This window comes from Nitrosomonas ureae (genome assembly GCF_001455205.1).
Lineage (GTDB): Bacteria > Pseudomonadota > Gammaproteobacteria > Burkholderiales > Nitrosomonadaceae > Nitrosomonas > Nitrosomonas ureae.
The window spans coordinates 2,762,752-2,820,422 of sequence record NZ_CP013341.1 but is presented as its reverse complement, the minus strand read 5'-3'; the positions used below and the strand labels follow the sequence as shown (position 1 = coordinate 2,820,422).

The following is a 57,671-nucleotide window of genomic DNA, read 5'->3' as shown; positions in this document are numbered from 1 at the left end:
TTACCAGGGTTCATTTAGAAATTAGAAAAATTCTTAATGGCTGTCGTGTTTCCACGTCTAGACTTTATCCAATTTATTGTTACTGCAACCAAGTGTTGACGCCGATCGAGAATTCTTGCTGTTGCAGTTGTACTGTTTTGTAAGTGTTCAGCGCCACCACCTGGAGTTGGAGTTGCCCCCTTTGAACGGACACATTATGTTCTGTTTAAAGGAGAAGTAAGATGACACAAAACTACAAACCTGCTTACCCACCGGAGTTTCGTCAGCAGATGGTGGAATTGGTAGCATTAGGCAAATGCCCCAAGCAATTATCCAAGGAATTTGGATGCCACTACACTTCGATACAAACCTGGTGTCGAGCAGCAGGTGTACCAATTAGATCAAGCCAGGCAATTGCTTTCGCTGCGACATCGAGTGTTGCTTCCTTGAGTGCCAACGAACGGCAGGAACTGCTGGAATTGCGTAAGAAGCTCAAGCGTGTGGAGATGGAGCGTGACATATTGGCAAAGGCTACGGCCTGGTTTGCAAACAACAAGGATTGATGGGGAAGGTGTACCAATTAATCAAGGCAAACCGGGCCCAATTTCCGGCTCGTGTTCTATGCGAGACACTCGGTGTATCGCACAGCGGTTACTATGACTGGGCAAAACGCACACCCAGCCGACGGGCCATTACCAACTGTCGATTGATCGAGCAGATCATGGCCATATACCGTACCAGCGATTGTACGTATGGCCGCCCCCGCATTACCGTTGAATTAGCCGATCGTGGAGTCAGGGTCAATCATAAGCGCGTAGGCAGATTGATGCGTGAAGCTGGAATTAAAGGGGTGAGTCGCAGGCGAGGCTTTGTGATCACGACTCATCGGAATAAGCGTGACCGCCCTGCACCGGATTTAGTGCAACGCCATTTCAAGGCAGCTAGCATCAATCAACTATGGGTTGCGGACATGACTTACATTCCTACCTGGGCAGGGTTCCTGTACCTGGCCGTGGTCATCGATGTATTCAGCCGTAAGGTAGTGGGCTGGTCTTTCGGTGAAACCATGACAGCAAGCCTGGTGATCAGTGCGTTGAACATGGCGTTAATCACTCGTAAACCGGGCAAAGTGATTCACCATAGCGATACAGGGCAGTCAATACACCAGTGTTGAATTCGGCAAGCGATGCAGGGAAATGGGTGTGCATCCCTCCATGGGAAGTGTGGGTGATGCTTACGACAATGCAATGGTTGAAAGCTTTTTTGCCAGCCTGGAATGTGAATTGATCGATAGGCGCTCCTGGAAAAATAAAACTGAAGCAAGGCTGGCCATATTCACCTGGATCGAGTCATGGTACAACCCAACTCGCAGGCATTCCGGACTGGGATACTTATCACCAAACAATTTTGAGAGAAAACTGAATGAGAAAAATCAAATCGCGATAAACTGCAATCCGCTTTCACAGGTCGAGACTCTCTCGACTCCATGAAAAAAATGTCCGCCAAAAGGGGACAACTCCAACTTCAGATAGCCACGAGAATAGAATCCGGATTGATATGAGTAGAGTCAGTCATATTGATGTCCTCACAGTTTGTTGATAGGTATCAAATATTCTGAGGTATAGCGCTGACTCTTTCATTACTCCGAATGTACTACGGGCGGGAATTCGCCGGATTTGATGAGATCAGCAAACAACTGGATGCGGACTTCTATTTCGCCCACCCTTACGCTTCATGAGAACGAGGGACGAACGAGAATACTAATGGACTGATTCGGCAGTACTTCCCCAAAAACAGGGACTTCACCACTATTACACAACAGGAAATGGATACAGCAATGGAAAGATTGAACAATCGACCTAGAAAACGGCTTGGATACCAAACACCTAATCAGGTATTCTTCAAATCAGGCGTTGCACTTCATATTTGAATCGGCATAATTATTAAGAAAAGGTTCTTTCTAAAATCATACCAAACCGGCTCTCAAGCACTAACTGGCGTTTGTAAAAACTGACTCTAACTTCCAGCGTATTTATCAGCCGCCACCGATGTGGCAACCGTGGGTGCTGCCGTGATACTGGTTCATATCGGTATTAAAGTCTGGCGTTGGATTAGAAGCGCATTCTAATCTGACTCACAAGGGGGCGTTTCGCCCCCTTCAACACCTCCGGACTTCAAACCATGGGCTATTACTATCAGGGCAGATGCCTCGATACTCTCACCGAGTATCACATGCACTTTGCGCAAAATTGCAGCAATGTCGGCGGTCAAGGGCTTTCAGGCTGGTTCTATTTCTGTACCGGAACGGAATCCGGCGTGATCGTCCAAGCCTACCAAACATCAACAGGCAATCTAACCGGCACAACCATTGAACATGTGCCGCAAGCCATACCGTGCGAAGTCTCTCTCACCAATCAAACCGGCTTCATGTGGGAACTGGCATTGATCCTAATTGCTGGCTTCTCCATTCGGGCAATCATCAAGGCATTTCAATAATGGAAATTTGGCTCTATGACTTCTTCTATCTACTCGCTTTCATGGGTGCGCTATGGCTAATTTTCACCGCTTACTAACAACAATTTTTTTCAGTTTATTTTTTTGTTCTCCGGCTTTCTCGCAATCCGCACCGGTCGGCGCCATCGACCTGGCCGGATGGATCAAAGGCGCTGACGGTGCCTATACTAAAGCATTCGGCGAATCGGCAAGAGTAACGCTCTCAAGTCCACCCGGCGGCATATCAACCACCTCAACAGCACTGATCAACACACCAAAAGGCATTCAAGCAATGGATATTGTCAAAACCGCTGCTGTGGATGTCGGCAGGGTGGGCGCATCCGTCGCAACTTTAGCCAAGCGGGTTGGACCCGTCGGCATGACATTAACCGCAGTTTCCCTGGTATGTGAATTAACAGACATTTGCAATGTTGACGGGGTTTTCAATAAATTTACTTCGTTAACTGGTGGCGATGCTATTGAAACACATGTCGGCTGGTGTGTCAGCAATGGAAGTCAAATACCTTGTTATCCTGATAAAGATTTAAGGTCTGTGGTTCAGGCCGCTAATGCCTGTTTTTCCGCCAATCCATCGAACTGCGAATATGGAGACACTGAGCCAAGATATACAGGCGGTACGCTCGTAGGTGCAAATTATCGTTTAAGATTTAAATCTGACGGATCATATACCTCTCCTATACCTGCAACATTCATGGAAACTTATACGCCGCCAGCTGCAACCTCTGCACCTGCCACAACATCGGATTGGGATTCCAAAGCAGCTTTGCTCAATGATGACCGCTTCATCCCTGAACTCATCAACAAAGGTGAAAGCGTGCCCTCCGGAGCTCCAACTCTGACACCAGACCAGAAAAAAGGACTCGGCCTCGAATCAAAACCCACCAGAGATTCAAGCGGCAATGTAACAGGGCGCGAAGACACCACCACGGAAATAGAGGCCGTTGACGCGGGTACCACAGACAATCCGGGGCGCGTCATTATCAAGGAAACACAAACGACGATTAAGTACGACATCAACAACAACCAAATCAACACCACCACCAACACCCGCTACAGCAGCCAGCCGCAACCGGACAAACCGCAGCAGAACTTTGAAATCAAGTTCGATGAAGTGCCACCGGCAGAACTGCAAACACACAATGTTCAAGCCACATTAACCGGCAATAGCTGGGGGGAGGAGGGAACCTGTCCGCCGGATATCCCTATCGACATTTCCTATTACCCGATGAATCTGGTCATTCCAACAGCGCCAGTCTGCGATACCGCAGAAAAGATCAATCCACTCGTTTTATTACTCGCATCGATTGCCGGTGTGTATATCGTCTCCGGCGTTCGCAGCACGGAGGTTAAATAATGTTCAATTTACTGATCATACCGCTCTGCGCTTTCCTGACATCGAGCATCGGCTTTCTGGCAGTTCGCGCCTTGTCGGGTCTAGGTATTGGCGTTTTGAGCTTCACCGCCATCAATGTGGCGCTCGATGCGCTGTTCTCGCAAGCGCAAGGATACTTTAGCGCTATACCTTACTTTGCTTTGCAAACCTTAAACCTTGCCGGATTTGGCCAGGGCTTGGGCATCATCATGGGCGCAATCACATTCCGCATGACTTTCGTACTGTTGCCTAAACTGGGAGTGATACCAAAATGATCATCATACTGACGGCAACGCCTGGCTGCGGAAAAACCAATCACGCCGTATGGAGCCACATTAAACCGGCGGTTGAAAATGAACGAATCGTCTATGTTTGCGGCATTCCGGATTTAAAGCTGATGCACATCAAGCTATCGATAGCCAAGCTTAACACCTGGGCAGAACGCACACCGATAGATGAAACTGAACCGGAAGGAAAGCAAAAGCTTAACAACATAACCGAAGGCAGTCTCATTGTTGTGGATGAAGCCGCTTATCCGTGGCCGGCCATCGATCTGAAAGACCCTCCGGAATACATCAAATATCTTTCCCAACATAGAAAGCACGGGCTTGATTTCCTGGTGATCACGCAATCGCCCAAGTTCGTGCATCCGTTCGTACTGGAAAACGCAGATAGGCATATTCACCTGAGCCAGGAATGGTCTGGTAATAAACAATATGAATGGTCGGAATACTGCGCTAACCCGAAACTCAAAACCAATCGTCAAAATGCAGTCAAGAAGCCGTACAAACTGGAAAAGAAAGCATTTGAATTGTATTACTCAGCCAGCCTGCATGTAGAAAAACCAAAACGAGCAATTCCTAAAATGGTTTATGCAGCAATATTCCTATTATTCGCAGTTCCGGCAATGGCAATGATCACTTATGGGCGCATTACTGACCGTCTAGCCGATCCGATGCAAGAAATTGCCTCAAATGAAGAGGAAAAAACCAACAAATCGGAGCAGGGCGACGATATGCCACCAGGAAGCGTTATTCCGGTAACTCAGCCTGTCATTGCATTGCCAAGTACAAAAGAATCGCTTTCAATGCTATCTGACGCGGTCGACTGGTCGCAGGTTGCCGCGTGCGTTTCCAGCAAATCGAATTGCATCTGTTATGGCCATCAGGCGCAACGATTGAATATTGTTCCGGATACTTGTAATGCGGCTATTAATTACGGGTGGATAACAAAGAATTTATAAATCACTTGAAACCTATATAGGAAGAATGTACTTAGGTCGATAGGTGTCCAACCACGCTGCTGACTCCAAAAGCCCACAAAGTTTCAATAAAAGAACTTGTAACTAAAATTAAACCAGCAGTTATTGTTGTTTTCATAGAATTCCCCTCCTTTATACTGTTGTCGTTGTTCGATAGATACAATTTATGACTAAAGCTACGCAGCAATGTAAGAAGAGCTACAAAGCCGACAAGCGCGAGGGGACTCGAACCCCCACCTATTTCCCCTATCGGCCTAAACACATTCCAGTTAATATTTTCCAGAGAAGTATAAAATATCATTTAAACTAAATCAACTACAAGGGGCGCGCCGCCGACCGGCGCGAAGGGCATGACCCCACAAGGGGGCATGTTGCCCGATCCCTAATAAGGTCTATTTCAAAAATGGCTTTCCTTTATTGCTAAACAGAATTTGATTTTTGATCTGTGCGGTATAATCCAAAATCTAAACCCTCATCAAGATAAATATGAATATATTGGATGAAGTTAATATAGAAGGATTCTGGGGTGCTCGCACCATTAATTTAAGTTGAATACCGACGTTAATTTTATTATTGGTATTAATGGTTCAGGAAAAACTACTGCAATTAATCTGATAGCTGCCGCCCTTACTGGTGATTGTGATGAATTAATGAGACTGGAATTCTCCAAAATACAAATTAGATTAAGATCTTTAAATTCAAGAAAGAAGCCAATTATAATCATAACTAAAGGTAGCATGTCTAAGGATAATGCTGCTGAAAATAAAAATTTGTTCGTATTTTATGATGTTAAGCAGTCTACGGGAGAAAAGGGAAAAAGATACGCAATTGGGTATCAAGAAGAGGAATGGCCGAAAGGTTATATTAGACATACATACCCTATACCAATATTTTTGCGAAGTTTAATAAATGTGAAATGGCTTTCTGTTCATCGAGGAAGTGTGATTAATAATTCACGTGAAAATAAACTAGAATCTTCTGTTGATAGAAAATTAATTGAACTTTCTAATCGTTTAGTTAGATATTTTTCCTCAATTGGTAAGCAAGGTACTCAGTTACTAGGGTCTGTTGACATTTCACATAGGTAGCCACAGATATCCACATGCCATGGCTACCATACTCTCAAAATTTCTCTTCAGTTTGTCGTATCGTGTCGCTACTGCCCGATACTGCTTTAGCCGGGCAAAAGCATTTTCCACCAAATGTCGGTATCCATACAAACCCCAATCCATATCTGCGTTGCCCTTCAACGAGTTGCGCTTTCTCGGTATCACAGCTCGAGCCCCTTTCTTCGTTATCTGTTCTCGTATACATTCGCTGTCATAGCCTTTGTCCGCAACAATCGCTTTCGCGTCAGGCAGTTTGGCAATCAAATCAGGTGCTATAGAACAGTCATTGACTTCTCCACCGGTGATTTCAAAATCGGCTGGTAAACCATAACTATCAACCGCCAGGTGAATCTTTGTGGTATTGCCTGCGCGGCTTTTCCCGATCGCCTGTGGTTCCTTGTCCGCTGCGCCTGCACTATGCTGGTGCAGCTTTAACATAGCTGCCATCAATAAATTCCCATTCACAATCCGGATCAATAGACAACGCCTTGAAAATCCTTAACCATTTGCTGCTTAATGACCACGCATTGAATCTTTTGTAGATGGAATTCCAGCTTCCAAATGCCTCAGGCAAGTCTCGCCACGGGCAGCCAACCCGCATTCGATACAGCATACCTTCTACTGTCATGCGCAGATTGCGCTTGTTATATATCGCTTCTTGAAGCAGAATCTTCTCCAGCTTCGACCAGAACTCATCACTGAGCATCAATCGGGGCATCGCAAACTCGTTTTGTTGGTGGTATGGGAACCCCAATATTACGAGTTTGTTTCTATCTATTAAATACTTATCTCAAAACGTCAACAGACCCTAGAAAATTTGCAAAAAGAAGTATTTATTTCTATGTTAGTTGGAATTGATTTTAATTTTAAAGAATTTTCTTTGATGGCAAAATCAATGAACTTAGATGCAAAGAAACAAGCTCTTGAAGGAATATTTTTGCAATTCAATGTTGATCACAAATCTTTTCGAAAACGATTAGATGAACACTTTGATATTTTAAAAAAAGCAAAAGAAAAACTGGAAGAAGGATCTAAAGAAGGAATAACTGAAAACGATGTTGCAATTTTAATTGGAAGTGAACGTATTGATTATATAGTTGAAGAATGGCAAAAGCTTTTAGAAAAAAGAAAAAACTTATTTGAACCTATAGATACTTATATATCTATTATAAATAATATGATGCAAAGAAAGACTTTTAAGATTAATGATCAGAATGAACTAGAAATTACTACACAATCTGGTAAAAGTCTAGAAATCCATGATTTATCCTCCGGAGAAAAACAGCTCTTGATTATCTTAGGTGAAGCTTTACTACAAGAAAAAAATCAATGGGTATATATTGCAGATGAACCAGAACTTTCACTTCACGTACGTTGGCAAGAAAAATTAGTAGAAAATCTAAGAGCAATAAACTCCAATTCTCAAATCATATTTGCAACACATTCTCCTGATATCGTCAGTCAATTTAATGACAATGTTTTCGATATGGAGAAGATTCTTCAATGACAAGCTTTACCCGAACGGAAAGTGGCGTAACTAATTACAAATTATTTTACGGCGTTGATTTAGTTGTTTTCACTGAAGGAGGAAATAAATCTTATTCATTTGAAGAAATATGTGAAGGAAAATCCAATTGTGAATCAATAGATATTAAATTTTGGAATGTAATACTAACTTACTACTTAAAACATTATAAATTTCATTTTAAAGCTGTTGGTTCAAAAGAAACAGCAAGAAAAATTTGTAACTTAATTGTTAGCAATAAAATTAAGAATACATTAGTTACAATTGATTCTGATCTTGATGATTTTTTCGGTTCAAAATTTATTTCTCCTGCCATTATATATACCCGGGGTTATAGTTGGGAGAATGATGTATTTTGCGATTTATTAATAAAAAAACAAATTAGTAGTTTTTTACTTACGCCATACATGTCTTCAGAAATAGAAAATGAAATTGATAGTCATTTTGAAATTTTTTATAGACATGCTTCAAGGCTACTGAAATTAGAACTAATCTATAGAAGTAATAACTTAAAATTTATTAGTAGTTGTTGTGGCGATTCATTTATTGAAAAAAAACTACATCCAAGGTTAAAGATTAAAGAAGTATTAAAGCTATCTAATAAGAAAAAAATTGAATTAAAAAGACCAGTTCGATTAAATCTTCAAAAGAATACTTTGTGTCCTATTATGTTCACTTACGGAAAGCTGCAATTGACAATTGCAATTGCAATAATTAGTTTTGTATGCAAAAAATACACTCAGATTAAAACGTTTCCCAAAGACATTTTAATCACTTCGATGATAGAGTTTTATAAAGCACATACATGGACGCCCACTTTCTGCCAAGCTTTCAGTCAATGATTTTGAGCAGGTAAAGATTGCTGCCATACATCCGGACTTTGTATGAGGCGCATTGCCCCTGCCCCTGATGGAATTTGCTGAGTAGCGCCTTATCACCTCAGCGTGCTCTATGCACTGTGTGCTGTTTAGGTTTAGCTACTCACGGTCTGACCAGTTTCGCCATCATTGTCATGATTGCCCGTGCAATCGGTTGAAATTTTTCTCCTTAAATCTGCTGCAGTGCTATCAATAAATTTCTATGCAACACCATAATCATGCTCGGCAGCAACTGATGTCGTAGCGCGATTATGGTGGAATGTTGTGCCTTGGGCGAGCAACGCCCAGATAATACGAGCATTTTTATTCGCTAGTGCAACAGCAGCGATATTCTTGTTGCGTCGAGCTATCAGTTTACGCAACCAGCTTTCTGGTTCTTCCTTATTTTCAGCAAAACGGATGACTGCTCTTGCTCCGTGAATCAGCAAAGTGCGCAGATAAGTGTCGCCACGTTTACTGATGCCGAGTAATATCTGCTTGCCACCACTGGAGCACTGTTTTGGCACCAATCCAAACCATGCCGAAAGTTGCTTGCCGTTCTTGAACTCTGTGGCATTTCCAACTGTTGCAACAATGGCGCTCGCCGTAATCGGGCCAATACCGGGAATAGCTTCCAATCTTTGACTGGCTTCGTTCTCCTTGTGCCACAGCTTGATCTGCAATTCCAACTCTTCTATTTGTCGACTTAGTTGTTTGAGATGATCATTCAACTGTTTCAGTAAATGACGCATTGATCCTGGTAAATCGTTTCCAGCATCTTCCAGAATATCCGGCACCCGATTGATAATCGAACGGATCCCTTGTGGGATAACAATACCAAATTCAGAAAGCAGGCCGCGTATCTGATTTGCCTGTGCGGTTCTGGCTTTGACGAAACCTTGCCTGGCACGATGCACTGACAAAATGGCTTGTTGCTCAATATTCTTGATCGATACAAAACGCATGTTGGGTCGGCTTACCGCTTCGCAGATCGCTTCCGCATCTGCCATATCATGCTTGTTGGTCTTGACGTAGGGTTTGACAAATTGGGGTGACATGAGCTTGACGGTGTGCCCAAATTCGCACAGCTTTCTCGCCCAATGGTGTGAACTACCGCAGGCTTCCATCCCAATCAGGCAAGGCTCCAGATTGGCAAAAAACTTTGACATCTCGCTACGGCGCAACTGCTTGCGCAGCAACGCCTTACCATACATATCCACGCCATGAATCTGAAATACTTCTTTTGCCAAATCAATGCCTATCGTTGTAATCTTCATGTCGGACGCTCCTCTCTTATTTAGTGGGCTTTATTGCACTACTACTTTGGCACTTCGATGCCGTTTAGGGTAGTGGGCGTCCATTCCATTACCTCAATTCTAATGAAGAAAATTATTACAGAGAAAAAATTGCATTTTTCATTAATTGGCATAATGCTAATATTAATTAAAACTTCTTTGCAAAATTAAACCAAAACGACTTTCAAGCACTAATTGCCGCCTATAAAAATCAGCTTTAACCTCAAGATTATCGATTTCAAGATTGCGCCTTTCTAATTCTTTTTTAAGTAATTCAATTTCAGTTTTAAGGCTGGATACAAGCTGGCCTTGCCAAAACAATGATCTAATTTCAGATGGTGCTAATCCCCGCCGCCATTCAGGAATGAAGAGCAGATTATTCCGGAAGATATGCCCATCCCATTCCTTTCCCAATAATGCACTTGCTTCTCCGTCTATATAAAGCCTTAATAGACGAATTGCTGAAACAGGAACCTTTCTATATCCTTTTTTCCATTGCTTAATAGTTTTTAGATCCTCACCGGTAATTCTTTCGATCTCTTGGCAGTCAAGGCTATTTATCAGATATTCCATTTTATTTCTGCGAAAAACTTTATCTTGGCAATTTTTGAGAAAAAATACTGCTTAATTAGAATCGCTTTTGATATTGATTTAAAAAGTTTACATCACTTATCAAGTGTAAGGACATTCAAAAAGAATTGAACGCTGAAAGGGATTTTGAAAGGAAAATTGCTACTTAAAAATAATTTACATTTATTGTTCCACTGTTTGAGGAATGTATAATCTATTTTACATAATACAAATACTTCTGCATACGGGACGGCTGAAAGCCTTTGCTGGCTTGCATTAGCGGGGGGAGGTGTCATTATTGAAATGACACTAAAAATGAAAATTGCGAGCGTAAAACTAGCCACTTTTGTGAAGCAACTTTCAAATATTTTTCTTCTTTCTTCATTTTTTTCTGTCATCAAATTGCTTGCTGCAATGACTTCTAATCGATCAACTTCAATATAGTCAGCTAACTTAATACATAAAGCATCAGGTAACCGACTATGTCCAGTTTTTACAAGTCTGATTGTGCTATCCCTTACACCGAGGATTCTTGCAAGCTCGACTTGTTTTCCTGCTTTTTTCTCACCTAATTCAATATATTTTTTCATTTCCATAGTCGTTTTGTCCTATTGACAGTTGTTATCGCAACTGTTAATTTGCAGTTGTTTTTGCAACTGTACCATATTTGAGATTGATAATTCAATGTTTCAAACGGGGGTATTAATGAACAGTTACTTTCAAGCCATAAAAGAATGTACCGACAACAGCCAATTTCCAGAATTAGGCGATTGCTGGCGCAACTACCACCCCGATGCAATCCTTTCAGACAGTGATTATCCAGTTTTAACCGAAACACAAGATTCACAGTAACAGCGGTTCAGTGTTGAGCGATGACGCAAGGAAGAGCGAAACACTGAACCATTATCTTTTTAATCATCAGTGGAGCATACAGCATGAAAATCCAAGTACTAGGCGTGAAAAGAATGTCTGGAACCGCAAAAGAATCAGGAAACCCCTTTGAAATGGCCGCACTGTTGGCCATTGTTCCTATTGAGCAAGTATCAGGCTCTAAATTCAATGTTCAAGGCTACGGCTATGAAGTTGGAGAAATGCTACTTGAACCCGAATCTATAAAACAATTTGAAGCTTTCAAATATCCCTGCGCTTTGGAACTCACGATGGAACTGGTCAATTATCGCGGCAAGATTTCACAAATTGTTACCGGTACCACGACACCTCAACCGGTCAAGTCAGTTTCCAACGGCTAGTAACACTACGCCGTTCACTGCCAAATTGGCAGTAATTTAAATCTGTGATCAATTTTTAGTTCTAATTTTCGAGCATGGCTAATGAAATCTTTATCGATTGGATCACCATTTCTCAGCTACATACAGAAACAGAACCGTTCCCAATCTTTACCGGGGGAATCAACGTTGATTATGACCCCCTCGGCAATGCTCGCTTTGAAAGAGTTCGCCCCGCGAATTTTAAGGGATCATTTGAAACAAGCCTCCGTATCAAAAGTGATGGTCGTCATATATCACTCAGTGGAAACGTTGGCCGGTTTTCTCGTAAAGACAACTTGTTTAACTGCGGATGGCTTGAAACGCTCGGGAAGTGTAACCGAATCTTGCTGGATCGCGGCTTGCCAGGTTTCACTTCCGGACAAGTTCGCAATGCAATTGGTCAGGCAGACACCCCATCTGCGCGAGTATCACGCCTCGATCTTACCGCCAACTTTGAGACGGGTTCAGAATCTCAAGCCCGTTCTCTTATCCGGTGGCTTGCTTCGCGATCAGTTTCAAGAATGAAAAAAGGCCGGGCAGGGGATGAGTCGGTATGGTGGTCAAATACTCGTCATATGCTCAAAGCTTACATTAAGCATATTGAAATGTTAAAACATGGCTGTGAGTCCGATGATCCGGCTTATTTATTTTGCAAAGAAAAAGGAGTCGTAAGGGTGGAAATTGAACTGAAACGCAGATTATTAAGCGATCTTGATATGGTTGAGATTGAAAAAATCTCTGATGAAAAATTGATTCAAGTCTTTCATGAACAAACTGAAATATTCAATGCTGTTGATCGTAGCGATGAGCCGGACATTCTTGATGCGATACCAACCAAAAGCAGGGTACACGCTGCCGCATGGATGGCCGGGCAGGATTTACGGCAATTGTTAAGCAATGGCACTTTTTACCGTCATGCGCGAATCTTGCGTGATTACGGCATTGATATCACAGAGCCGCGCAACGTTGAAGCTTTCCCGGTCAAGGTGCGCATCGTTGAAATGAAACCGCTTTCAATGCCCGATTGGTACAGCCTTGAAGATGATCAACCACACCTAAAAGCAGTAGGGGAATAATATGAAACTCAAACACGTCTCAAAAAATATGCGCCAACTTTATAAAGAACTTATTGGTATTCGTGATACTGCTCAGCGATCTCGTATTGAGGGCAGTACTCCTCAGGTTTCATTCACTAAGAAACACGAATTACAAATTCAATCTATTGAGCGCATGGAAAAATATTTAAGTCCTTCAAAAATTCGTGAGTGATTCCAGCCTATACGCGCAACAAAAGGGCGCGTATGGGGTGCAATCCCGCACCGTTTAATTTTTAGGAGTAATTCATTATGTTGAAAGCTTTAAAAAACATCTGCAACAAAACAAAAGATGTCGTGATGACTATCGGTTCCAAAGTAGCCCAAAGAATCAAGCGTGAATGTCACACTTTCATGCTTAAATTGAGCAAACTATCAAACGCTTGCAAAGAAGTTTCTCAAAAGGCAATTGAAGGCGAATATCTCGGCAAAGGTGGCCTGATCGTCGCTGGAAGTGCCTCTCTCACCTTCGCCGGTAATGCACTCGCAGCAGTACCGGAAGGCGTTACCATCGCAATCACATCAGCCGCCACCGATGTGGCAACCGTGGGTGCTGCCGTGATACTGGTTCATATCGGTATTAAAGTCTGGCGTTGGATTAGAAGCGCATTCTAATCCGACTCACAAGGGGGCGTTTCGCCCCCTTCAACACCTCCGGACTTCAAATTATGGGCTACAAATACCAAGCGGTTTGTCATGACACGCTCTATGACTTCCATGTCGCATTTGCTCAAAGTTGCCACGCATCAGGATCAGGTCAATTAGGCGCCATCTATCTTTCCTGTACTGCTGATTCAGGTGGATATGTAGTCATGCAATCCTATAACGCTTCAAACGGCACTCCAGGTACAGCATGGAATTACACGCCGCAAGCCATCCCGTGCGAAGTCTCTCTCACCAACCAAACCGGCTTCATGTGGGAACTGGCATTGATCCTGATTGCTGGCTTCTCCATCCGGGCAATCATCAAGGCATTTCAATAATGGAAATCTGGCTCTATGACTTCTTCTATCTACTCGCTTTCATGGGTGCGCTATGGCTAATTTTCACCGCTTACTAACAGCAATTTTCTTCTGTTTGTTTTTTTGTTCTCCGGCATTATCGCAATCCGCACCGGTCGGCGCCATCGACCTGGCCGGATGGATCAAAGGCGCTGACGGTGCCTATACCAAAGCATTCGGCGAATCGGCAAAAATAACGCTCTCAAGTCCACCCGGCGGCATTTCAACCACATCAACAGCACTAATCAACACATCAAAAGGCATTCAAGCAATGGATATTGTTAAAACCGCCGCTGTGGATGTCGGCAGGGTGGGCGCATCCGTTGCTAATTTAGCCAAGCGGGTTGGACCCGTCGGCATGTCACTGACTGCTGTATCCCTGGTTTGTGAGTTAACAAACATTTGTAATGATGCAGGACAATGGGTTTTAAGCAATGTTGACTTCGGTGGCACACCTGGCAGCTATGGCTCATGCCAGGAAGCCATAGGATTGGCAGCCGGGGCTAACTGGCAAGCTTGCACCGACATTAATAACGCCATACCTAACGGTTTTTGGTTTCGTAGTCCGGCACAGCCTGATTCATCAGCCGGATGCACCGGTCACGGTGGAACCTCCTGGACATATACCGGTGTTATCTACACCTGCACCAATCCACCCAGAACAAGCGCACCGCTTCAGCCGGAATCCTGGGATTCCAAAGCATCGCAACTCAACGATGACCGCTTCGTCCCTGAACTCATCGGCAAAGGTGAAAGTGTCCCTTCCAACGTTCCAACGCTAACACCCGATCAAAAGAAAGGGCTTGGCCTCGAATCAAAACCCACCCGGGATTCAAGCGGCAACGTAACAGGGCGCGAAGACACCACCACGGAAATAGAAGCCGTTGACGCGGGTACCACGGACAATCCGGGGCGCGTCATTATCAAGGAAACACAAACGACAATTAAGTACGACATCAACAATAACCAGATCAACACCACCACCAACACCAGCTACAGCAGCCAGCCGCAACCGGACAAACCGCAGCAGAACTTTGAAATCAAGTTCGATGAAGTGCCACCGGCAGAACTGCAAACACACAATGTTCAAGCCACATTAACCGGCAATAGCTGGGGGGAGGGAACCTGTCCGCCGGATATTCCTATCGACATTTCCTATTACCCGATGAATTTGGTCATTCCAACGGCGCCAGTCTGCGATACCGCAGAAAAGATCAATCCACTCGTTTTATTACTCGCATCGATTGCCGGTGTGTATATCGTCTCCGGCGTTCGTAGCACGGAGGTTAAATAATGTTCAATCTACTGATTATACCGCTCGGGGCTTTCCTGACATCGAGCATCGGCTTTCTGGCAGTTCGCGCCTTGTCGGGTCTAGGTATTGGCGTTTTGAGCTTCACCGCCATCAATGTGGCGCTCGATGCGCTGTTCTCGCAAGCGCAAGGCTATTTCAGCGCTATACCTTACTTTGCCTTGCAAACCTTAAACCTTGCCGGATTTGGCCAGGGCTTAGGGATCATCATGGGTGCGATTACTTTCCGCATGACTTTCGTACTGTTGCCTAAACTGGGAGTGATACCGAAATGATCATCATACTGACGGCAACGCCTGGCTGCGGAAAAACCAATCACGCCGTATGGAGCCACATTAAACCGGCGGTTGAAAATGAACGAATCGTCTATGTTTGCGGCATTCCGGATTTAAAGCTGATGCACATCAAATTATCGATTGTCAAGCTAAACACCTGGGCCGAACGCACACCCATCGATCCGGAAGAACCCGAAGGTAAGCAAAAGCTCAACAACATAACGGAAGGCAGTCTCATTGTAGTGGATGAAGCCGCTTATCCGTGGCCGGCCATCGATCTGAAAGACCCTCCGGAGTACATCAAATATCTTTCCCAACATAGAAAACACGGGCTTGATTTCCTAGTTATCACTCAATCGCCCAAGTTCGTGCATCCGTTCGTACTGGAAAATGCAGATAGGCATATTCACTTAAGCCAGGAATGGTCTGGTAATAAGCAATATGAATGGTCGGAATACTGCGCTAATCCGAAACTCAAAACCAACAGAGCGAATGCAGTCAAGAAACCGTACAAACTGGAAAAGAAAGCGTTCGAATTGTATTACTCAGCCAGCCTGCATGTAGAAAAACCAAAGCGCGCAATTCCTAAAATGGTTTATGCCGCAATCTTCCTATTATTTGCAGTTCCGGCAATGGCAATGATCACTTATGGACGCATTACTGACCGTCTAGCCGATCCGATGCAAGAAATTGCCTCAAATGAAGAGGGAAAAACCAACAAATCGAAGCAGGACGACGATATGCCCTCAGGAAGCGTTATTCCAGTATCTCAGCCTGTCATTGCATTGCCGAGTACAAAAGAATCGCTATCAATGCTATCTGACGCGGTCGACTGGTCGCAAGTTGCCGCGTGCGTCTCCAGCAAAGCCAATTGCATCTGTTATGGCCATCAGGCGCAACGATTGAATATTGTTCCGGATACTTGCAATGCGGCTATTAATTATGGGTGGATTGTTACTAATAAGCTTTAAACTTGGAGAGGGTTTTATGAAAAATGTATCTGAAATATTCGAATCTATTTGGTGTTGGACTTATTTTTTTATTGTTTTCTTTCTGCGTCTTTTTCGCATCATTTCACAAAAGCGATTTGTTGAACTTTTGTTCGGAGATTCAAAGGAGTTTCAAGATGAGGATGTCCTTAAAAACAGAAAATGACTAGTAGCAAATCTTGAAAGGGGGCCTCGAGGCTTTGCGGCTTGCCGCAAAACGTAGGGGTTCTCAAGTTTGCGTAAACGGGTCAAATATAGTCGGCGGCTTTGCCGTGCCGCCAATCCATTTAAAACCCACTATCTTGGAGAACAGTTTTATATAAAAATTGTTTTCACACAAAGCCCTATAACAGCGCAAACGAAAATTACTTCAAGTACGTTTCGTTTAAATCGGAATAAAGCAACCGCTGCTATTAAAGCGATCAATGCTGATATCCAATCGAATGTGCCGCTGAAACCTTGCGGCCATAAAACATGATATCCGAAAAACAGCGCTAAATTTAGAATAACCCCAACAATTGCTGCCGTGATAGCGGTTAATGGTGCTGTGAACCTTAAATCGTTATGTGTTGACTCGACAATAGGGCCACCTGCAAGAATAAAAATAAATGATGGCAGAAATGTAAACCAAGTGACAATCACGGCTGAAAAAGCGCCTGCCAAAAACAACATATCAGATCCTAAAAGTTCTTTTGCATATCCACCAACAAAAGCTACAAACGCTACTACCATTATTAATGGCCCTGGAGTTGCTTCTCCGAGTGCTAAGCCATCAATCATTTGAGCTGGTGAAAGCCATTCATAGAATTCAACTGCACCTTGATAAATGTAAGGTAAAACTGCATAAGCGCCGCCGAAAGTCAGTAATGCAGCCTTCGTGAAAAACCAACCCATTTGAGTAAATGTGTGTTCCCAACCATAACTCATTGTCAATAAACTCATGGGAAGCAACCAAAACATTATTCCTACAAATACAATTAAAATTAATCTTGACCAGATAAAACGTGCATGCTCAGGCGGAGGCGTGTGGTCATCAATTAGTGCAGCGCCATAAGAAATATTTGCTTTCGAATGTGCATTACCGATATGAAATAGTTGTGGCATGAATTTACCACCAATAAAGCCTATGAGAGCCGCTGTTGCAACAATTATCGGAAACGGAACTTTAAAAGCAAAAATTGCAACGAAAGAAGCTATTGCAACAGAAAACAAAAGACCGTTTTTAATTGTTCGGGATCCCACTCGATAAGCTGCTTGAACTACTATTGCTGTCACCGCTGGTTTTATCCCATAAAAAATACCGGCTACAAGGGAAACATCTCCAAAAGCTACATAAACCCATGAAAGTATGATGAGAATGAATAAGGAAGGTAATACAAATAACACTCCGGCAATAATTCCACCCCAAGTACGATGCAATAACCACCCTATGTAAATTGCAAGCTGCTGAGCTTCTGGGCCAGGCAGTAACATGCAATAATTGAGAGCATGCAAAAAGCGTCGCTCTGAAATCCAACGCATGCGCTCAACAAGATCCTGATGCATGATTGCGATTTGCCCTGCAGGGCCTCCAAAGCTTATAAATCCAAGCTTTAACCAATACCAAAAAGCCTCGGCTAATGTTACTTGTTTGGGTGGGGTTGCATCGACAGAACTAGAAATATTCTTATGTGATTCGTCCATTACTTCTCCTTGGAATTATCCAATATAGAAGCAGACCTTGGACGAAAACCGTCTTAGATTGGGGAGGCTGCTGAATCCCCGGGGTGCGATTATAGCATCAAGCTGTAATAATATTTATAAAAATGTATAGCCACTTACCACTTTGATAAACGGGTTTATATTTTACTAAGCCTGCCGCTAAGTTTATTTGATCTTGTCCGGAGATTCCAATCTTGTCTATTTTTGCAAAGTTAAAAAATCTTTATTGGCAGATTCGCTATCATCGAAATAAATCGATTAAGCGTCGATACTATCGCTATGTTTTCAAGGAAAAACAACGCCTGATTGAATCAGGCGTGGATCGTGAGGAACTTCGTTTGATTTGTCGTGTGCTTGCTAACAGGATAAACGTTCATGCTGAAAAACGTTTAGAAGCTTACAGAAAAAATCGGACAGAAAATCCGCCTTTCTCCTGAATATTTTTCTCCTTCCCAATTGCGTATAATTTGTATTATGTAAAATGATAAATTTAATAGTGTTAATATTCAATTACTTACAAAACGCTCTTTTCGGTATTGTGAAAGTCTCCTCTCGGCGTGTAAATTTAACGTATTACTGAGCGCTCTACAAAGCAAACGCAACTCCTCTTTATCAGCGCCTGATTCAATCAGGCGTTTTTTTTCTTTTGCAACATATCTGTAAAATTTTCGCTTTTCTGATTTGTTACAGGTGTAACGGATACGCCAATAAAGATTATTGAGCTTTGAAAACATAATTAATAGAAGAAGTGAGATCATTTTTAATACGTGAAGAAATTTTAAATATTTACCTTGAATTAATAATGGAAAATATTCGAAATTGTAATTAAAGGGATATTTAAGTTAATAATGATTAAATAACCGGGGGTATATGAATGATAATAACTACCATCACAGCAAATACATATTTGTGACAATATTTCACGGTAATCAGAAGTATAAAATTTAACTCTTTTCTCACCAAACAATTCATATACTTGCTTGTCTGTACGTTTTAATATATTCCTTTCAAAATAAATAGCAATAAATCTAAATAGTCGTTGTGATGGTTGTTGAATATCAAGCGGTTCAATGATTTTGAAGTCCTCCGAATAATCTATGGGATTAAATATGCCAATGCCTGAAAAAGGAGCACCACTATAGTTTTGAAAAAGGGTCGTTGAAAATTGAAATAAACCTCCAAATAATCGAACTATTGCATAAGCCCTTCCTTGTTTAGGAGAAGCTTCGACATATATTACATGCGATAATGGAGGCACCAAATCATCAAAGACAGGATAATAATTTAAATCTCTGCGTACCTCATGATAATTGTCCTTTTCTTTTAGAAGGTAGAGAAGAAGACTGTCTTCAATTACAAATTCATCGATTTGCATATATCGACAAAAAGAAACGCACATTTTTAAAATAAAACGAAAGAAGTTTTCATCAAGACTGTAATTAGAAATAAGAGTGGGAGCCTTAATTCTTTCAGTAGATTCTTTTATTACAAATTCTTTTGGAATAAGCTTTTTTGAAAGTTGTTGTTTCTTGAGTAATTTGATGGTTTCAAGGTTAGAAGCCTGATAATGTATAACCCGACCTTGGTCATCCTTAGTGACTTTAACGTGAGAAAGGGTGAACTTTAATTTGTCGCTTAAATCGAAGCTTAGTCCATTATCTGGGTGAATGAATGCTCCTCTCCATTTAAGGTTTGTGGGAAAAGGCATTCCACTAATCATTAGGCTAACAATCAAAGGAGTTAGTTGTTTACTGATAACTCCCTCAAATTCACTTCCAAATTTATTATTACACGTGGCACATGCGCGTATATAGGTAACCCCGCCAAAAAATTTTAAAAAGATATGTTCTTTGCTATTAGCTTTATGTTTTCGGCAGTATGGGCAAAGTGGGTTCATTATGGTGGAGCAATCAGGATGTTAAGCATTGAAAACGCGTGCCGCTCTTTTACATATATTATACGTTTTCTAGAGCGGTAAAAATTCGGATAGTTTGCTGATAGAGGAGTTAGAAAAGAGGGAACATACCCGTTTACGCAAACTTGAGAACTCCTACATTCGGCCTGTGGCCGAGCCTCGGAGCCTCCTTTCAAGATTTGCTACTAGTCAATGCAATAAGTATGATTTAATTATTTATATGAGCAAATGTTTATAACATTTTACAGAAATCAAATGTGTCTTAAATAAAACAATAAGGTTTTAAATGGATAAATTAAATGGATTAATTGGTTTCTTTGATATTTTGGGATATAAAAACTTTTTAAATAACAATAATGTAATTGAGAATGCTCAGAAAACTTTAAAAATAGTAAATTCCGTACCTCGCAAGTCTATTAATGTACTTGAAAATATTGTAAAAAAACGAAAAGGAGGATCAAAAGTAGATTCTACAGATTGGGAGGAATTAAATTCTATTTCTAAGCAATTAAAAACAATAATTTTTTCTGATACGATAGTATTTTTTTTACCGCTAAGAGTTTCAGAATACCAGGATAATGAAGCTCGTAAGGCAATGATTTTTGTATCAGCTTATTTTACAAAAGAAATGTTTGTTAACGGATTGCCGATCCGCGGAGCGCTTCATGAAGGAGATTATTTAATAGAAGAAAATTGTTTTGCTGGTAAAGGAATAATTGATGCTTTTAATCTTTGCGAATCCTTAGATTTTACAGGGGTAGCTTGTACCCAGACATTTTACAAAAATGCTCTTGAAAACGAAGGAATGGAAAAGATAAAAAAATTAACTTTTGAATATCTTACTCCTAAAAAAGAAGGAGAGGAAAAGCATTTAAATTTAAATTGGCTTAAGTTTCTAAGTGAAGATCAATTTAATGAATGTAAGAATGATGTTGAACAATTTGTCTTGAAATCCTTTTGGGACCATAATAAAGATTGTTCCAATTCTGTAGATTTAAAAATTCAAAATTCGGTTAAAGCAATTAGAAAAATGATTCTAGACAAGGAAGATAAAAAGCTGTAAGACTTATTAGAAAATCCAATAAGTTCACCTAATGTTAGCATTAAATCGGATAAATAGAATCTTTTCAAAGATATTTCCTTGTTTTATTTAAAGTTTATTCGTCACAATCCACCCATAATTAATAGCCGCATTACAAGTATCCGGAACAATATTCAAACGTTGCGCCTGATGACCATAACAGATGCAATTTGATTTGCTTGAGACGCACGCGGCAACTTGCGACCAATCGACCGCGTCAGATAGCATTGAAAGCGATTCTTTTGTATTCGGTAATGCAATGACAGGTTGAGATACCGGAATTACGCTTCCTGGGGGCATATCATCGCCCTGCTTCGATTTGTTGGTTTTTTCCTCTTCATTTGAGGCAATTTCTTGCATCGGATCGGCTAGACGGTCAGTAATGCGCCCATAAGTGATCATGGCCATCGCCGGAACTGCGAATAATAGGAAGATTGCGGCATAAACCATTTTAGGAATCGCGCGTTTTGGCTTTTCTACATGCAGGCTGGCTGAGTAGTACAATTCGAAAGCTTTCTTTTCCAGTTTGTACGGTTTCTTAACTGCATTCGCTCTGTTGGTTTTCAGTTTCGGGTTAGCGCAGTATTCCGACCATTCATATTGCTTATTACCAGACCATTCCTGGCTCAGGTGAATATGCCTATCTGCATTTTCCAGTACGAACGGATGCACGAACTTGGGCGATTGCGTGATAACCAGGAAATCAAGCCCGTGTTTTCTATGTTGGGAAAGATATTTGATGTACTCCGGAGGATCTTTCAGATCGATGGCCGGCCACGGATAAGCGGCTTCATCGACAACAATGAGACTGCCTTCGGTTATGTTGTTGAGCTTTTGCTTTCCTTCCGGTTCTTCCGGATCGATTGGAGTGCGTTCCGCCCAGGTGTTGAGCTTGGCAATGGATAATTTGATGTGCATCAGCTTTAAATCCGGAATGCCGCAAACGTAGACGATTCGATCATTTTCCACCGCCGGTTTAATGTGGCTCCATACGGCGTGATTGGTTTTTCCGCAGCCAGGCGTTGCCGTCAGTATGATGATCATTTTGGTATCACTCCCAGTTTAGGCAACAGTACGAAAGTCATGCGGAATGTGATTGCGCCCATGATGATCCCTAAACCCTGGCCAAATCCGGCAAGGTTTAAGGTTTGCAAGGCAAAGTAAGGTATGGCGCTGAAATAGCCTTGCGCTTGCGAGAACAGCGCATCGAGCGCAACAGTGATGGCCGCATAGCTGATAACGCCAATACCAAGACCCGACAAGGCGCGAACAGCTAGAAAGCCGATGCTCGATGTCAGGAAAGCGCCGAGCGGTATAATCAGTAGATTAAACATTATTTAACCTCCGTGCTGCGAACGCCGGAGACGATATACACACCGGCAATCGATGCGAGTAATAAAACGAGTGGATTGATCTTTTCTGCGGTATCGCAGACTGGCGCCGTTGGAATGACCAGATTCATCGGGTAATAGGAAATGTCGATAGGGATATCCGGCGGACAGGTTCCCTCCCCCCAGCTATTGCCGGTTAATGTGGCTTGAACGTTATGCGTTTGCAGTTCTGCCGGTGGCACTTCATCGAACTTGATTTCAAAGTTCTGCTGCGGTTTGTCCGGTTGCGGCTGGCTGCTGTAGCTGGTGTTGGTGGTGCTGCTGATTTGGTTATTATTGATGTCGTATTTAACCGTCGTTTGTGTTTCCTTGATAATGACGCGCCCCGGATTGTCCGTGGTACCCGCGTCAACGGCTTCTATTTCCGTGGTGGTGTCTTCGCGCCCTGTTACGTTGCCGCTTGAATCCCGGGTGGGTTTTGATTCGAGGCCAAGCCCTTTCTTTTGATCGGGTGTTAGCGTTGGAACGTTGGAAGGGACACTTTCACCTTTGCCGATGAGTTCAGGGACGAAGCGGTCATCGTTGAGTTGCGATGCTTTGGAATCCCAGGATTCCGGCTGAAGCGGTGCGCTTGTTCTGGGTGGATTGGTGCAGGTGTAGATAACACCGGTATATGTCCAGGAGGTTCCACCGTGACCGGTGCATCCGGCTGATGAATCAGGCTGTGCCGGACTACGAAACCAAAAACCGTTAGGTATGGCGTTATTAATGTCGGTGCAAGCTTGCCAGTTAGCCCCGGCTGCCAATCCTATGGCTTCCTGGCATGAGCCATAGCTGCCAGGTGTGCCACCGAAGTCAACATTGCTTAAAACCCATTGTCCTGCATCATTACAAATGTTTGTTAACTCACAAACCAGGGATACAGCAGTCAGTGACATGCCGACGGGTCCAACCCGCTTGGCTAAATTAGCAACGGATGCGCCCACCCTGCCGACATCCACAGCGGCGGTTTTAACAATATCCATTGCTTGAATGCCTTTTGATGTGTTGATTAGTGCTGTTGATGTGGTTGAAATGCCGCCGGGTGGACTTGAGAGCGTTATTTTTGCCGATTCGCCGAATGCTTTGGTATAGGCACCGTCAGCGCCTTTGATCCATCCGGCCAGGTCGATGGCGCCGACCGGTGCGGATTGCGATAATGCCGGAGAACAAAAAAACAAACAGAAGAAAATTGCTGTTAGTAAGCGGTGAAAATTAGCCATAGCGCACCCATGAAAGCGAGTAGATAGAAGAAGTCATAGAGCCAAATTTCCATTATTGAAATGCCTTGATGATTGCCCGAATGGAGAAGCCAGCAATCAGGATCAATGCCAGTTCCCACATGAAGCCGGTTTGGTTGGTGAGAGAGACTTCGCATGGTATGGCTTGCGGCGTGTAATTCCATGCTGTACCTGGAGTGCCGTTTGAAGCATTATAGGATTGCATGACTACATATCCACCTGAATCAGCAGTACAGGAAAGATAGATGGCGCCTAATTGACCTGATCCTGATGCGTGGCAACTTTGAGCAAATGCGACATGGAAGTCATAGAGCGTGTCATGACAAACCGCTTGGTATTTGTAGCCCATAATTTGAAGTCCGGAGGTGTTGAAGGGGGCGAAACGCCCCCTTGTGAGTCGGATTAGAATGCGCTTCTAATCCAACGCCAGACTTTAATACCGATATGAACCAGTATCACGGCAGCACCCACGGTTGCCACATCGGTGGCGGCTGATGTGATTGCGATGGTAACGCCTTCCGGTACTGCTGCGAGTGCATTACCGGCGAAGGTGAGAGAGGCACTTCCAGCGACGATCAGGCCACCTTTGCCGAGATATTCGCCTTCAATTGCCTTTTGAGAAACTTCTTTGCAAGCGTTTGATAGTTTGCTCAATTTAAGCATGAAAGTGTGACATTCACGCTTGATTCTTTGGGCTACTTTGGAACCGATAGTCATCACGACATCTTTTGTTTTGTTGCAGATGTTTTTTAAAGCTTTCAACATAATGAATTACTCCTAAAAATTAAACGGTGCGGGATTGCACCCCATACGCGCCCTTTTGTTGCGCGTATAGGCTGGAATCACTCACGAATTTTTGAAGGACTTAAATATTTTTCCATGCGCTCAATAGATTGAATTTGTAATTCGTGTTTCTTAGTGAATGAAACCTGAGGAGTACTGCCCTCAATACGAGATCGCTGAGCAGTATCACGAATACCAATAAGTTCTTTATAAAGTTGGCGCATATTTTTTGAGACGTGTTTGAGTTTCATATTATTCCCCTACTGCTTTTAGGTGTGGTTGATCATCTTCAAGGCTGTACCAATCGGGCATTGAAAGCGGTTTCATTTCAACGATGCGCACCTTGACCGGGAAAGCTTCAACGTTGCGCGGCTCTGTGATATCAATGCCGTAATCACGCAAGATTCGCGCATGACGGTAAAAAGTGCCATTGCTTAACAATTGCCGTAAATCCTGCCCGGCCATCCATGCGGCAGCGTGTACCCTGCTTTTGGTTGGTATCGCATCAAGAATGTCCGGCTCATCGCTACGATCAACAGCATTGAATATTTCAGTTTGTTCATGAAAAACCTGAATCAGCTTTTCATCAGTGATTTTTTCAATCTCAACCATATCAAGATCGCTTAATAATCTGCGTTTCAGTTCAATTTCCACCCTTACGACTCCTTTTTCTTTGCAAAATAAATAAGCCGGATCATCGGACTCACAGCCATGTTTTAGCATTTCAATATGTTTAATGTAAGCTTTAAGCATGTGCCGGGAATTAACCCACCATACGGACTCATCCCCTGCGCGGCCTTTTTTCATTCTTGAAACTGATCGTGTAGCAAGCCATTTGATGAGATGGCGAGCTTGAGATTCTGAACCCGTCTCAAAGTTGGCGGTGAGATCGAGGCGTGATACTCGCGCAGATGGGGTGTCTGCCTGACCAATTGCATTGCGAACTTGTCCGGAAGTGAAAGCTGGCAAGCCGCGATCCAGCAGTATTCGATTACATTTCCTAAGAGTTTCTTCCCATCCGCAGTTGAAAAGGTTGTCTTTACGAGAAAACCTGCCTGCGTTTCCACTGAGTGATATATGACGACCATCACTTTTGATTCTGATGCTTGTTTCAAATGATCCTTTAAAATGCGCGGGGCGAACTCTTTCAAAGCGAGCATTGCCGAGGGGGTCATAGTCGACGTTGATTCCCCCGGTGAAAATCGGGAACGGTTCTGACTCTGTATGTAGCTGAGAAATGGTGATCCAATCGATAAAGATTTCATTTGCCATGCTCGTTTAAAAAGACTCAAAAAATTGATCACAGATTATTAAAAATTCCCAAAATGGGAATGAACGGCGTAGTGTTACTAGCCGTTGGAAACTGACTTGACCGGTTGAGGTGTCGTGGTACCGGTAACAATCTGTGAAATCTTGCCGCGATAATTGACCAATTCCATCGTGAGTTCCAAAGCGCAGGGATATTTGAAAGCTTCAAATTGTTTTATAGATTCGGGTTCAAGAAGCATTTCACCGACTTCATAGCCGTAGCCTTGAACGTTGAATTTAGAACCTGATACTTGCTCAATAGGGACAATGGCCAGCAGTGCGGCCATTTCAAAGGGGTTTCCTGATTCTTTTGCGGTTCCGGACATGCGTTTTACGCCGAGTACTTGGATTTTCATGTTTTATGCTCCGTTGATGATTAAAAAGATAATGGTTCAGTGTTTCGCTCTTCCTTGCGTCATCGCTCAACACTGAACCGCTGTTACTGTGAATCTTGTGTTTCGGTTAAAACTGAGTAATCACTATCTGAAAGGATTGCATCAGGGTGGTAGTTGCGCCAACAGTCGCCTAATTCTGGAAATTGGCTGTTGTCTGTACATTCTTTTATGGCTTGAAAGTAACTGTTCATTAATACCCCCGTTTGACATGTGGAAACTTGAACTATATGATTGTTGCGTCATCACATAGCAAACAAACAGATGCTACATTAAAGCAAACAAATATTTGCTGTCAATAGGACAAATGGACTATAAATATGAAAAACTACATCGAAAAAGCAGAAAGAAAAGCAGGAAAACAAACTGAACTTGCAAATATGTTAGGAATTACAGCAAGTTATATAAGAATGGTTAAAGCTGGAAAAAAAGGATTTCCGATAGAAACTTGCATAGTTTTAGCAGACTACATAGGAGCAGATCGCTTGGAAGTGATCGCGGCAAGTAACCTGGTGACCGAAAAAGACGAGAAGAAAAGGAAGATTTTGGAGAGTTGTTTTACTAGAGCAGCAAGCGTGACAGCGGCCGCAATTGTCATTTCAATATTGACACTTTTACAAACAAGCCCTGTTTATGCGGGTTTTAAACAATCAATATACAATAATACAAATTATACGCAATTGCAGGCGCAAGAAATTCAGGAGGAATAGCGATTATCTTTCAGATTTTTTCTATAAGCTTCTAAACGTTTTTGACAGCGGACAATTACTTTGAAACTTTGGGACAAATAATTTGAAACGAGCTAAAAGCTATTTTTATATTGATTAGTGCCAAATAACGCGAAAATTTAACGCTCAACAGAAATAAAACAATTAATTAGCTTTTAAGGATCTTTCGACATTCTGTAATTAAGCATGGTAAATCGCAATTTAAATCAATTCCGCCAGGGTCTGTTGACGTTTTGAGATAAGTATTTAATAGATAGAAACAAACTCGTAATATTGGGGTTCCCATACCACCAACAAAACGAGTTTGCGATGCCCCGATTGATGCTCAGTGATGAGTTCTGGTCGAAGCTGGAGAAGATTCTGCTTCAAGAAGCGATATATAACAAGCGCAATCTGCGCATGACAGTAGAAGGTATGCTGTATCGAATGCGGGTTGGCTGCCCGTGGCGAGACTTGCCTGAGGCATTTGGAAGCTGGAATTCCATCTACAAAAGATTCAATGCGTGGTCATTAAGCAGCAAATGGTTAAGGATTTTCAAGGCGTTGTCTATTGATCCGGATTGTGAATGGGAATTTATTGATGGCAGCTATGTTAAAGCGCACCAGCATAGTGCAGGCGCAGCGGACAAGGAACCGCAGGCGATCGGGAAAAGCCGCGCAGGCAATACCACAAAGATTCACCTGGCGGTTGATAGTTATGGTTTACCAGCCGATTTTGAAATCACCGGTGGAGAAGTCAATGACTGTTCTATAGCACCTGATTTGATTGCCAAACTGCCTGACGCGAAAGCGATTGTTGCGGACAAAGGCTATGACAGCGAATGTATACGAGGACAGATAACGAAGAAAGGGGCTCGAGCTGTGATACCGAGAAAGCGCAACTCGTTGAAGGGCAACGCAGATATGGATTGGGGTTTGTATGGATACCGACATTTGGTGGAAAATGCTTTTGCCCGGCTAAAGCAGTATCGGGCAGTAGCGACACGATACGACAAACTGAAGAGAAATTTTGAGAGTATGGTAGCCATGGCATGTGGATATCTGTGGCTACCTATGTGAAATGTCAACAGACCCTAGGGTTATTTGAAAATTTCAAAAAATCCCTTAGCAAAGATTTAAGCTCACCTGCATGTGTTGGCTCTGCTTCCCACATTAAAATTGTGATTCGATGATTCTCAGCTTTTAAAGCGATATGACGTCTTTGAGCATCATACAACACTACCTAATTTTTCTTCGACCCACTAGGGTTCTAATGACTGTAAAGCGGCTTCTGTCGACTGAAAGATACTAATATCTAATCCTTCTGCTATAAGAATTGGTAAAACTAGATCATTCATTACAAACCCTCCTATGAACGATGACGCGACATACCTTGGCCAGGTAACGGATTACCATCGGGACCTAACTTCCCGCGCCGAGTCTTTGCTTTGTGTGCAACTTTAATTGCATAATTCACTTACCACCTGTTTCTGGATCATTTCCAATAGCTCTTGCTAGGCTTGAGATATCGAATTCACGGAATATTTGCCACAAATACAATATGGGTTCTGCCCATACCAATGGCATCAGCAATTTAGATTTATTTTCACCTCAATGAGCTAATTAAGTATTTTTTTCTTATTTTCTCAATATATTTCAATAATTCTTTTCTCATATGCTCTTCGTATTCAGGATCACTGTTTCTTAAATCGTAATCCGTTACATAGTGTGTAAACTCATTCCATGCTTCACCGAGTAACTTATCTTCTACAAAATCGGTATCAAATTTTCTCCAATACTCAGTGACAATTGCATCATCAATTTTTTCAGAAAAAGACGATTCCATTATTAACACAAGTTTCTCAATTTCTGTGTGGTTCATAATTTTACTCATCAAATAATCGCCGAGGATCTAGCGGTACATGTTTGATACCAAGTGAATCGAAATCAAGATGGAGGCGCGATTCTCCCTTTGTACCAGGATAGAGTTGGTAATCTAGTCTTATTACAGGCTTCTTTTTGTATCTCACTTGACACACCCTGCCATTTCCATGCTGTAGTCCAGGGTTAGCGCCGTCAAAATCCAGATCATCCCAGATTTTCTTTATTTTATTGGCTGATTTTATTATTACTTCATAAATCAACCGAGGATTCAATCCATCCGGATCAACAAACAACAACGGATCCCCCCGTTCACATACCCATAAGTATTCAACCCACCAGCCAGTCCAATGGGATCAGGGCTGATATATCTTCCCGTCTCCGGTTCATAATATCGGAAATAATTGTAATGAAAATTCGTTTCTTTATCAAAATACTGTCCCGGGAATCTGGGATGATATTCGAATAATTGGCTGTTGCCGTCCGGGTCTTCATCAGGCAAGTTGGCACCGAATGTGTGGGTATTCTCCCAGCGCCAGACGGCATTGTTGGCTTGATTAACAATCACTCTGGGGGTATTGAGATGATCGGCATGAATGAAGTAAGTCTGAATCGGCCCGGTTGCGGTGGGTTTTCGGATCACGGCCACCGGAATATCTTCCAGCCAGATGGTTTCCTGTCTGACCAACCCAGTCATCCGTCGGTGTGGCAGTGGTGGAATTGTCGCGATATTCACCAATCAATTGCCCGGCTTCGTCATAGAAGAAAGTAAACTTCGAGCCCAATGGACCATTCTTGCTGACGCGTTGATCCAGGGCATTGTATCGGTACGCGTGCGTCTTGCCGTTATTGACCGTGGTTGAAAGCTTGCCAGCAACATTCCAGGTAAAAGTGGTAGCGCCATCGCTCAACGGATTTCCGGCTGCATCATAGGTGTAAGTCTTCATCACCGGACCCGCGACACTTTGTAAACGATTACTGTCAGTCGTCAGGGTATAAAGATGATTGGCACTGCCGAATTGCGTGTTGGTACGGTTGCTGTTGGCATCGATCCCACAGTAAGAAACTGGTGTTGTCCGACTGGCTGGTCAGCCGATTCAATGCGTCATAGTCATAGGTTCGGTTATATACCGGGTTGGTGTCGGCTGTATTGATGACGCAGTTGGCGGCATCATAAGTCAGCGTGCGGGTATCGCTTGCCCACGCGATGGGTTTTGAGTCGACCGTCGGAATCGAAGCTGCGCGCATACGCCTGGTTATTACCCCACACCCAGCTCTTGGGCTCGCCAAACGGTTGATAGACGATATTGCTAATAACAGATTGCCATTGACGCGGATCTCGTTCGGGCGGCCATCAGCACCATACGCGGTAGTTACCTGCGTGCCGTAAGGGTAAGTCATCTGTATCGTGCGGCCGAAGCTGAAACTGGTGGAACCGGATTCATCCGACATACCGGTCAAGCGGCCGATGCCGTTGGTTCCGCCGGTATCGTAGCTCCAGATCAATGCGGGGGCCACACCGGGAACCCCGTTCACAGTGACGTGGGCACGCTTGGTGGGCCGGTTAATGGCGTCCCCCAGTTATAGCGGGGGGGTTGTGAAAGGGCCAAGCTTAGTAGACACCGGCTCGCTCTTGCGACTATATAGCCTAGCGGTACTGCATATTGGCACATCTTCTTGACTGTCTGGCGGTGAATTCCAAAATATCGCGCAACTTCGCGTTCACTTCTGCCATCCACCATCACCGCTCGTCGAATCTTCACATATAGTTCCACTGTATACATCCTCATCGCCTTTTACTTGATGCTTATCGCATCAGCTTACAGGCTTCAAGACTGGTACACTTTTGTTCCGCCATTCCCGCGAAATCTAGTGCGCCTCAGTGGTACATTTTTACTCCGATATTTACAATGCTTTAAGGTGTATCCAAGGTAACCATTCTCCAGCTTTATGGGGTGGCGTTACTCGGGCATCATGGTTCTGAGTTTTTCCGATCTCAGCCAGCGAGGGCAACGCATCACTGCGCACCCGTTGATCAGGCGAGAGATGTCGTTTTACAAATTGCGGTATCCCTTTCCGGTTAATGCCTGAAACTTGCTGCATAGCAATAAACCCAGTTCGCTTGCTTCGATTCTCAACTGCCCACTAGTATCGGCGTTTTTCTTTCGGCACCCCCGCCCTCGCTTTCCCCCAGTCTGTCGCCTCCTATCAGTGCGTCGTCAATTTCAATCAATTCTTCTAGCCGATAGATGCTATCCCGGTGCCCCATGGCGATTCGAATCATGCGCAACATCCGACTGGCCGTAATCCACGATACATTCATCCGCTTCGATAAACGTAACGCAGAAATACCGCCTTTATCTGAAGCTAACAGATAAATTGCCCAAAACCACTTAACCAACGACAGATTGGTTGAATGAAACAACGTTCCGGCAGTCAGCGGATTGTTTATGGCAGCAACTGCATTCCCAGCTATGATGGATTGTTATGGCATAACCATAATCATGTCCGCAGTACGAGCAGCGAAATCCTTCTCGCCAGCGTTGCTGAAATAGTGCTCGGGCGCACGCCTCTTACGTCCCATAATGCTTTTGCCACTCCAACAAATTCAGTTCCTTGCCTTTCATCACTTACTCTCTTATTCTGTTGATCTTGCGGCTTAGGACAAATTAAACTCAAAATGGCTCATAGGCATATATTAATTTAATGCATACATACTCAGATTGACTCGTTCAAAAACGTGTTTAACAGTTCCACATAATAAAAAACCCAACTCAAAATGGTTGGGTTTTTTATTAGTTCAGAAATCGAAATTAAGCAGCTTGGATATTGGCTGCTTGTTTGCCTTTCTCACCTTGGGTTATGTCAAAAGAAACTTTTTGACCTTCTTTCAGTGTCTTGAAGCCACCCATATTAATTGCGGAAAAATGCGCAAACAAATCCACACCTCCATCATCGGGCGTAACAAATCCAAAACCTTTATCATCATTAAACCATTTTACTGTACCTGTTGCCATGTGTTTACTTCCTTTAAAAAATACGGAAAGCTTCCGTAAAGCTATTTGAATCGAAGATTGCACATGGAATACCAGTACTGCAAAAACTTTGAAACAAATTCATTGCAACAATTAATTATACGCCAATTAAAGCTAACAGTCAAGATAATACGGAAATATAAGCTGCCTTAAATTTATTCCCTCCTTGCGAGTTCAACTATTAAATGCGGCTAATTCAAACGTGAGGTATTCTGATTTTCAAGGAATCCGAAGTTTCATAAAATGAAGACATGAAATGGAGGGTGAAAATGGAATTACCCCGCACCCAATATAGTCAGGAATTTCGGGAGCAATCAGTTAAGTTTTTAAAGAAAGTTGATTGACTCTGGTTGAAGCAGCAAAACGGCTGTCGTTACCCCAAGGGACACTAAAGAATTGGGTTTATACTGACAAACGAGGAGAGCTCACTACAGTAGGCAAGCATCAGAAGCCGCTGTTTGAACTTGAGTTAGAGCTATCCAGAGTTAAACGTGAATTAGCAGAAGTCAAGATGGAGCGTGATTTTATAAAAAATGTGTGACGTATTTCGCGAAGCTTAGTTGTTACATTTGGTGGTGAAAGAGGGTCTGATTGAATCGATGCGACAAAAATATCCGATTGCGCTCATGTGCCGGGCATTTGATGTTTCCGAGAGCGGCTTTCATGCCCAAAGGACTCGCCCGGTCTGTAAACGTAAGCAGGAGAATACAAGACTGGAAATAGAAATACTGGCCGCACACCAACGTACACGAGAGACCTACAATGCCGAGCGCTTGCATTATGACTTGGCGGATCACGGAGTACAAACCACGCCATACCGCGTTAGAACATTGCGCAAGAAATTGAACTTGCGTTGTAAGCAAAAACTGAAATTCAAGGCGACCACCGATTCTAAACATCATTTACCGGTTGCGCCCAATATTCTGAACCGGGAATTTGCTGTTAACGCACCTGATAAAGTGTGGGTCAGTGACATCACTTACATCCCTACAGACGAAGGTTGGCTGTATTTGGCTGGCGTAAAGGATCTGTTTAATGGAGAACTGGTAGGCTATGCCATGAATGAGAGAATGACCAGGAGCCTGGTTATACAGGCATTATTTCGTGCAACAGCGAAAAAACATCCGGACAAAGGACTCATTGCTCACTCGGATAGTAAGAATACATGCACCAGATTTCAATAATGAGTTGACTCAATTATTGAATGAGTAATTATTGGAGCTCTGGTGCCGTAAGGGTTGCCAAGTTTCCTGACCCCCACTCTGATCGACCACAATTTGTGTCATTCCTCGGATCTGTCGGTTACTTGGCAACATCTGACGGTGAGGTTTCACCTCGCCTTTGTCTGTGACCCAAGAAGGGCCTGATCGCTTATCTCTTTACTGTCTTGTCCTGACAATCGGTTTGGGTGAATCCCTATCAATAACTGTATTCAAAATGGGGAACGAAAATGAATAATCAATCATTATCCAATCATCAAACCATTGTTGGGGGAGTCGATACACACAAAGATCTTCATTTCGTCGCTATAGTCGATGCCTATGATCGAGTACTTTCCAGTAATTCTTTCCCAACGACGCGACAGGGTTATAAATCAATGTTGGATTGGATGCAATCTTTTGGTGAGGTCAAGCGCATTGGAATAGAATGCACAGGGACTTATGGTGTAGGCTTGTTAAGATATTTACAACAATTTGATATCGAAATTTTAGAGGTTACTGCACCAGATAAAACAATTCGGCGCAAACGTGGTAAAGACGACACAATTGATGCGGAAAATGCGGCGCATGCAGCATTTGCTGGTATACGCACCGTCACACCTAAAACGCGTGATGGCATGGTCGAATCGCTACGGGTTCTCAAGATGTGTAGGAAGACCGCCATTGCAGCTCGCCGTATCGCACTACAAATGATCCAAATGAATATTATCTCTGCGCCAGAAGCGATTCGTGAATCACTACGCACAATGACTCGAATGCAATTAATCCGTACCCTTGCTGCCTGGCGACCAGATCTGAGTGGGTATCGTGATATATCAACTGCATACAAAATTGCATTGAAATCGCTTGCACGACGATATTTGGAGTTACATGACGAAATTGCAGATTTGGATGTGATGATTTCCGTCATTGTTGATGAATTAGCCCCCGAACTGATTACAGGCAAAGCCATTGGATATGAATCTGCGGCACAGCTACTCATTACCATAGGAGACAATCCGGAACGCTTAAAGTCTGAAGCTAGCTTTGCGGCGTTGTGTGGTGTCAATCCAATTCCTGCCTCATCAGGCAAGGTCAATAGGCACAGGTTAAATCGTGGGGGTGATAGAGCGGCTAACAGCGCGCTGCATATTATTGCTATAGGACGATTGCGGATAGACGCCAGAACTAAAGAGTATGTTGAAAAGCGTTTAACTCAGGGTCACACTAAACTTGAAGCACTTCGTTGCCTTAAACGTTATATCGCAAGAGAGGTATATTACACTTTGAGAAAGAGAAATAATTTAATCAATAGCGCACAAATTGCAGCTTGACATTTAGAAGGGCATCCGCGGCAGCCAATACTGTGCACATGATTACCAGAATGTATTGCAACAATTTGGCATGATTGCTTCCATGAGTCGTAAGGGTGATTGCTATGATAATGCACCGATGGAAAGCTTCTGGGGGATACTTAAAACCGAGCTGGTGCATCATAGAAGATTCAAAACACGGCAACAAGCCATCCAGGAGATTACCGAATATCAGTAGTGTCCGGCAATTTACCCAAGATGATTGTATAACAGATTGATCTGTAGAATGAAATGGTATGTTTGGGGGTGTCACCGATTTGAAAGTGAATTTTTTGCGAAACTGGAGATTTCCCTACGTGGCTTCTTATCATGCATTCAGGCAAATTGGTATTCGCACAACTCATGGATTACTTGCCCCTTCACACATTCCGCCGCTGTGTACAGCGTTACCCTTCCAAATATCCCACCAAGACTCTTTCGCATCTCGATCAATTTCTTTGCATGGCTTTCGCGCAGCTGACTTACCGCGAGAGTCTGCGCAACATCGAAACCTGTCTGCGCGCTCACCAAGCTAAGCTTTATCACTTGGGCATACGAGGCAACATCGCCAAGAGTACGTTGGCCGATGCCAACGAGCAGCGCGATTGTCGCATCTACATGGATTTCGCGATGAGCTTGATCCAGATCGCCAGAAAGCTTTACTCCAGCGATAGCTTAGCGGTGGAGTTGGAACAGACAGTCTATGCACTCGATACCACGACCATCGATCTGTGTTTGAGCGTCTTTCCATGGGCGCGCTTTCGTCAGACCAAAGCTGCCGTCAAGATGCATACACTGCTTGATCTACGCGGCAACATTCCAACGTTCATCCATATCAGCGACGGCAAGATGCACGAAGTCAATGTGCTCGATTTCCTGATCCCCGAAGCTGGCAGCTTTTACATCATGGATCGGGGCTTTACCGACTTTGCTCGCTGGTTCACTATGCATCAAGCACAAGCATTTTTTGTAACGCGCGCTAAATCCAGTCTCCTTTTTCGCCGTGTCTACTCTCACTCAGTGGACAAATCCACGGGACTGCGATGCGATCAGACCATTGCATTGACCGCTACGAAGGCCAGCAAGGATTACCCGCAGCACCTACGACGTATTAAGTTCTATGATGCCGAACACGACAAGCATCTGGTATTTCTAACCAACAACTTCGATTTACCTGCACTGACCATCGCTCAGCTTTATCGTTGTCGCTGGCAGATCGAACTATTCTTCAAGTGGATCAAACAACATCTTCGTATCAAGCAATTCTACGGAACCACTGAAAACGCAGTCAAGACACAGATATGGATTGCCATCTCGGTTTATGTCTTGGTTGCCATCGTAAAAAAGCGACTCAATACCGAGACTTCACTTTACACAATCCTACAAATCCTGAGCCTAACTCTTTTCGAGAAAACTAACCTAGATCAATTACTTAAAAATACTGAGATGCAAATGATCACTCACCATAACAACAACCAACTGAATCTATTCAACTAAATTGCCGGACACTACTGACCGAATATATAGAAATATTCTATAACCGGCAGAGAAAACAGAAAAAGCTGGATTATTTTTCACCAGCACAATTTACGCAGCAATACTATGCAAATTTGCTTGTTGCTTAAACCGATGGACTCCATTTTTGACAGCACATACATGGACGCCCACTTTCTGCCAAGCTTTCAGTCAATGATTTTGAGCAGGTAAAGATTGCTGCCATACATCCGGACTTTGTATGAGGCGCATTGCCCCTGCCCCTGATGGAATTTGCTGAGTAGCGCCTTATCACCTCAGCGTGCTCTATGCACTGTGTGCTGTTTAGGTTTAGCTACTCACGGTCTGACCAGTTTCGCCATCATTGTCATGATTGCCCGTGCAATCGGTTGAAATTTTTCTCCTTAAATCTGCTGCAGTGCTATCAATAAATTTCTATGCAACACCATAATCATGCTCGGCAGCAACTGGTGTCGTAGCGCGATTATGGTGGAATGTTGTGCCTTGGGCGAGCAACGCCCAGATAATACGAGCATTTTTATTCGCTAGTGCAACAGCAGCGATATTCTTGTTGCGTCGAGCTATCAGTTTACGCAACCAGCTTTCTGGTTCTTCCTTATTTTCAGCAAAACGGATGACTGCTCTTGCTCCGTGAATCAGCAAAGTGCGCAGATAAGTGTCGCCACGTTTACTGATGCCGAGTAATATCTGCTTGCCACCACTGGAGCACTGTTTTGGCACCAATCCAAACCATGCCGAAAGTTGCTTGCCGTTCTTGAACTCTGTGGCATTTCCAACTGTTGCAACAATGGCGCTCGCCGTAATCGGGCCAATACCGGGAATAGCTTCCAATCTTTGACTGGCTTCGTTCTCCTTGTGCCACAGCTTGATCTGCAATTCCAACTCTTCTATTTGTCAACTTAGTTGTTTGAGATGATCATTCAACTGTTTCAGTAAATGACGCATTGATCCTGGTAAATCGTTTCCAGCATCTTCCAGAATATCCGGCACCCGATTGATAATCGAACGGATCCCTTGTGGGATAACAATACCAAATTCAGAAAGCAGGCCGCGTATCTGATTTGCCTGTGCGGTTCTGGCTTTGACGAAACCTTGCCTGGCACGATGCACTGACAAAATGGCTTGTTGCTCAATATTCTTGATCGATACAAAACGCATGTTGGGTCGGCTTACCGCTTCGCAGATCGCTTCCGCATCTGCCATATCATGCTTGTTGGTCTTGACGTAGGGTTTGACAAATTGGGGTGACATGAGCTTGACGGTGTGCCCAAATTCGCACAGCTTTCTCGCCCAATGGTGTGAACTACCGCAGGCTTCCATCCCAATCAGGCAAGGCTCCAGATTGGCAAAAAACTTTGACATCTCGCTACGGCGCAACTGCTTGCGCAGAAACGCCTTACCATACATATCCACGCCATGAATCTGAAATACCTCTTTTGCCAAATCAATGCCTATCGTTGTAATCTTCATGTCGGACGCTCCTCTCTTATTTAGTGGGCTTTATTGCACCACTACTTTGGCACTTCGATGCCGTTTAGGGTAGTGGGCGTCCATTCCATTACATCAGGTCGAGACTCTCTCGACTCCATGAAAAAAATGTCCATCAAATTGGGACAACTCCAACTCCAGTTCAGTTTTTTATTTGACCGCAACATTACATAAAACCATACGGGTACAGGTTACTAATGATGAGTCAATAGATACGGAAACTAGGCGGTCGTATTTATATTTCGCCCGAGATTTAAGGGTAGGTTTAGTGCAGATTGAGAATTATCAGGAATGGCCTCAATTAATGCGAGAGCACCTGCGGCGTTAATATCTATGGTCTTTTTAAGAACTGCAATGCCAACTGCTTCCTTAGTATTAAAGTCCGCCATTTCAGTTGCTATTCTTGCTATACCGGTTACATCCATGAAATTTCTCCCAATTTTTATAAAGATCATTACGGCAGGTATTGCTCTATCTTTTAGGGATCCTCGGGATTTTCACTCCACCAGACTAAAATTGTATATTGCTCATAGCAATATACATCATTTCTTGATTAATCTTTTCTTAGAAACGTTGAGAAAAGCTTTTTGAGATGATCTTGCCAATCCAGTCCGACTTTTAATGGTACTTTCACTTGAATGCTTGTGTTCTCAGTATTTTTTCCTTCCAAATACAAAATATATTGCCCCGCTTCACTCAGTTTAAAAGCTTGGGTGACTACGCCCGATAGGTGCTGCTGCGCAGGCGTAGACAATATTTCGAGTTCTTTTTCCGTGTCTTCAGTAGTTACTATCCTAACCAAGCGTTGAGATAACAGAAAATTTCGTGCCGATTCCGGATAAAGCAAGTCGATCGAGATATTCACTGCCGCTGGTTCGGGTACTTTCCCACATTGAACAGGAACATGGGGTGATCGCAGAGTATCTTCAGGTGACTCGTAGTCCGCCGGGAGATAATATCCTGAATAACCAATGATTAGGTTTTCAGTTTCTATGGTGCAAGCACCGCCGCGAAAACCTTTGGGATAAGTTTCGGCTGAATCCCCTTGTGAGCTTGTACCATAGAGCATGCCAAACATCAGGACGGAAAATATGATCCCAATCAAAATTACAAACATAAATTTATGGGAAGAAAATTTTGAATGGGTAAACATAGTATTTTTTACTGATAAACAGGAATGACGAAAAATTATATCAGCCAAAACAGTTTCATAGTAATAGTACTTGCGTTTGCTGCAGGAGATTATTGGGGGTTTTGATGATAAGTTGTTCGGATGCACTTACATTTATTCCGTGATAAAAATAGTTTAAGGAATGTACCCTGTATAATGTAACCACATCAACATGTCTAATTTAATGCTGTAGAAACAACATCCTGATTCATTTGATTATGGCTTTTCTGATCAACATAGCGAAGGAATCCGATAACTTTATGTATCTATCAATGACAAATTGATAGGCTTGAGGAGACATTTTTCTCCAAATTTTCCCAATGATATCAATCCACTGACTCTGCGTACTCAGGGTATTTACTCGCGAAATTGGATAAGTAGTGTTCAAGAAAGACCAATCCGGCGACATTTTCCAATAATTAGGTATCTGGATTGAACTTCAATGATTTTTTGCCAACGGTCTGGGCCACGCGCGTGATGAATCCGTTTTCATATCCAGCCTTAGCAAGCAAATCAGCGACGGTGTCGGCGTGGAATTTGTTCAATCCCGCTCGCCATTAATGATAACCCTTGAGCTCCATCGGATAAGCACTGCGTGGCGTTTTCCAGTTGCGGGGCTCTCACTGCCAGTTTTATGGCATCATCAGCGCCAGGGTGAATAACGTTCAAGCATATCTGGCATGGGGTGTGAATAAAGCAGATCTTTCGGCAAGATTTTGTCTTCACAGATTTCCTGGTTCGGATCTTCGTTATTTGCCGCATCAATCAGTACTTTTACTTTGTCGAAGTTTTGCCGGGTCATATCGAAAAATTAATTAGTCTGATTATTGACGTTAGAACGCCTTTGAGACAATTATAATTAAAACATATGATTTCCTCTTGTAAAATGATCAAAGCGTGATCATGATATTTGCGCTTAACCTGATTTAGGCTGGATGAGGAACACATAGATACATAATTCAGCCCGCGATGATTCTGTTGAATTGGAGAAGATTTATGAAACGGCGCACTTTTTTATTTAAAATACTGGCTGTTGCGACCATGTTTCCTCTGATGCCGGCATGCTTGCGCACGCCGATGGTTAGCGAAGCAGCCAGCCCTATTTCACCCATCAACAAACCTCATAAGGAATGGCGTGAATTGGTCTCGCCCAGGGCTTATCAGATCCTGTTCGAGGAAGCAACCGAACGTCCGGAATCGAGTAATCTGGTTTATGAAGATCGAGAAGGCACTTTTATTTGCGCAGCATGTTATCTTCCACTGTTTGAAAGCGCATTTAAGTATGAGAGTTGGACCGGTTGGCCCAGTTTTACCCAACCGATAGCCGGGCATATAGCAACTAAAATCGACTTTAAGATGATTTGGCCGCGTACGGAATACCACTGCGCACGCTGTGGAGGTCATCAAGGCCATGTCTTCACGGATGGCCCTCCTCCTCGTGGAGAGCGCTGGTGTAATAATGGCATTGCGCTCAGTTTCGTACCAAAAGAAGAGCAGTTGCCAGCGCTCAGAGGCTAATTGGCTATTCATGTTATCAATACCATTTACCGAGCGAGAAATAATCATGGCTAAAACATATCAAGATTATTTTGATGAATTGGGTTTCAAAGAATCGTCCAGTATTCCTGATGGTACGCAAAACTATGGCACTGAAAATCCATTTGGTTATATCGGAAAGTATCAATTCGGGGAAGCGGCTCTTTTTGATCTCGGATACTATGGCCTTGATAATAGTGATGACAATTTATTCAGAAACGATTGGATTGGCAATTGGTCAGGCAAGAATGGAATCCATAGTAAGCAGGATTACTTCAGCAATGGTGCCATACAAGAAATAATCATCCGCGACTGGCACGATATTTTATGGGAAAGAATAAAGTTTCTGGAGCTTGATAAATACGAAGGACAGATCCTTAATGACAATCCAATAACAATCTCCGGAATGCTGGCAGCTGCACATCTTGTCGGCGCAGGTAGCACCTCATCTGAAACAGCTGGTTTGAAAGGCTATTTGCAGTCGGGAGCAATTTTCAGCAAAGCAGATGGAAATGGAACCACTGCCAATACTTTTATGATTTCTTTTGAGGGCTTCCAGACTCCTTTTACAGCCGATCATAACAAAGCCGAATTGATTGCAGGCGGAACGGGAAATGACACACTGACCGGGTTTGAAGGTAATGATATATTAAACGGAAATGAAAATACTGACGCAGCCATTTACCGTGGGCACTTTAATGATTACGACATTCAGCACAATGCTGATGAAAGTTGGACGGTTAAACATAAGAATGGCGGAGTAGACGGTGCAGATACACTCAATCAAATCGAACGTATTCAATTTGATGATATTTCATTAGCGCTTGATTTTGACGGCAAGGCTGGCATCACGGCCAAAACGTTGGGTGCTGTTTTTGGCCGGGAATCGGTGTCAAACGAGACCTTTTCCGGCATTGGCTTGAACTTGCTTGATAATGGTATGAGTTACGAAGCCTTGATGCAATTTGCAATTAGTGCGGCGCTTGGCGACAACATAACAAATCATACGGCTGTTGTGAACCTGTTATATGAGAATGTGGTTGGCCATGCGCCGTCCGCGGTAGATCAAGCCTATTATGTAGGTTTGCTGGATTCAGGCACTCATACTGTTGCTTCTATTGGCGTTATGGCTGCAGATACAGCCCTCAACGAGGAAAACATTAATCTTGCAGAATTATCCCAAATTGGGATGGAATATTTATTGATTTCTGTTTAAATGTAAGTACTGAGCTCAACGGAGGTACTCTCCCATTGCTTCCGGCTGTCGAATGACATCAAGAACGCGCAGGTTGAGCTCTCGTCCTCCTGGCACTTGCCACATGATTGATTGGCCTACAGACAACCCGAGCAAGGCGCTTCCGACGGGAGCTGCAACAGAGATTGTATCTTGTGCGCCTGCCTCGTCAGGATAAACAAGCGTAAGCTGATACTCCGAACCATTCGTATCATCAACAAAACGAATTGTAGAATTCATGGTAATCACATCAGGTGGCACTTCAGTGGGTTCTACGACTGATGCGCGATCAATTTCATCAATAAGCGCATCAATCCCGGGAAGTTGACTATAGTTTTTGGAGCTGAACAAGCGTTCAAGACGTGCCAGGTCCAGACTGGTTATAATGATAGGTGGCATGTTTTGCATGATTTTATCCTCTTAAATTGCAAACAAAAAATATACCAGAGCAAATGCCCAATGCTTGACTTACGTCGCAGCGCTTTGTGGGGGTCGGTCAGAGTAAATTATCAGGCTTATCGGTACTAAATTTTTTGAATCGAAGTATATCGACGTCAATAAAGAAGAACTCCTCCCGATAAGAAGTACTCACTCATGAGCTCCCGGTATCCCATGTATCAATCTAGATCCGCACCGGAAATATCAAAAAGTTTTCAATTAAAGATATGATCTTTGCGATGCTAGAAAAGATTCAACAGGTGGTGTAATCAGAATTATGCGAATATAACGCATAGAATATTATATCTTAACTAACTGTTTTGCTGTCAGAAAAGCCGCTGTATTGAATCCTGCAATTTGACCTGCTATGCGGGATCTAAGGCCGGATGCATCAAAACAATGAATGACACTGATTCCACTCGTACCTTTAATTGCCGCATTCCAGAACTGATCGGTGCTGGTACCGATCGGTGAAACAACCCCCATTCCAGTAACAACGATGCGCATACAAAATCAAACAAAAAGATTTAAGGCAGAATTAATATTTTATTGAATATACTGAAAGCTTGAAAGGCTGTCAAACACGGCATCAACAGGGTTAAGTGAACAGTGTACCCTTTCTGGAATTTTAGAATTTATTTGATATTTGATCGTACCTTGAATTATCCATCCAGAGATCTGCTACATTAATATCACATCGTATTGTTCTTGTGAGTAGGATTCCTCAATTTGCAGACTTATAGGCTTAGCTATGAAATCACCCAGTTGAGCCAAACTTTGCGATTCTTCATCAAGAAACAAATCGATGACTTGCTGTGATGCCAAAATTCGAAATTCATTCGCATCAAATTGCCTCGACTCCCGAAGCAGCTCCCGCAAAATCTCGTAGCAGATGGTTTGTGCCGTCCTGACTTCGCCGCGCCCTTGGCAAGTTGGGCAGGTTTCACAGAGTACATGCGCCAAACTCTCGCGGGTACGCTTACGCGTCATTTCAACCAGACCTAATGCGCTGAAACTGTTGACGGTTATGCGCGTACGATCCTTCGACAATGCTTTGTTGAATTCAGCCAGAACTGCATTTTTGTGATCTTCGGACTCCATATCGATGAAGTCAATGAGGATAATTCCGCCCAAATTACGCATCCGCAGTTGTCTGGCAATGACCTGTGCTGCTTCAAGATTGGTTTTAAACACAGTATCGTCGAAATTGCGCACACCAATAAAACCGCCGGTATTGACATCCATTGTGGTGAGTGCTTCAGTTTGATCAATGATTAAATATCCGCCAGATTTTAAATTAACTCGCTTGGCCAGAGATCTTTCAATCTCTTCTTCAACAGCATACAAATCAAATAATGGTCGATCGCCGGTATACAAAGTTATCCGCTCCGCGATACACGTCATGTAGCTTTGCGCAAATTTCACCAGTTTTTGATAATTTTCACGTGAATCGACCAGAATGCGAACTGTATCCTCATCGATAAAATCGCGTAATACGCGATGGCTAAGATCCAAATCCTGATAAAGCAATACGGGTGCAGAAATAGTCGCAGACTTTTGCTGGATGTCGCGCCATAATCGATGCAAATATTCCAAATCAGCGCGCAGATCGTTTTCATCTGCAGTTTCCGCCATGGTTCGGATGATATAACCACCCTCTTCATCCTCGGGAAGAATTTGCTGCAACTTTTCACGTAATAACTCACGTTCGCTGTCATCTTCAATACGCTGCGAGATACCGATATGGGATTCGTGCGGAAGATAGACCAATAAACGGCCCGCCAGGCTTATCTGAGTGGAAAGCCGAGCGCCCTTGGTGCTTATCGCATCCTTGATCACTTGAACCACGATACTATTGCCTACGTAAAGCAGCTTCTCGATCGGTTTCATTATATCCCCTTCCGGCTTGGGATCCCGAATATCAGCCACATGTAAGAAAGCCGCCCGGTCAAGGCCAATATCTACAAACGCCGATTGCATACCTGGTAACACACGGCTCACCCGACCGTTATAAATATTTCCTACGATACCGCGTCCGCTGGTGCGCTCGATATGCAATTCTTGTGTTACGCCTTGTTCGAGTATAGCAACCCTGGTTTCTTGGGGCGTAATATTGACTAGAATTTCGTTACTCATGTTCGATACTTATTATTCTTATTTAAATCAGGTAATTGAGATGTTTGGTCAAAGATTTTTACAGCATCCTTTACAAGATATCGCGGGATAAATTCAATTTTGATCTTCAAGCTAAACAACTTGTATGCCGGTTTCCTCTAGCAATTGTATGGTTTCATACAGCGGAAGACCCATAATCCCACTATAGCTTCCTGATATTTCAGCAATAAATGCGGCCGCCATACCCTGAATTGCATAAGCGCCCGCTTTGTCCAAGATATTATTATTTTCCAGGTATCGACGTATTTCCCGCTCGGTAATTTCACGAAATCGTACGGTTGAAGTCGATAGCTTAACTTGAATATTATCTCCGATTCCCACACCAATAGCGGTTAATACCTGATGTGATCGCCCGGATAAAGTTTTTAGCATATCTGTTGCATGCATTTTATCCCTGGGTTTACCCAATATGGTGCCGTCAATCGTGACAATCGTATCAGCGACCAAGACAGGCAATACCGGCAACCGACGTTGCAACAGCCTTTTCCAACTCTCGTTAGCTTTATATTGTGTAATCCGATAAATATAGTCAGTAGGTGCTTCATTTTCAAATGACTGCTCATCGATATCAATAGTACGGCCTAAGGTTTCACGCATCATCAGAAGATTAAATCGTACGCCCACCTGTCTTAATAACTCACGTCTTCTAGGGCTTCTTGAGGCAAGATATATTTGGTTCTCGAGAAACATCTCAATCAATATAGTTTTAATCGGTAAACGCAGGATTCTATATCACTAGCAGTTCATTTATCGGATCTGAAATACGGTGGAAAATTGAGTAAGTGCATGCTCGTTTTTCAATCCCTGTGGTAAGGATGGTTTTTTATAATTGATATAGCTCGATAGAGTTGCTCCGCCAGTACTACACGGACAAGTCCATGGGGTAACGTAAATTTCGATACAGCGATCAATGCGTTGGCCGTATGTTTGATATCACAATGCAAACCATCTGCTCCCCCAATAACAAAGGCGATCGCATCGCCACTATCCATCCATCCTTGCATTTCATTGGCAAATTGTTTTGTTGTCCACTGCTGGCCACTTTCATCCAAGACTTGAATCCGGCAATGATGCGGCAGAACTGTACGAATACGGTGATATTCTGCCAAAAGAAGCTGTTCAACCGTTTTCCCGGAAACCCGTTTTTCCGGTTTTATTTCAATCAAATTCACCGATATTTCCCGCGGTATGCGTTTGATATATTCAAAATAACCCGTATTGACCCAATCTGGCATCTTATGCCCGACCGCGAGTATAAAACATTTCATAATCTGAAAAAATCATGCATGATCCGGGGAAGATTAATTCCTCTCACGCCATAACGCTTGCAAATTGTAGTATTCGCGAACGGCCGGTAGCATGATGTGTACGATCACATCACCCAAGTCAACCAGCAGCCAGTCACCTGATTGCTCTCCTTCCACACTGAAAACATTTCCTCCAGCAGCTTTAACCTTTTCTTGCACATTGTTTGCCAGAGATTTTGTCTGGCGTGTTGAATCCGCGCTGGCAATAATGATGTGTTCAAACATTGAAGTTATTTTTGTGACATTGATTACATCGATATCATGCGCTTTAATTTCCTCCAGTGCATCGATTATGATCGTAATAAGCTTTTCAGAATTCATAAATTTCCAGTGTATAACCGATTGGTTTGAATATAATCAACGACATTCTCAGGTAATAAATAGCGTATGCTTTTATTGTTTTTTATTAGTGATCGTATATGCGACGCCGAGATTTCCAGTAATGATGTCCGGGCAGTATAAATAAAGCCATTGGATTGTGATTCGAGATCGCTCGCATATGCAACGGAACGAGATACAAATTCCTTTTGTATTTCTGCAGATAACGTCTTATTCTTGCCGATCGGAACATAACCCGGGCGGGCAACCAAAATAATATGGCACAAAGCAAATAACTCCTGCCATTCCATCCAGTGATCTATTTTAACAAACGCATCAATCCCCAGGATAAAACAAAGTGCCGCATGATCACCGAGCTCACACCTGAACTCACGTAGCGATTGAATCGTCGTACTGATACCGGGACGATTAACTTCACGTTCGTCAAGAGAAAACCGGGTGTTATCTTGTATTGCCAAACGCACCATGGCTGAACGATGGCCTCTTGATGCAGCAGGAGCAACCCGTAATCGAGGCGCGCCTGAAGGTATAAAAAGAATGCGCTTCAAACCGACATGATCGAGTAACTCTTCAGCGATACGCAGGTGACCATAGTGAATAGGATCAAATGTACCGCCGTAGATCCCGGTTAGAGGAAACTTATCAATAATTTCCACCCTTTCTCAATCTCAAGATTTAGGATATATCATAGTAAAGCAAGCCGCATATCTGTCAACACCTCTGACAAATGTGTAGTGAAACGCGCTGCAGCGGCGCCATCTATGACGCGGTGATCGTAAGAAAGTGACAGGGGAAGTGTTAAACGCGGGACAAACTGATGATCTTGATAAACCGGCTTAATATCGGCCTTTGAAATTCCCAGAATGGCGACTTCAGGAGCATTGATAATGGGTGTGAATGCTGTACCGCCAATTCCACCCAAGCTTGATATGGTAAAACTGGCGCCTTGCATATCGGTGGGTTTCAGTTTGCCTTCGCGCGCTAATGAAGATAGCCGGGTTAGTTCTTCGGCAATCGCAAAAATTCCTTTCTGATCCACGTCTTTGATTACAGGCACAACCAGCCCATTGATCGTATCCACGGCAAAGCCGATATGATAATAATGTTTGATGATTAAACTGGCTCCTTCATCTGCATTATTGTCGAGTGATGCATTAAACTCCGGAAATTTCTTTAACGGCGCGATCAATGCCTTCATCACAAATGCCAGCAAAGTCAATTTCACTTTATTGTCATTTTGATTCTCGTTGGATTTTTTTCGCAACGCTTCCAAATCAGTAATATCCGCCTGATCGAACTGAGTTACATGCGGAATCATTACCCAATTGCGATGTAAATTGGTGCCAGAGATTTGTTTGATGCGTGTCAGGTTTCTTGACTCAACTGGACCATATTTAGCGAAATTGACTTCAGGCCATGGCGGCAAATCAAACGCCGTTCCTGAATTTTTATTCCCGGATTTCAATAATTCCGCTTTTACATAGACTTGCACATCTTCTTTCAAGATACGCTGTTTAGGGCCGCTTCCTGTAACTAACTCCAAATTAACACCCAACTCCCGTGCAAAGCGGCGAATTGAAGGACTGGCATGCGCTCTGGAAGAAATATCGTCTCTAGTGAGTATCGATTGTGACGTGTCTTGTACTGGCTGAACGTTATCCGGTTTGACCCCAACTTCAGGCGTAACTTCGACAACATTCTTGTGGGCGTTTTCTTCTGCTGCGGTTTGAGGCAGTGGCTCAATTTGGATATCGCCAGAATCTTCGATGGTTAAGATTGCTGTGCCCTCCGATACTTTATCCCCGGATTTGACAAAAATTTCCTTGATTACACCACTGAAAGGTGATGGAATCTCGATTGTGGCCTTGTCCGACTCTAGTGTAATAAGCGAATCCTCTGCTTTAACAGCATCGCCCGCTTTAATTAGGATCTCAATAACGGGAACATCTTTGAAATCTCCGATATCAGGAATGAAGACTTTTCTTAATTCAGCCACATGTTTTCCTCAAATTGCTCCGCTAGAAAGAGATAATGATATAAGTGTTTTTCTTAAACGATTAATGCTATTTCCTGCAAATCTAACTTATTGCGGGATTTGGCTTCTCAGGATCAATACCGTATTTTTGTATCGCATCCGCAACTTGCTGAGATGAAATTTTCCCTTCTTCCGTCAATGCCTTAAGTGCTGCAACGGTAATATAAAATCGATCAACTTCAAAAAAACGGCGCAATTTCTCACGCGTATCGGAGCGTCCAAAACCATCCGTTCCGAGAACATAATATCGCCCCGGAATAAATTCACGAATTTGATCGGCATAAATTTTCATATAATCGGTTGCAGCAACTACCGGCCCTACGTGCCCTTTAAGGCAATTTTGCACATGAGACAGTTTAGCCGGTTGCGTTGGGTGCAACATATTCCAACGCATAACCCCCAACGCCTCACGCCTCAATTCATTGAAGCTGGTTACACCCCAGATATCCGCGCTAACGTTATATTCGTGTTTGAGTATTTCGGCAGCTGCGATTACTTCGCGCAATATGGCTCCCGCCCCTAATAACTGAACGTGTGGCTCTTTGCTGTTCTTATTTCCTGGCTTGAACAGATACATTCCTCGTAAAATATCTTTCTCAGCGCCAGCAGGCATTCCAGGATGAGCGTAGTTTTCATTCATTACCGTAATATAATAATAAATATCCTCTTGTTCCTGATACATCCGGCGCAATCCATCCTGGATAATCACAGCCAGCTCATAAGCAAATGCCGGATCATACGATACGCAATTGGGAATCGTTGATGCAACAATATGGCTATGTCCATCTTCATGCTGCAGCCCTTCGCCATTCAATGTCGTACGGCCCGCCGTCCCTCCCAGCAAGAAACCACGGCAACGCATATCTCCTGCCGCCCAGGCTAGATCACCGATACGCTGAAAACCAAACATGGAATAAAAAATAAAGAATGGGATCATCTGAACCCCATGAGTGCTATAAGATGTCGCAGCCGCTATCCAGGATGACATCGCTCCCGCCTCGTTAATGCCTTCCTGAAGAATCTGCCCGTTCTTGTCTTCTTTGTAGTACATCAATTGATCAGCATCTTGCGGCGTGTATAGTTGACCTTCCGAAGACCAGATTCCCAGCTGTCGAAACATACCTTCCATACCAAATGTGCGCGACTCATCGGCAACTATCGGGACGATATGCTTATTAATTTTTTTATCCTTAACCAGAAGATTCAGAATACGCACATAAGCCATGGTAGTTGACGACTCATGCCCTTCTGCACTGGCTTTCAATAACGCTTCAAAAGCGGATAATTGCGGCACCTGCAATGGCTGTGCCTTGGTTGTACGTCGATGGAAAGCGCCACCCAGCGCTTTACGCCGCTCTTTCATGTAGGTGAATTCCGGAGAATCTTTGGCAAAAGTAAGATAAGGAACTTCATCTATCTTGTCATCCGGAATGTTCAAACCAAAACGGTTACGAAATGCCTTTAGCGAAGTGGTTCCCATTTTTTTCTGCTGATGCGTAATGTTTTGTGCTTCCCCGGCCTCCCCCATACCATACCCTTTAATAGTTTTAGCAAGTATCACCGTAGGTTGCCCCGTATGTTTTACCGCCGCTGCATACGCCGCAAATACTTTATAAGGATCGTGCCCACCCCGGTTTAACCGCCAAATATCGTCATCCGACATATTGGCAACCATTTCCAATAACTCAGGGTATTTTCCAAAAAAGTGCTCACGCACATATGCCCCATCTCTCGATTTAAAATTTTGATATTCGCCATCCACGCATTCCATCATGCGTTTCTGCAATAACCCTTTAGTATCTTTAGCTAATAAAGGATCCCAATAGGACCCCCAAATTACTTTGATCACATTCCAACCGGCGCCCCGGAAAGCACCTTCCAGCTCCTGAATAATTTTGCCATTTCCTCGTACTGGCCCATCCAGACGCTGAAGATTACAGTTCACTACAAAAATGAGATTATCCAAATTCTCACGCGATGCCAGTGAAATTGCACCGAGCGACTCGGGTTCGTCCATCTCGCCATCACCCATGAATGCCCAGATTTTCCGTCCTTCGGTGTTGACCATTCCCCGACTACCGAGATATTTCATGAATCGCGCTTGATAAATCGCCATTAACGGCCCCAATCCCATTGAAACCGTTGGAAATTGCCAGAAAGTAGGCATTAACCAGGGATGCGGATAAGAAGATAAACCATTTCCGTCCGCTTCTTGCCGAAAATTATCCAGTTGATCCTGGCTTAATTCTCCGGACAGGAATGCGTATGCATAAACACCCGGGGAGGAATGTCCTTGCACATAAACCAAATCTCCGCCGTGAGTTTCGCTCGGCGCATGCCAGAAATGATTATAACCAACATCATAGAGGGTCGCTGCGGATGCAAAACTTGCGATGTGCCCGCCAACATTAGTTTTTTTATTAGCACGCAATACCATCGCCATGGCATTCCAACGGACATACGAGCGAACTCTGTGTTCGATTGCGTTATTACCCGGTGAACGTGCTTCTTTACCTGTAGGAATCGTGTTGATATAAGCTGTTCTGGCACTATAAGGTAAATAAGCACCTGAACGACGGGCTTTTTCAATCAATTTCTCCAGCAGAAAATGGGCGCGTTCCCCACCGGAACTGGCAATAACTGAATCCAGTGCATCCAGCCACTCTTGTGTTTCCTGCGGATCAATATCAGGTTGTAATTCCATTTCCAAGCACACTTATCGAAGGTTAATTGGCTTAAAACTACTTAACGCTGGCTTGAGCTCGCTCCGCGGCCAGGATGGTATTGCACAGCAACATGGTAATTGTCATGGGCCCCACGCCGCCAGGAACTGGCGTAATATAACTGGCAATCTCTTTGACAGATTCAAAATCGACATCGCCACAAAGCCTACCATCCGATAATCGATTAATACCCACGTCAACGACTACAGCTCCTGGTTTTACCATTTTAGCAGTAATCATGCGTGGCTTGCCTGTTGCAACTACCAAAATATCAGCGCTCCTGGTAAATTGCGCTAAATCAGCTGTTTTCGAAGTGCAAATAGTAACCGTAGCCCCTTGCTCTAACAACATGAATGCCATTGGTTTTCCAACAATATTACTACGTCCGACCACTACTGCATGCTGACCTTCTATTAAAATATGGTTTTTTTTCAGCATCACCATGACACCATAGGGAGTGCAGGGTGAAAAGACTGTGTTTCCGGTAACCAATGCCCCAACGTTATAGAGATGAAAACCATCCACATCTTTCTCTGTAGCAATAGAGGTGATGACGCGATTATTTTCAAAATGCGCGGGGAGCGGCAACTGCACTAGAATACCGTGAATATGTGAATTCTCATTGAGCGATTGGATACAATCCAGGGCTTCATCTTGTGTTGCATGCTCCGGAAAACTATGTACTTCCGAATAAATACCAATATCGCTACAGGCTTTGATTTTATTCCTGACATAAATTGCGGATGCCGTATTATTGCCGACAATAATCACGGCCAGCCCCGGTTTGATGCCTGACCGGACTAGCTTGTCAGCGCGGGCTTTCCATTCGGAACGCACCGATTCAGCTACTTTCTTACCATCAAGAATTTGAGCACTCATCTAATTTCACAGCTAATTTGATTCATTACAGTAAATTTAATGCTTTATATTGAACTACCTACAACAATCATTAATATTTCTGCTTTATAATTAAGGGGCTTGTTTTACCTTTCTGATTTTTGTACGGTATATAAAAATACCGATCAAGAATACCGGTATCACAAAAAGCGCCGCTGCAATAAGCCCCGCCGCCAGAATTGCAATCGTACTATTTCCTGGCATAAATAAAGTTACAAACCAAATGACCAGAAAAGCTATAAACAGACCACCATAGAGCATTATTTTTCGGCCACGATCATACAACCGCCAGAAAGCGCCAGAAACCTGCGTATCATCTACATAATGATCAAATATTTCAGCCAAACTATTGTCGCCCATTTCAGATTCATACCCAATGGCCACTGCCAAGGCATTGTGATCGTCTTCCAGTTTGGACATCTTTTTCAGAAAATCGATACGCTTGAGCGCTTTCTGTTTATGCAGCCCGTCTTGAATTAACATTGCTTGTAAAGCTGTAAACGCCAATTCACGCGCACCTTGTGTGTTCCCCAAGTTTTCTGCAAATTTCCACATCGCCCCGAACAGGTACAGCTGAATTGTCATTTCGTAAAATTCCGGCGCAAAATCATAATTCTTACTTGCGATCAGCTCAAGCTGTGCAGCCTTGACTTCTTTGGCATGTGCGATACAGGCATCCACAGTCGAAACATCAGAAGTCATGGTTTCTGACACTGGCTGCTCCACAATTGCCTTGTCGGCAGCGGTATTTTTCTCTTTCATCTCATAACCCCGTGCTTTTTTATTTTAATCAAAACATTGATGCCCATTATATACCGGCTTGCGCAATCAGGAAAAAGATCATTCCGAAACCCTGCTTGATGCAAAATCCGCACCGGCTTCTCTGAAGATTATTTGATCATGGGCAAAAATCGGGTAAAGGAGCGTTAATTATTGAACATATTCTTTAAGATTAAGCCGTTGCCAAATGATAGAAGTTAGATTGGCTGAATTTAACGTATAAAAATGTAATCCGGGTGCACCGGCTTTTAATAAACGTTCGCAGAGATCCGTCACCACATCCAAACCGAATGCCTGAATGGATGCGCTATCATCGCTATACCCTTCTAGCTTTTTGCGAATCCATCGGGGGATTTCAGCACCACAAGTATCTGAAAATCTGACAAGCTGAGAAAATTTATTAATCGGCATGATTCCAGGCACTATCGGAATACTCAAACCCGCTGCTTCGCAAGAATCAACGAAATGAAAATAAGCCTCAGTGTTATAAAAATACTGAGTAATTGCCGAATTTGCACCCGTTTCAATTTTACGCTTAAAATTCTCAAAATCCGCTTGCGCAGATCTGGCTTGCGGGTGGTATTCCGGGTACGCAGCCACCTCAATATGAAATGACGAACCAAATTCTTTGCGGATGAAAGCAACCAGTTCGCTGGCATAGCGAAACTCTCCAGCCTGCGCCATACCTGAGGGCAGATCGCCACGTAAGGCGACAATGCGCCTGATGCCTATCTCATAATATTTTTCCAGAATAATGCGAATGTTTTCTTGCGTTGATCCGATGCAAGATAGATGAGGCGCAACCACATGCTTTTCCGATTGAATTTCAAGTACCGTCTCAAATGTTCGCTCACGCGTCGATCCGCCTGCACCAAAGGTTACAGAAAAAAATTTGGGATTAAATTGCGCCAACTGCTGACGCGTAAGCCTTAATTTTTCGATACCTTGCGGGGTTTGTGGTGGGAAAAGCTCGAAACTGAAAGTCGGAGAAAATTTTTTCTGTGAGTCCATCGATGCAAATCTATAAATTGTAAGATGATCACCATTGATACTGATCGTTATTACTCTAATTTTGACAGGATTCTATCAATCAAAGCGGGACAATCGAATCAAAAAGATTCAATTGCTCCCTCCGCTATGAGCAATACCTCAATGATTAATATCGATACATTTCAGGCTTATACGGACCATCCTTATCCAAGCCCAAATATTTTGCCTGCTCATCTGTTAGTTCGGTAAGTTTTACTCCAAGCTTTCCTATATGCAAGCGCGCAACTTTTTCATCCAGCCGTTTCGGTAAGACATAAACATTCTTTGGGTAATTCACCCCATTCTGCCATAACTCCATTTGTGCCAATACCTGATTAGTAAATGAGCTGGACATAACAAAAGAAGGGTGTCCCGTTGCACATCCCAGATTGACCAATCGACCTTGCGCTAACACAATGATCCGCCGTCCCGTCGGAAAAATGACATGATCAACTTGCGGCTTGATATTCTCCCATTGATATTTCTGAATGGAAGCAATATCGATCTCCGAATCAAAATGCCCGATATTGCAGATTATCGCCTGATCTTTCATTTTTACCATATGATCATGCGTGATCACGCGCAGATTTCCCGTTGCAGTCACAAAAATATCCGCTTGATCACAGGCATCGTTCATCGTAACGACGCGATAACCTTCCATTGCCGCTTGTAATGCGCAAATTGGATCAATCTCGGTGATCCATACCGTTGCACCCAAACCACGCAGCGACTGTGCACACCCTTTGCCGACATCTCCATAGCCGCAAACCACGGCGATTTTTCCGGCAATCATTACATCCGTTGCGCGCTTGATCCCATCAACCAAAGACTCTCTGCAACCGTAAAGATTATCGAATTTTGATTTGGTGACAGAATCGTTCACGTTAAATGCTGGAAACGGCAACTCGCTGTTTTTATGCATTTCGTATAATCGATGCACGCCGGTCGTGGTTTCCTCCGTTACACCCCGTATTCTGGCAAGGTTCGTTGAATACCAATTAGGCCGTGAAGCCAATTTGTTTTTAATCGAAGCAAATAAAGCAATTTCTTCTTCATTGTTCGGATTTGCAATTACTGTAGGATCTTTCTCAGCCTTTGCACCCAGAATGAGCAACAGTGTGGCATCACCACCGTCATCCAGGATCATATTGGCGCCCTGCGATTGTCCATCAACCGACCACTCAAAGATCTGATGCGCATATTCCCAATAGTCACTCAAAGACTCACCTTTATAGGCAAATACTGGAATATTCCGGGCGGCAATAGCTGCAGCGGCATGATCCTGAGTGGAAAAAATATTACAGGATGCCCAACGCACTTGCGCGCCTAACGCCACCAATGTTTCGATCAGCACAGCAGTTTGAATTGTCATATGCAAAGAACCTGCAATGCATGCACCTGCCAGTGGTTTCTGATTGGCATACTCTTTGCGTAGCGCCATTAAACCGGGCATTTCCGTCTCAGCGATCGCAATTTCTTTACGTCCCCATTCCGCCAGTGAGATATCAGCAATCTTATAGTCAGTAAAGGAACCACCGTCGGAATTAAGCACAGCGTTCATAATTATCTCCTTAAAATATGAACGAGCGCCGTTGTAACTATACCCGCTCATGATGAGCCTCACGGAATAAACCGTTGCAGCGCTCCTCACCACAGGGGAAAAATAAATTTAAGGCCTATTAATCAATAGGAAAGAGAATATAACTAAATTTATAACCCGGCATCAATACGTAATTGAGCCGCTTTATCCGTAACTTCCCAGGTAAACTCAGGTAATTCACGCCCAAAATGCCCATACGCCGCAGTCTTCGCATAGATGGGGCGTAGTAAATGGAGTGTATGAATAATACCGCGAGGACGCAGATCAAAATGCTTTTCTATCAATTGTACAATCTTTTCATCAGCAATCTTGCCAGTACCGAATGTATTGACCATTAACGAAACGGGCCGTGCAACACCAATAGCATAGGCAACCTGCACTTCACATTTGCTGGCAATTCCGGCAGCCACGATATTCTTTGCGACATAACGCCCGGCATAAGTTGCTGATCGATCCACTTTGGACGGATCTTTTCCGGAAAAGGCACCGCCGCCGTGAGGTGCCGAGCCACCATAACTATCCACAATGATTTTTCGTCCGGTTAATCCACAATCACCCATTGGGCCACCCACTACAAAACGTCCGGTTGGATTGACCAAATACTTAATCTGCTTACTGATCAATTCAGACGGTAATACCGGTTTGATGATTTCTTCAATCACTGCCTCAGTCAATGCTTGGTGCGAGATATCCGGATCATGCTGAGTTGAAATTACGACCGTTTCAATACTTTGGGGCTTTCCCTTATGATATTTTACAGACACTTGCGATTTGGCATCCGGACGCAGCCATGCCAATTGCCCTTTTTTTCTTAGTTCTGCTTGACGTTCAACCAAACGATGTGCATAAAAAATAGGCATCGGCATTAATTGTGGGGTTTCATCGCAAGCAAATCCAAACATCAACCCTTGATCACCTGCGCCTTGTTCCATTTCCTCTTCTTTTGACCGATTGACCCCTTGAGCAATATCCGGCGATTGTTTGTTAAAAGCGGTCAAAACCGCACAAGTCGTGGAGTCAAAACCTATGTTTGAACTGGTATAACCGATATTCTTGACCGTCTCACGGGCAATAATATTGTAATCCACAGAGGCGTGCGTTGTTATCTCACCCGATAATACAATTAAGCCGGTGCTGCATAGCGTTTCACACGCAACCCGGGCATTAGCATCTTGACTTAGAATCGCATCCAGCACAGCATCTGAGATTTGATCGGCAACCTTATCAGGGTGCCCTTCAGAAACAGATTCAGATGTAAAAAGATATTCGCTCATAGTTTATGATAATTAAAAATTTTGAAAAATAGTGTAACGTTTTAAGTAAAGTGAATGATTAAGAAGCTGTTTGCATTATCGATGCAGCGTTAGAAACGGTTCTAAAATATAAATTTATCAAATATAATAACAGCTTCTACTGAGTATCGATTTTCCTGAAAATATTTTTCACCAACCCGCTCAGTATACCTGATTGCATTCTTGGGTTCAGTCAATCACCATGGTAATCCGGGTTTGGTTTTACTAGCGCAATAAAGCTTAGCGTTCAGCTATATTCTGCCACTGTCATCTAGGGTTCGCTGTAGCCAATTACTGATATCAGCTATTTCCTGTCCACACACGGAGTGCGCCATTGGATACTCATGCCATTCAACTCGATAGTCAGCGGCTAACAATTTTCCTCTCGAAGCTACAGCGTTTGAGATAGGGATTACCGTATCAAAACTGCCATGCGCCATAAATATGGGTATCGCAGCATTCATCGCATTGATCTCTGCTGCAAAAGTTTTGGCAAGTGGCAAGTAGCATGATAATGCGACAATTCCACCCAGCCGCAAAGAATGACGCAGTCCAATATGCAATGCCAGAGCCCCTCCTTGAGAAAATCCCGCCAAGAAAATATTTTTTGCTGATATTCCACGTTGCATTTCCCTTTCAATTAAAGCAGTTATCGCTATCTGGGAGCTGCGGATGCCGGATTCATCTTGATGATCATTGAAATCAGAAGAAAAAATATCATACCAGGCACGCATAATGTACCCATTATTGATACTGATTGGACGCTCGGGGGCATGTGGAAAAACAAATCGAGTCGGTTTTTCGGCTGACAACCCCAACTCATTGACAATGGGCACAAAGTCATTCCCATCGGCGCCCAGTCCATGTAACCAAATAATGGCGTAGATTGGATTAGGAGCTGTTTCAATTTCAATGGCGGATAAAAATTGGGTTGTTTTTGTCATCATATACAGCAATAACTCTCATCACATTGACATAATAAATTGATAGGATAAAATCTGCTCAACTTAAATTTAAGTATCAGAAGATACAAAGGAAGCCATGAGACGCAGAGACTTTATAAAACTATTCGGCACCAGTGCGTTATCCCTTTCTGCTTCACCTTCCATCGCGACGCAATTGCTATCCTCCGATCACAGTAACTGGACCAGTTATCGTATAACTTATCAAGTTACTCTTCCAGCGCATGGTAAATCCGCACACTTATGGCTCCCATTGCCCGACAGCAATGACTCTGACACTATTTTTCAATTTACTCAAGGTAGCAACTGGTATGGCAACACGACTAAAGCTTCATTCTCTACCTTAGGTAAAGACCCATTCCCTATTTTTAAAGCCGAATGGCATGGTAAAGAACAAAGCGATCGGCGGCATGTCACTGTCAACTGTATTGTCAAAACTGTTCATCATGCCATTGATCCGACGCTTTATCCGGAAAATAAAAACCAAGCATTGCCAAATAGTATCAGGAATTATATTAATCCGACCCAGTTAAAGCCTACCAATGGCATTGTGCGCGAAACCGCCCACGCAATCATCAAGGAGAAAAATGCCTCCACCCCATTAGAACAAGCGAGAGCTATTTATGACTGGATTATCAATAATACACAATATGATGAAAATGCTCGTGGGCGCGGTCAAGGAAATGTTACATACATGCTTGAAAATAACGAGTTAAGCGGAAAATGTGTTGATCTCAATTCATTGTTGGTTGCACTTCTGAAAG

General features: G+C 43.3%; 62 protein-coding genes, 7 pseudogenes and 1 riboswitch (1 of these 70 running past the window's edge). Of the genes and pseudogenes, 29 read left to right on the top strand and 40 right to left on the bottom strand.

Translation table 11 applies throughout. From position 1 onward, the window contains the following. The first annotated feature begins 221 nt into the window (after positions 1–221). The 7 genes and pseudogenes from ATY38_RS13230 (at position 222) to ATY38_RS13205 (ending at position 6,214) form a co-directional block, all read left to right on the top strand. Positions 222–1,469, top strand: a pseudogene (locus ATY38_RS13230) (IS3 family transposase). A 560-nt stretch (positions 1,470–2,029) separates the two neighbouring features. Next, entirely contained in the window at positions 2,030–2,107 is a 78-nt protein-coding gene (locus ATY38_RS17100) for a major capsid protein (RefSeq protein WP_082633073.1), read from the top strand. 104 nt (positions 2,108–2,211) lie between these two features. Beyond that, positions 2,212–2,475, top strand: a complete 264-nt coding sequence (locus tag ATY38_RS13225) for a hypothetical protein (protein WP_062559704.1) — start codon at positions 2,212–2,214, stop codon at positions 2,473–2,475. A 52-nt stretch (positions 2,476–2,527) separates the two neighbouring features. Next, positions 2,528–3,847, top strand: coding sequence for a virulence factor TspB C-terminal domain-related protein (locus ATY38_RS13220; RefSeq protein WP_062559343.1), 1,320 nt, complete (start codon positions 2,528–2,530; stop codon positions 3,845–3,847). Next, entirely contained in the window at positions 3,847–4,140 is a 294-nt protein-coding gene (locus ATY38_RS13215) for a DUF2523 domain-containing protein (RefSeq protein ID WP_062559344.1), read from the top strand. The genes ATY38_RS13220 and ATY38_RS13215 overlap by 1 nt, the downstream gene beginning before the upstream one ends. Beyond that, positions 4,137–5,108: a zonular occludens toxin domain-containing protein gene (locus ATY38_RS13210; protein ID WP_062559703.1), complete on the top strand. Its 972-nt coding sequence runs from the start codon at positions 4,137–4,139 to the stop codon at positions 5,106–5,108. Before ATY38_RS13215 ends, ATY38_RS13210 begins: the two co-directional genes overlap by 4 nt. Positions 5,109–5,674: 566 nt before the next feature. Then, positions 5,675–6,214 (top strand): AAA family ATPase, encoded by a 540-nt coding sequence (locus ATY38_RS13205; RefSeq protein ID WP_062559702.1) that lies wholly within the window; start codon positions 5,675–5,677, stop codon positions 6,212–6,214. Here ATY38_RS13205 and ATY38_RS13200 read toward each other — a convergent pair. Beyond that, a protein-coding gene (locus ATY38_RS13200) for an IS5 family transposase (protein ID WP_082632988.1) occupies positions 6,203–6,953 on the bottom strand; the annotation gives its coding sequence in 2 pieces (ribosomal slippage) (positions 6,203–6,661 and positions 6,663–6,953; 750 coding nt in all). The genes ATY38_RS13205 and ATY38_RS13200 overlap by 12 nt on opposite strands. Before the next feature lie 99 nt (positions 6,954–7,052). On the opposite strand from ATY38_RS13200, the gene ATY38_RS13195 reads away from it, so the two are divergent. Together ATY38_RS13195 and ATY38_RS13190 are read left to right on the top strand one after the other, a co-directional pair. Continuing rightward, positions 7,053–7,742, top strand: coding sequence for an AAA family ATPase (locus ATY38_RS13195; protein WP_144429465.1), 690 nt, complete (start codon positions 7,053–7,055; stop codon positions 7,740–7,742). Continuing rightward, on the top strand, positions 7,739–8,602 hold the full coding sequence (locus ATY38_RS13190) for a DUF4435 domain-containing protein (protein WP_062559700.1): 864 nt from the start codon (positions 7,739–7,741) through the stop codon (positions 8,600–8,602). The genes ATY38_RS13195 and ATY38_RS13190 overlap by 4 nt, the downstream gene beginning before the upstream one ends. A 236-nt stretch (positions 8,603–8,838) precedes the next feature. Here ATY38_RS13190 and ATY38_RS13185 read toward each other — a convergent pair whose 3' ends face one another. The 3 genes from ATY38_RS13185 to ATY38_RS16260 form a co-directional block, all read right to left on the bottom strand. Further along, complete coding sequence (locus ATY38_RS13185; RefSeq protein ID WP_062558878.1) at positions 8,839–9,894, bottom strand: IS110 family RNA-guided transposase; 1,056 nt, start codon at positions 9,892–9,894, stop codon at positions 8,839–8,841. Positions 9,895–10,056: 162 nt separating this feature from the next. Beyond that, positions 10,057–10,485, bottom strand: a complete 429-nt coding sequence (locus ATY38_RS13180; protein WP_062559699.1) for a hypothetical protein — start codon at positions 10,483–10,485, stop codon at positions 10,057–10,059. A 92-nt stretch (positions 10,486–10,577) separates the two neighbouring features. Then, positions 10,578–11,078: a helix-turn-helix domain-containing protein gene (locus ATY38_RS16260; protein ID WP_062559698.1), complete on the bottom strand. Its 501-nt coding sequence runs from the start codon at positions 11,076–11,078 to the stop codon at positions 10,578–10,580. A 339-nt stretch (positions 11,079–11,417) separates the two neighbouring features. Between ATY38_RS16260 and ATY38_RS13170 the strand changes: the two genes are divergently transcribed. The 8 genes from ATY38_RS13170 to ATY38_RS13135 all read left to right on the top strand — a co-directional run bounded on the left by ATY38_RS13170 (position 11,418) and on the right by ATY38_RS13135 (position 16,403). After that, positions 11,418–11,732: a hypothetical protein gene (locus tag ATY38_RS13170; protein ID WP_062559685.1), complete on the top strand. Its 315-nt coding sequence runs from the start codon at positions 11,418–11,420 to the stop codon at positions 11,730–11,732. Between the two features lie 74 nt (positions 11,733–11,806). Further along, a complete protein-coding gene (locus tag ATY38_RS16695; RefSeq protein WP_235590302.1) occupies positions 11,807–12,826 on the top strand; it encodes a phage/plasmid replication domain-containing protein in 1,020 nt (339 codons plus the stop codon). A 1-nt stretch (position 12,827) separates the two neighbouring features. After that, on the top strand, positions 12,828–13,019 hold the full coding sequence (locus tag ATY38_RS13160) for a hypothetical protein (RefSeq protein ID WP_062559686.1): 192 nt from the start codon (positions 12,828–12,830) through the stop codon (positions 13,017–13,019). Between the two features lie 77 nt (positions 13,020–13,096). Beyond that, positions 13,097–13,459, top strand: a complete 363-nt coding sequence (locus ATY38_RS13155; protein WP_062559687.1) for a major capsid protein — start codon at positions 13,097–13,099, stop codon at positions 13,457–13,459. Positions 13,460–13,512: 53 nt separating this feature from the next. Further along, positions 13,513–13,827, top strand: coding sequence for a hypothetical protein (locus ATY38_RS13150; RefSeq protein WP_062559688.1), 315 nt, complete (start codon positions 13,513–13,515; stop codon positions 13,825–13,827). A gap of 52 nt (positions 13,828–13,879) precedes the next feature. Beyond that, positions 13,880–15,139, top strand: coding sequence for a virulence factor TspB C-terminal domain-related protein (locus tag ATY38_RS13145; protein ID WP_062559697.1), 1,260 nt, complete (start codon positions 13,880–13,882; stop codon positions 15,137–15,139). Then, positions 15,139–15,432, top strand: coding sequence for a DUF2523 domain-containing protein (locus tag ATY38_RS13140; protein WP_062559696.1), 294 nt, complete (start codon positions 15,139–15,141; stop codon positions 15,430–15,432). Before ATY38_RS13145 ends, ATY38_RS13140 begins: the two co-directional genes overlap by 1 nt. After that, on the top strand, positions 15,429–16,403 hold the full coding sequence (locus tag ATY38_RS13135) for a zonular occludens toxin domain-containing protein (protein WP_062559695.1): 975 nt from the start codon (positions 15,429–15,431) through the stop codon (positions 16,401–16,403). Before ATY38_RS13140 ends, ATY38_RS13135 begins: the two co-directional genes overlap by 4 nt. Before the next feature lie 333 nt (positions 16,404–16,736). Here ATY38_RS13135 and chrA read toward each other — a convergent pair whose 3' ends face one another. Then, entirely contained in the window at positions 16,737–18,104 is a 1,368-nt protein-coding gene (chrA, locus tag ATY38_RS13130) for a chromate efflux transporter (protein WP_062559694.1), read from the bottom strand. Between the two features lie 212 nt (positions 18,105–18,316). On the opposite strand from chrA, the gene ATY38_RS13125 reads away from it, so the two are divergent. Beyond that, a complete protein-coding gene (locus ATY38_RS13125) occupies positions 18,317–18,559 on the top strand; it encodes a hypothetical protein (RefSeq protein WP_062559693.1) in 243 nt (80 codons plus the stop codon). Between the two features lie 359 nt (positions 18,560–18,918). Here ATY38_RS13125 and ATY38_RS13120 read toward each other — a convergent pair whose 3' ends face one another. Next, complete coding sequence (locus ATY38_RS13120; RefSeq protein WP_062559692.1) at positions 18,919–20,019, bottom strand: HNH endonuclease; 1,101 nt, start codon at positions 20,017–20,019, stop codon at positions 18,919–18,921. 304 nt (positions 20,020–20,323) lie between these two features. On the opposite strand from ATY38_RS13120, the gene ATY38_RS13115 reads away from it, so the two are divergent. After that, the gene (locus ATY38_RS13115; protein ID WP_062559691.1) at positions 20,324–21,100 is read left to right on the top strand and encodes a hypothetical protein; all 777 of its coding nucleotides are present in this window, start codon (positions 20,324–20,326) and stop codon (positions 21,098–21,100) included. A gap of 87 nt (positions 21,101–21,187) precedes the next feature. On the opposite strand, the gene ATY38_RS13110 is transcribed toward ATY38_RS13115, so the two are convergent. From ATY38_RS13110 to ATY38_RS13075, 8 genes are all read right to left on the bottom strand, one after another. Then, positions 21,188–22,162, bottom strand: a complete 975-nt coding sequence (locus ATY38_RS13110) for a zonular occludens toxin domain-containing protein (protein ID WP_062559690.1) — start codon at positions 22,160–22,162, stop codon at positions 21,188–21,190. Continuing rightward, the gene (locus ATY38_RS13105; RefSeq protein ID WP_013647557.1) at positions 22,159–22,452 is read right to left on the bottom strand and encodes a DUF2523 domain-containing protein; all 294 of its coding nucleotides are present in this window, start codon (positions 22,450–22,452) and stop codon (positions 22,159–22,161) included. Before ATY38_RS13105 ends, ATY38_RS13110 begins: the two co-directional genes overlap by 4 nt. After that, the gene (locus ATY38_RS13100; protein WP_062559689.1) at positions 22,452–23,711 is read right to left on the bottom strand and encodes a virulence factor TspB C-terminal domain-related protein; all 1,260 of its coding nucleotides are present in this window, start codon (positions 23,709–23,711) and stop codon (positions 22,452–22,454) included. Before ATY38_RS13100 ends, ATY38_RS13105 begins: the two co-directional genes overlap by 1 nt. 52 nt (positions 23,712–23,763) lie before the next feature. Beyond that, positions 23,764–24,078, bottom strand: coding sequence for a hypothetical protein (locus tag ATY38_RS13095; protein WP_062559688.1), 315 nt, complete (start codon positions 24,076–24,078; stop codon positions 23,764–23,766). Between the two features lie 53 nt (positions 24,079–24,131). Next, positions 24,132–24,494: a major capsid protein gene (locus ATY38_RS13090; RefSeq protein WP_062559687.1), complete on the bottom strand. Its 363-nt coding sequence runs from the start codon at positions 24,492–24,494 to the stop codon at positions 24,132–24,134. A 77-nt stretch (positions 24,495–24,571) separates the two neighbouring features. After that, entirely contained in the window at positions 24,572–24,763 is a 192-nt protein-coding gene (locus ATY38_RS13085) for a hypothetical protein (protein WP_062559686.1), read from the bottom strand. 1 nt (position 24,764) lies between these two features. Further along, positions 24,765–25,784, bottom strand: a complete 1,020-nt coding sequence (locus ATY38_RS16690; protein ID WP_144429464.1) for a phage/plasmid replication domain-containing protein — start codon at positions 25,782–25,784, stop codon at positions 24,765–24,767. Between the two features lie 77 nt (positions 25,785–25,861). Further along, on the bottom strand, positions 25,862–26,176 hold the full coding sequence (locus ATY38_RS13075) for a hypothetical protein (protein WP_062559685.1): 315 nt from the start codon (positions 26,174–26,176) through the stop codon (positions 25,862–25,864). A gap of 356 nt (positions 26,177–26,532) precedes the next feature. Here ATY38_RS13075 and ATY38_RS13070 point away from each other — a divergent pair, with 356 nt between their 5' ends. Together ATY38_RS13070 and ATY38_RS13065 are read left to right on the top strand one after the other, a co-directional pair. Further along, positions 26,533–26,922 carry a helix-turn-helix domain-containing protein gene (locus tag ATY38_RS13070; protein ID WP_062559684.1) on the top strand — a complete coding sequence of 130 codons (390 nt, stop codon included), beginning with the start codon at positions 26,533–26,535 and terminating at the stop codon, positions 26,920–26,922. Between the two features lie 327 nt (positions 26,923–27,249). Further along, a complete protein-coding gene (locus ATY38_RS13065) occupies positions 27,250–27,999 on the top strand; it encodes an IS5 family transposase (protein WP_082632977.1) in 750 nt (249 codons plus the stop codon). Between the two features lie 526 nt (positions 28,000–28,525). On the opposite strand, the gene ATY38_RS13060 is transcribed toward ATY38_RS13065, so the two are convergent. From ATY38_RS13060 to ATY38_RS13030, 7 genes and pseudogenes are all read right to left on the bottom strand, one after another. Continuing rightward, entirely contained in the window at positions 28,526–28,813 is a 288-nt protein-coding gene (locus ATY38_RS13060; RefSeq protein ID WP_062559683.1) for a hypothetical protein, read from the bottom strand. Positions 28,814–29,071: 258 nt separating this feature from the next. After that, positions 29,072–29,488: an RHS repeat-associated core domain-containing protein gene (locus ATY38_RS13050; protein WP_158441785.1), complete on the bottom strand. Its 417-nt coding sequence runs from the start codon at positions 29,486–29,488 to the stop codon at positions 29,072–29,074. A 121-nt stretch (positions 29,489–29,609) separates the two neighbouring features. Continuing rightward, positions 29,610–29,792 (bottom strand): annotated as a pseudogene (locus ATY38_RS17190) (hypothetical protein); the annotation flags it as partial. Continuing rightward, complete coding sequence (locus tag ATY38_RS13045; protein WP_062559680.1) at positions 29,782–30,318, bottom strand: hypothetical protein; 537 nt, start codon at positions 30,316–30,318, stop codon at positions 29,782–29,784. The gene ATY38_RS13045 and the pseudogene ATY38_RS17190, both read right to left, overlap by 11 nt. 14 nt (positions 30,319–30,332) lie before the next feature. Further along, on the bottom strand, positions 30,333–30,584 hold the full coding sequence (locus ATY38_RS15600) for a hypothetical protein (protein ID WP_176767938.1): 252 nt from the start codon (positions 30,582–30,584) through the stop codon (positions 30,333–30,335). Between the two features lie 133 nt (positions 30,585–30,717). Next, positions 30,718–31,427, bottom strand: a pseudogene (locus tag ATY38_RS15915) (IS1595 family transposase); the annotation flags it as partial. 186 nt (positions 31,428–31,613) lie between these two features. Beyond that, positions 31,614–31,817, bottom strand: coding sequence for a cold-shock protein (locus tag ATY38_RS13030; RefSeq protein WP_062559677.1), 204 nt, complete (start codon positions 31,815–31,817; stop codon positions 31,614–31,616). A 287-nt stretch (positions 31,818–32,104) separates the two neighbouring features. Here ATY38_RS13030 and ATY38_RS16680 point away from each other — a divergent pair. From ATY38_RS16680 to ATY38_RS16960, 5 genes and pseudogenes are all read left to right on the top strand, one after another. Further along, positions 32,105–33,019 (top strand): annotated as a pseudogene (locus ATY38_RS16680) (IS3 family transposase). 266 nt (positions 33,020–33,285) lie between these two features. Beyond that, a complete protein-coding gene (locus tag ATY38_RS13015; RefSeq protein WP_062557725.1) occupies positions 33,286–34,368 on the top strand; it encodes an IS110 family RNA-guided transposase in 1,083 nt (360 codons plus the stop codon). A gap of 16 nt (positions 34,369–34,384) precedes the next feature. Continuing rightward, positions 34,385–34,579, top strand: a pseudogene (locus ATY38_RS13010) (IS3 family transposase); the annotation flags it as partial. 137 nt (positions 34,580–34,716) lie between these two features. Continuing rightward, complete coding sequence (locus tag ATY38_RS13005; RefSeq protein WP_062558265.1) at positions 34,717–35,883, top strand: IS4 family transposase; 1,167 nt, start codon at positions 34,717–34,719, stop codon at positions 35,881–35,883. Between the two features lie 5 nt (positions 35,884–35,888). After that, positions 35,889–36,011 (top strand): annotated as a pseudogene (locus ATY38_RS16960) (IS3 family transposase); the annotation flags it as partial. 304 nt (positions 36,012–36,315) lie between these two features. Here ATY38_RS16960 and ATY38_RS13000 read toward each other — a convergent pair. The 4 genes and pseudogenes from ATY38_RS13000 to ATY38_RS16250 all read right to left on the bottom strand — a co-directional run bounded on the left by ATY38_RS13000 (position 36,316) and on the right by ATY38_RS16250 (position 39,362). Then, positions 36,316–37,371 (bottom strand): annotated as a pseudogene (locus ATY38_RS13000) (IS110 family RNA-guided transposase). 239 nt (positions 37,372–37,610) lie between these two features. Further along, the gene (locus ATY38_RS12995; RefSeq protein WP_062559676.1) at positions 37,611–37,814 is read right to left on the bottom strand and encodes a YjfB family protein; all 204 of its coding nucleotides are present in this window, start codon (positions 37,812–37,814) and stop codon (positions 37,611–37,613) included. Between the two features lie 128 nt (positions 37,815–37,942). Further along, complete coding sequence (locus ATY38_RS12990; protein ID WP_062560214.1) at positions 37,943–38,506, bottom strand: hypothetical protein; 564 nt, start codon at positions 38,504–38,506, stop codon at positions 37,943–37,945. Between the two features lie 697 nt (positions 38,507–39,203). After that, on the bottom strand, positions 39,204–39,362 hold the full coding sequence (locus ATY38_RS16250) for a hypothetical protein (RefSeq protein WP_201011899.1): 159 nt from the start codon (positions 39,360–39,362) through the stop codon (positions 39,204–39,206). A gap of 194 nt (positions 39,363–39,556) precedes the next feature. Here ATY38_RS16250 and msrB point away from each other — a divergent pair, with 194 nt between their 5' ends. Both msrB and ATY38_RS12975 read left to right on the top strand, forming a co-directional pair. Continuing rightward, the gene (gene msrB / locus ATY38_RS12980; protein ID WP_062559675.1) at positions 39,557–40,078 is read left to right on the top strand and encodes a peptide-methionine (R)-S-oxide reductase MsrB; all 522 of its coding nucleotides are present in this window, start codon (positions 39,557–39,559) and stop codon (positions 40,076–40,078) included. Positions 40,079–40,124: 46 nt separating this feature from the next. Further along, complete coding sequence (locus ATY38_RS12975; protein ID WP_062559674.1) at positions 40,125–41,312, top strand: hypothetical protein; 1,188 nt, start codon at positions 40,125–40,127, stop codon at positions 41,310–41,312. Positions 41,313–41,327: 15 nt separating this feature from the next. Here ATY38_RS12975 and rnk read toward each other — a convergent pair whose 3' ends face one another. The 15 genes from rnk to ATY38_RS12900 form a co-directional block, all read right to left on the bottom strand. Beyond that, the gene (gene rnk, locus ATY38_RS12970; protein ID WP_235590300.1) at positions 41,328–41,729 is read right to left on the bottom strand and encodes a nucleoside diphosphate kinase regulator; all 402 of its coding nucleotides are present in this window, start codon (positions 41,727–41,729) and stop codon (positions 41,328–41,330) included. Between the two features lie 339 nt (positions 41,730–42,068). Beyond that, positions 42,069–42,275, bottom strand: coding sequence for a beta-ketoacyl synthase N-terminal-like domain-containing protein (locus tag ATY38_RS12965; protein ID WP_062559672.1), 207 nt, complete (start codon positions 42,273–42,275; stop codon positions 42,069–42,071). 174 nt (positions 42,276–42,449) lie between these two features. After that, a complete protein-coding gene (gene rng, locus ATY38_RS12960; protein WP_062559671.1) occupies positions 42,450–43,904 on the bottom strand; it encodes a ribonuclease G in 1,455 nt (484 codons plus the stop codon). Between the two features lie 111 nt (positions 43,905–44,015). Further along, the gene (locus ATY38_RS12955; protein ID WP_062559670.1) at positions 44,016–44,633 is read right to left on the bottom strand and encodes a Maf family protein; all 618 of its coding nucleotides are present in this window, start codon (positions 44,631–44,633) and stop codon (positions 44,016–44,018) included. Between the two features lie 107 nt (positions 44,634–44,740). Then, the gene (gene rlmH, locus ATY38_RS12950; protein ID WP_062559669.1) at positions 44,741–45,211 is read right to left on the bottom strand and encodes a 23S rRNA (pseudouridine(1915)-N(3))-methyltransferase RlmH; all 471 of its coding nucleotides are present in this window, start codon (positions 45,209–45,211) and stop codon (positions 44,741–44,743) included. Positions 45,212–45,244: 33 nt separating this feature from the next. Continuing rightward, complete coding sequence (gene rsfS, locus ATY38_RS12945; RefSeq protein WP_062559668.1) at positions 45,245–45,571, bottom strand: ribosome silencing factor; 327 nt, start codon at positions 45,569–45,571, stop codon at positions 45,245–45,247. Then, entirely contained in the window at positions 45,568–46,245 is a 678-nt protein-coding gene (nadD, locus tag ATY38_RS12940) for a nicotinate-nucleotide adenylyltransferase (protein ID WP_062559667.1), read from the bottom strand. The genes rsfS and nadD overlap by 4 nt, the downstream gene beginning before the upstream one ends. Before the next feature lie 29 nt (positions 46,246–46,274). Beyond that, positions 46,275–47,585 (bottom strand): dihydrolipoyllysine-residue acetyltransferase, encoded by a 1,311-nt coding sequence (aceF, locus tag ATY38_RS12935; protein ID WP_062559666.1) that lies wholly within the window; start codon positions 47,583–47,585, stop codon positions 46,275–46,277. A gap of 82 nt (positions 47,586–47,667) precedes the next feature. Next, the gene (aceE, locus tag ATY38_RS12930) at positions 47,668–50,328 is read right to left on the bottom strand and encodes a pyruvate dehydrogenase (acetyl-transferring), homodimeric type (protein ID WP_062560213.1); all 2,661 of its coding nucleotides are present in this window, start codon (positions 50,326–50,328) and stop codon (positions 47,668–47,670) included. Positions 50,329–50,365: 37 nt separating this feature from the next. After that, on the bottom strand, positions 50,366–51,226 hold the full coding sequence (gene folD, locus ATY38_RS12925) for a bifunctional methylenetetrahydrofolate dehydrogenase/methenyltetrahydrofolate cyclohydrolase FolD (RefSeq protein WP_062559665.1): 861 nt from the start codon (positions 51,224–51,226) through the stop codon (positions 50,366–50,368). Between the two features lie 90 nt (positions 51,227–51,316). Continuing rightward, positions 51,317–52,006, bottom strand: a complete 690-nt coding sequence (locus ATY38_RS12920) for a hypothetical protein (protein ID WP_062559664.1) — start codon at positions 52,004–52,006, stop codon at positions 51,317–51,319. A 168-nt stretch (positions 52,007–52,174) separates the two neighbouring features. Next, positions 52,175–53,035 (bottom strand): methylenetetrahydrofolate reductase [NAD(P)H], encoded by an 861-nt coding sequence (gene metF, locus ATY38_RS12915; protein ID WP_062559663.1) that lies wholly within the window; start codon positions 53,033–53,035, stop codon positions 52,175–52,177. A gap of 145 nt (positions 53,036–53,180) precedes the next feature. Beyond that, complete coding sequence (gene ahcY, locus ATY38_RS12910) at positions 53,181–54,614, bottom strand: adenosylhomocysteinase (RefSeq protein WP_062559662.1); 1,434 nt, start codon at positions 54,612–54,614, stop codon at positions 53,181–53,183. Between the two features lie 16 nt (positions 54,615–54,630). Then, a riboswitch (S-adenosyl-L-homocysteine riboswitch) is annotated at positions 54,631–54,708 on the bottom strand. 55 nt (positions 54,709–54,763) lie between these two features. Next, complete coding sequence (gene metK, locus ATY38_RS12905) at positions 54,764–55,927, bottom strand: methionine adenosyltransferase (RefSeq protein ID WP_062559661.1); 1,164 nt, start codon at positions 55,925–55,927, stop codon at positions 54,764–54,766. Positions 55,928–56,196: 269 nt separating this feature from the next. Then, on the bottom strand, positions 56,197–56,892 hold the full coding sequence (locus ATY38_RS12900; protein WP_062559660.1) for an alpha/beta hydrolase: 696 nt from the start codon (positions 56,890–56,892) through the stop codon (positions 56,197–56,199). Between the two features lie 94 nt (positions 56,893–56,986). Between ATY38_RS12900 and ATY38_RS12895 the strand changes: the two genes are divergently transcribed. Continuing rightward, a protein-coding gene (locus ATY38_RS12895) for a transglutaminase-like domain-containing protein (protein ID WP_062559659.1) crosses the window boundary here: on the top strand, positions 56,987–57,671 show its 5' portion. It continues 431 nt past the right edge of the window; only the first 685 of its 1,116 coding nucleotides appear in the window; its start codon is at positions 56,987–56,989; its stop codon lies beyond the right edge, outside the window.

Coding starts and splice junctions, on each gene's coding strand:
- ATY38_RS13225 (WP_062559704.1), top strand. CDS start 2,212: ATGCACTTTGCGCAAAATTGCAGCAATGTCGGCGGTCAAGGGCTTTCA.
- ATY38_RS13220 (WP_062559343.1), top strand. CDS start 2,528: ATGGCTAATTTTCACCGCTTACTAACAACAATTTTTTTCAGTTTATTT.
- ATY38_RS13215 (WP_062559344.1), top strand. CDS start 3,847: ATGTTCAATTTACTGATCATACCGCTCTGCGCTTTCCTGACATCGAGC.
- ATY38_RS13210 (WP_062559703.1), top strand. CDS start 4,137: ATGATCATCATACTGACGGCAACGCCTGGCTGCGGAAAAACCAATCAC.
- ATY38_RS13190 (WP_062559700.1), top strand. CDS start 7,739: ATGACAAGCTTTACCCGAACGGAAAGTGGCGTAACTAATTACAAATTA.
- ATY38_RS13185 (WP_062558878.1), bottom strand. CDS start 9,894: ATGAAGATTACAACGATAGGCATTGATTTGGCAAAAGAAGTATTTCAG.
- ATY38_RS13180 (WP_062559699.1), bottom strand. CDS start 10,485: ATGGAATATCTGATAAATAGCCTTGACTGCCAAGAGATCGAAAGAATT.
- ATY38_RS16260 (WP_062559698.1), bottom strand. CDS start 11,078: ATGGAAATGAAAAAATATATTGAATTAGGTGAGAAAAAAGCAGGAAAA.
- ATY38_RS13170 (WP_062559685.1), top strand. CDS start 11,418: ATGAAAATCCAAGTACTAGGCGTGAAAAGAATGTCTGGAACCGCAAAA.
- ATY38_RS16695 (WP_235590302.1), top strand. CDS start 11,807: ATGGCTAATGAAATCTTTATCGATTGGATCACCATTTCTCAGCTACAT.
- ATY38_RS13160 (WP_062559686.1), top strand. CDS start 12,828: ATGAAACTCAAACACGTCTCAAAAAATATGCGCCAACTTTATAAAGAA.
- ATY38_RS13155 (WP_062559687.1), top strand. CDS start 13,097: ATGTTGAAAGCTTTAAAAAACATCTGCAACAAAACAAAAGATGTCGTG.
- ATY38_RS13150 (WP_062559688.1), top strand. CDS start 13,513: ATGGGCTACAAATACCAAGCGGTTTGTCATGACACGCTCTATGACTTC.
- ATY38_RS13145 (WP_062559697.1), top strand. CDS start 13,880: ATGGCTAATTTTCACCGCTTACTAACAGCAATTTTCTTCTGTTTGTTT.
- ATY38_RS13140 (WP_062559696.1), top strand. CDS start 15,139: ATGTTCAATCTACTGATTATACCGCTCGGGGCTTTCCTGACATCGAGC.
- ATY38_RS13135 (WP_062559695.1), top strand. CDS start 15,429: ATGATCATCATACTGACGGCAACGCCTGGCTGCGGAAAAACCAATCAC.
- chrA (WP_062559694.1), bottom strand. CDS start 18,104: ATGGACGAATCACATAAGAATATTTCTAGTTCTGTCGATGCAACCCCA.
- ATY38_RS13120 (WP_062559692.1), bottom strand. CDS start 20,019: ATGAACCCACTTTGCCCATACTGCCGAAAACATAAAGCTAATAGCAAA.
- ATY38_RS13115 (WP_062559691.1), top strand. CDS start 20,324: ATGGATAAATTAAATGGATTAATTGGTTTCTTTGATATTTTGGGATAT.
- ATY38_RS13110 (WP_062559690.1), bottom strand. CDS start 22,162: ATGATCATCATACTGACGGCAACGCCTGGCTGCGGAAAAACCAATCAC.
- ATY38_RS13105 (WP_013647557.1), bottom strand. CDS start 22,452: ATGTTTAATCTACTGATTATACCGCTCGGCGCTTTCCTGACATCGAGC.
- ATY38_RS13100 (WP_062559689.1), bottom strand. CDS start 23,711: ATGGCTAATTTTCACCGCTTACTAACAGCAATTTTCTTCTGTTTGTTT.
- ATY38_RS13095 (WP_062559688.1), bottom strand. CDS start 24,078: ATGGGCTACAAATACCAAGCGGTTTGTCATGACACGCTCTATGACTTC.
- ATY38_RS13090 (WP_062559687.1), bottom strand. CDS start 24,494: ATGTTGAAAGCTTTAAAAAACATCTGCAACAAAACAAAAGATGTCGTG.
- ATY38_RS13085 (WP_062559686.1), bottom strand. CDS start 24,763: ATGAAACTCAAACACGTCTCAAAAAATATGCGCCAACTTTATAAAGAA.
- ATY38_RS16690 (WP_144429464.1), bottom strand. CDS start 25,784: ATGGCAAATGAAATCTTTATCGATTGGATCACCATTTCTCAGCTACAT.
- ATY38_RS13075 (WP_062559685.1), bottom strand. CDS start 26,176: ATGAAAATCCAAGTACTCGGCGTAAAACGCATGTCCGGAACCGCAAAA.
- ATY38_RS13070 (WP_062559684.1), top strand. CDS start 26,533: ATGAAAAACTACATCGAAAAAGCAGAAAGAAAAGCAGGAAAACAAACT.
- ATY38_RS13065 (WP_082632977.1), top strand. CDS start 27,250: ATGCCCCGATTGATGCTCAGTGATGAGTTCTGGTCGAAGCTGGAGAAG.
- ATY38_RS13060 (WP_062559683.1), bottom strand. CDS start 28,813: ATGAGTAAAATTATGAACCACACAGAAATTGAGAAACTTGTGTTAATA.
- ATY38_RS15600 (WP_176767938.1), bottom strand. CDS start 30,584: ATGTATACAGTGGAACTATATGTGAAGATTCGACGAGCGGTGATGGTG.
- ATY38_RS13030 (WP_062559677.1), bottom strand. CDS start 31,817: ATGGCAACAGGTACAGTAAAATGGTTTAATGATGATAAAGGTTTTGGA.
- ATY38_RS13015 (WP_062557725.1), top strand. CDS start 33,286: ATGAATAATCAATCATTATCCAATCATCAAACCATTGTTGGGGGAGTC.
- ATY38_RS13005 (WP_062558265.1), top strand. CDS start 34,717: ATGCATTCAGGCAAATTGGTATTCGCACAACTCATGGATTACTTGCCC.
- ATY38_RS12995 (WP_062559676.1), bottom strand. CDS start 37,814: ATGGATGTAACCGGTATAGCAAGAATAGCAACTGAAATGGCGGACTTT.
- ATY38_RS12990 (WP_062560214.1), bottom strand. CDS start 38,506: ATGTTTGTAATTTTGATTGGGATCATATTTTCCGTCCTGATGTTTGGC.
- ATY38_RS16250 (WP_201011899.1), bottom strand. CDS start 39,362: ATGACCCGGCAAAACTTCGACAAAGTAAAAGTACTGATTGATGCGGCA.
- msrB (WP_062559675.1), top strand. CDS start 39,557: ATGAAACGGCGCACTTTTTTATTTAAAATACTGGCTGTTGCGACCATG.
- ATY38_RS12975 (WP_062559674.1), top strand. CDS start 40,125: ATGGCTAAAACATATCAAGATTATTTTGATGAATTGGGTTTCAAAGAA.
- rnk (WP_235590300.1), bottom strand. CDS start 41,729: ATGCCACCTATCATTATAACCAGTCTGGACCTGGCACGTCTTGAACGC.
- ATY38_RS12965 (WP_062559672.1), bottom strand. CDS start 42,275: ATGCGCATCGTTGTTACTGGAATGGGGGTTGTTTCACCGATCGGTACC.
- rng (WP_062559671.1), bottom strand. CDS start 43,904: ATGAGTAACGAAATTCTAGTCAATATTACGCCCCAAGAAACCAGGGTT.
- ATY38_RS12955 (WP_062559670.1), bottom strand. CDS start 44,633: ATGTTTCTCGAGAACCAAATATATCTTGCCTCAAGAAGCCCTAGAAGA.
- rlmH (WP_062559669.1), bottom strand. CDS start 45,211: ATGAAATGTTTTATACTCGCGGTCGGGCATAAGATGCCAGATTGGGTC.
- rsfS (WP_062559668.1), bottom strand. CDS start 45,571: ATGAATTCTGAAAAGCTTATTACGATCATAATCGATGCACTGGAGGAA.
- aceE (WP_062560213.1), bottom strand. CDS start 50,328: ATGGAATTACAACCTGATATTGATCCGCAGGAAACACAAGAGTGGCTG.
- folD (WP_062559665.1), bottom strand. CDS start 51,226: ATGAGTGCTCAAATTCTTGATGGTAAGAAAGTAGCTGAATCGGTGCGT.
- ATY38_RS12920 (WP_062559664.1), bottom strand. CDS start 52,006: ATGAAAGAGAAAAATACCGCTGCCGACAAGGCAATTGTGGAGCAGCCA.
- metF (WP_062559663.1), bottom strand. CDS start 53,035: ATGGACTCACAGAAAAAATTTTCTCCGACTTTCAGTTTCGAGCTTTTC.
- ahcY (WP_062559662.1), bottom strand. CDS start 54,614: ATGAACGCTGTGCTTAATTCCGACGGTGGTTCCTTTACTGACTATAAG.
- metK (WP_062559661.1), bottom strand. CDS start 55,927: ATGAGCGAATATCTTTTTACATCTGAATCTGTTTCTGAAGGGCACCCT.
- ATY38_RS12900 (WP_062559660.1), bottom strand. CDS start 56,892: ATGATGACAAAAACAACCCAATTTTTATCCGCCATTGAAATTGAAACA.